This window comes from Streptomyces sp. NPDC031265 (genome assembly GCF_055570295.1).
This window is the reverse complement of sequence record NZ_JBVIHM010000016.1, coordinates 116,925-166,523: the sequence shown is the minus strand read 5'-3', so window position 1 is coordinate 166,523 and position 49,599 is coordinate 116,925. Positions and strand designations below refer to the sequence as shown.

Genomic DNA, 49,599 nt, shown 5'->3' with positions numbered 1-49,599 from the left:
GTGGGGAGGGGACAAAAACAAAACGGAAAAGTCCCCCCTCCCCCGGCCACGGCGCCTCCCCGCCACCCCCGCGCGCGGGGCCGCCCCCCCCCCCCCCCCCCCCGAGGGCGGGCTGCCGTCGACGCTGTGGGCGGGCCCGGAGAAGGCGAGCCGCGCGGTCCGCGAGGGCCTGCGGAGTCTTCTCCCGCCCATCGGTGCAACTTGATCTGCATCTCCCGTACCGCGAAGTGTGCTGAGTCAGGACCCGGCCACCTCACGGCGCCGGTATTCACCGGCGCTTCTTCGGGCATTGCACTCCTCTCCTTGCTTGGCACGCTGCCGTCCTTCCCCCTGCTCCGGGCTCTCCCCGGCTCCGAGTACTACGACGGCTCCGCCCCGCTCGCGCCCATCGGCAGGCATCGCGCCTATCCCCGCTGACCGGCCTGGCGGGCCGGGTTGCGGGGAGCGGATGCGAGCGGTTCCCACGTTCACTGCTGTTCGGTTGACGGGCTAGGCACCCGGCTCTGCCCCTGCGGCCTCGTCACGACTACGCCGTAGACCTTCGTCGTGACCTCCCGGCCCAAGCTGCCAATACCGGACCGGGAGTTCCCCGCCCTTCCGGGCGGTTGCGCACCGCTGACCAGCCCGTATCCACCGGATTGGAGCTGGCAAGAACTCAAGAGGCGTAGTGACGCCGGTTCCTCGCGTATACCTTCCCGTCTCGCTCACCGGGCCCGACCCATCCGGCAGTGCTGGGCCGACCCGACTTTGTCGAGGCTGCTCTCGCCCTCCCCGGCGATCCCCGGTTCAGGCTGCCTCCAGCTTCACCTCGCCGCTACGACGGCGAAGCGACGGTGGTCTTCCACCTCCGTCCGAAACAACAGCGCCTCGTGGCGCACTGACAGCGTTCTTACCGGCACGTCGGCCGTGAGTTCAGCGTGACTGAGGTGCTTTCACTGGGAACCCACGGCGTCTTGGGCAGCCAGGCATGAAAGTGCGGTGGGTCCGTTGCCGCTGAATCGGCAGGTCCTTCACCACTGGACTCACTCGGCGCGCTGTCCGACACGGAGGACGCTCAGGTAGCGGCGTGATGCTCGGTCGCCCATCCGCGTGCGGATGCGCTCGGCGATTGCGTCGAGCAGGGGCTCACGGACGTCGCGGTCGAGCCTCCGATACAGCGACAACGAGCGAAGGTGATCGGCAAAGCCGTCCCCGTTGAACCACTGAACGGTCGGGTACCAGCGCACGATCGTTGGGCCGAACAATCCGCCGGGATCGTCGACCAGTCCCCAGCCCTCGTCGGTGGTGCGCACCTCGTCCTCCAGAGGCGGATGACCCCAACCGGAGTTCCCGGGGCAGAACCGCTCGTGGAGATCGGCGGTCTCGGCGTACACCTCCGGCTCTCCCGGCCGGCGGACAACGACGTTGCCGAGCAGTGCCATCCAGCCTGCGGGATAGAGCACGTCGTGCGCTCGCTGCCAGCCGATCGACGGATCGACCCAGTGCCACGACGACGCAGCCACTAGAACATCGAAGCGTCGACCGCGGTCGTCCCACTCCTCGAACATCGACGTCTCGACTTCGACGTTGTGGAAGGAGGCGATCCGCTGGCGAGCGAGTGCGGCCATGTCTGCGCCCGGCTCGATGGCGGTCACTGAACATCCGAGCGCTGCCAGCGAGCGCGTCGCCTGACCGGTACCGCAGCCCACCTCCAGCACCGACGACCGTTCGTCCATGCCGGTGATGGAGCCAAGGTCCGCGAACAACTCGTCGGGGTATCCCGGCCGGACCCGGTCGTAGAGCTCCGGCACCTCGTTGAATACTCGGCCGAGGTCGTGTCGGTTCGGGCGCATCTTCGGATCATCAGTCACGAACGCACAAGCTATGAGGCTCGTCGACGGGGACGCCACTGGTTTAACGGCAGCTCCTCAACAGCAGCCGTGCCGGTCCTTTCTGTCTGCTTCGCCAGCATCGTTCGGTCGGGGATCCCCTTCCGGACAGCCGTCAAGAGCGCCCGCTCTCCCTTTCGACCGCATCTCGGCGGACTCCCGTCTGGTCGTCAAGCAGGCTCTGGGCGATGGTCGCGCAGGCAAGTACGACGGCGGACAGGGCGATGATCACGGCTGGGCCAGCCGTGCCATTGATCCATGCCGCGATGAGTAGAGCACCGGCTAGGACTCCCCACCACTGTCCCAAGCCACCGAGTCGACTGCCCCTCGCCCCCAAAGACGCCATGCTTGTCATGGTGGCGAGGGACACGACGAGATCGTGGTCTCATCAGGCGCTATGGCCGAAAGCGGCTCTAAGACGGCTGACGCAAGCGGCGATCGCGTATTCGTCCTCGGGCTCCGGGGAGAGCTTCGAGGCAGGGAGGCCGGGGAAGCGCTCCTAGCGGTCTGCGTATGCGGGCGACGGGTGGACCTGCTAGCCACCGTTCCCGTCACAGCCTCGCCAGCAGTTCGGGGATCAGGTCAGAGCTCACTTGCCGTCGGCCGGAGCGACACCGATCGGGCACGAGACCCCCGTCCCCCCGATCCCGCAGTACCCGCCAGGGTTCTTGTCCAGGTACTGCTGGTGGTACGGCTCCGCCGCATAGAACGTACGCCCCTCCGCCGGCAGGATCGTGGTCGTGATCTCGCCGTGGCCCGAGGCCGTCAGGACCTTCTGGTAGGACTCGCGGGATGCCGTGGCCGCTGACGCCTGGGGCGCGGTGTGGGTGTAGATCGCGGAGCGGTACTGGGTGCCCACGTCGTTGCCCTGGCGGAAGCCCTGCGTGGGGTTGTGGGACTCCCAGAAGAGCTTCAGGAGGGCGGCGTATGAGACGACCGACGGGTCGTAGACCACGCGGACCGCTTCCGTGTGGCCGGTCAGGCCCGAGCACACCTCGTCGTACGTGGGGTTCCGCGTGTAGCCGCCCTGGTAGCCGACCAGGGTCGTCCACACGCCCTCCGTCTGCCAGAACTTGCGCTCGGCGCCCCAGAAGCAGCCCAGGCCGAAGTCCGCGACCTCCAGGCCCTCGGGGTAGGGGCCGAGCAGCGGGTTGCCCAGGACCGTGTGGTGGTCGGGGATGGTGAATTCCGGCTCGGGGCGGCCCTTGAGGGCCTCCTCGGGCTTGGGGAGGACGGGCGTGCGGCTGTTCAGGAACATGCTGGGGCTCCTCGGCCGGGGTGGTGGCGGCGACGGTTCGGGTCCACCCCTTGCAACGTTCCGGGGTGGGGCCGGATTCCCCCGGCCCCGAGAAGCCCCAGGCCCCCGCCTCAGCGCGGCAGCGTCGCCGGGTTGCCCCCGTTCGCCTCGTACCCCGCCACCGCCAGCGCGCGGTATATCGCGTACTCCGCCGCCGGGTCCTCGGACAGCGTCCACGGCAGTGCGCCCACGAAGCCGTCCAGGTGGACGAACTGGTCCATCGACTCCGACCAGCGCTCCGCGCGGACCAGGAAGAACGCCAGCAGATGGCGGACGTGGGCCAGGACCGGGTCGTCGGGGCGGGCCGAGTGGACCGCGTGCAGGGCACCCTCCAGGGCGCGGCTCACCACCATCGTGCGGTGGAAGTCCGTGACCAAGACGATGTCGGGCATGTGCTCGTACACCGCGAACAGCGGCAGCGCGGCCAGCAGCGAGCCGTGCGGGGCCCGCGCCGCCGCCGACGTGGCGAACTCGTCCGCCAGCACGCGAGAGCCGTGCCACTTCTCGCACCAGTAGTGGAGGGCGGACAGATGCGCCCCCATGTGGTTCGGGGCGCGGTCGATCACCTTGGCCCAGAGTTGCTCGAACTCCGGGTGGGGGTACGTCAGGCCGCGTGCCACCGCCAGTTCGACGATGTACGGGATCGGGTCGCCCGGGGCCAGCAGCGCCGCCTCCGCGCAGACCGCGCGGGCCTCCTCCAGGATGATCCGGAAGTCGTCCTGGCCGGCCGACGACGAGCGCCACGCCTGCTGGACCAGGAACTCCGCGTGCACCTGCGCCGCACCCGCGTCCTTGGGGGCCTCGGAGCGCCACTTGCGCAGCCAGGCGCCGCCCACGCCGGGGCGCTGCGCCAGCTCCAGCGAGGCCGCGCCCGCGAAGGCCTGGACGCGCTGCCAGCGCACCTCGCCCTCCTTGGGCGTGCCCGCGAGCAGCTGCGCCGCCGCCCGCCAGTCCTGGGTGGCCTGCACCACGTTCAGTACGTCCAGGAGGTCCTGGTCCGGGCCCGGCAGCCGTACGTCCAGCTCCTCCTGGCGCGCGAACCCGTACTCCGCCGGGTCCGCGGCGTCGGGCGAGCCCGGCTCGGCCAGCTGGATACCGGCCCGACGGCGCCGCACCCACGGGCTCAGGGCCATCGTCAGCATGCACACGGCGATCAGGATCCAGAGAATCTCCATGCCTCAAGCGAACCAGACCCCACTGACATCTGGCCAACCCGGGCACCGGCCGGGCCCCCGTCGACCGCTGCCCGGCCCCGGCCCCGGTCTCACCAGACGGCGACCCGGATCTCAGGAACCGGCGAGCGCACCCACCCCCGCCACCGGCGAACTAGGCTCTGGACCATGAGCCACGAGCACCTCGACAAGAGCTTCGAGACCATCGCGATCCACGCCGGTAACACCGCGGATCCGCTGACCGGTGCGGTCGTACCCCCGATCTACCAGGTCTCCACGTACAAGCAGGACGGCGTCGGCGGGCTGCGCGGCGGCTACGAGTACAGCCGCAGCGCCAACCCGACGCGCACCGCACTGGAAGAGAACCTGGCGGCGCTGGAGGGCGGTGTCCGTGGGCTCGCCTTCGCGTCCGGGCTGGCCGCCGAGGACTGCCTGCTGCGTACGCTGCTGGCCCCGGGCGACCACGTGGTCATCCCCAACGACGCGTACGGCGGTACGTTCCGCCTCTTCGCCAAGGTCGTCTCCCGGTGGGGCGTGGAGTGGTCGGTCGCCGACACCTCCGACCCGGCGTCCGTGCGCGCCGCGGTCACCGACCGTACGAAGGCCATCTGGGTCGAGACGCCCTCGAACCCGCTGCTCGGCATCACCGACATCGCGGCCGTCGCCGCGGTCGCCAAGGACGTCGGGGCCAAGCTGGTCGTCGACAACACCTTCGCGAGCCCCTACCTCCAGCAGCCGCTCGCGCTCGGCGCCGACGTCGTCGTGCACTCCCTGACGAAGTACATGGGCGGTCACTCGGACGTCGTGGGCGGCGCTCTCGTCACCAACTCGACCGAGCTGGGCGAGGAGTTGGCGTACCACCAGAACGCGATGGGCGCGGTCGCCGGGCCGTTCGACTCCTGGCTGGTGCTGCGCGGCATCAAGACGCTGCCCGTCCGCATGGACCGGCACAGCGAGAACGCCGGGAAGATCGCGGAGATGCTGACCCGCCACCCCAAGGTGTCGCAGGTGCTCTACCCGGGGCTGCCCGAGCACCCCGGCCACGAGGTCGCGGCCAAGCAGATGCGCGCCTTCGGCGGCATGATCTCCTTCCGGGTCACCGGCGGCGAGCAGGAGGCGGTCGACCTGTGCGCCCGCACCAAGGTCTTCACGCTCGGGGAGTCGCTGGGCGGCGTCGAGTCGCTGATCGAGCACCCGGGCCGGATGACGCACGCCAGCGTCGCCGGGTCCGCCCTGGAGGTGCCGGGCGACCTGGTGCGTCTGTCGGTCGGCATCGAGAACGCGGACGACCTGCTGGCCGACCTTCAGCAGGCGCTGGGCTGACGGTTCAAGTGGGGGTCCGGGTGTCCCGGACCCCTCAGAACCCCTCCACCGGTGGCGCCACCGTCGACGGCGGCGCCACCCACGGATGCACCCGCGAGGCCCACACCGCGAAGACGACCGCCGCCGCCACGATCACCAGCCACATCAGCCGCCGCGCGGCCCGTCGGCGGTGCAGCAGCCGCAGGCCCGACTCGGCGGCGCGGAGGGCGAGTTCGGCCGGTACCGGTGGGTGCGGGCCCTCCAGGAGGCGGCGGACCTCCGCCTCCTTGCGGTCGGGCAGGCTCATGACACCCCCTCCGCGGTCGTCCGTGGGCGCGGGTGCCGGGGGCCCGCGGGGGCGCTGCGCATCGTCGCGATCGCGCGCGTGCAGATCACCCGGACCCGCTCGGACGGCAGGCCGATCAGCGCGGCGACCTGCTCCTCGGCGACGCCCTCGTACAGCCGCAGGACCAGGACGAGCCGCTCCTGCGGAGTGAGCCGGGCCAGCACGCCCGTCGCCCGGTCGCGATGGCGGTGGTGGCGCCAGGCGGTGCTCGCGAACCTGGCCGCCAGCTCCTGGCGGGTGCGGTCGTACGGGTCCTCGCCGCGCTCGGGGTCCCAGTGCGCGTACGTCCGCGCGAGGGCGGCGGTCAGCAGGCGCCGGGCCCGCTCGTTGCGCTCGGGCGGCTCGGCGGTGAGCAGGGTGGCCGCATGCAGCAGCCGGCCCCCCGCGCCCGCCACGAACGCCTCGAACTCGCGGGCGCTGCGGCGCTGTCGTTCCGTCTGCCGCTCGCGCATGGCCTCATATGAAGCCCGTGCGCGCGGCAGGTCAAGAGGTCGGCGCCGCCGGGTCCTGGGCGGCCGACTGCCGTGCCGAAAGAGCGGAGTTGAAGCGGGTCAGGAGGGTGCAGAAGGACTCGCGTTCCTCCTCGCTCCAGCCGTCGGTCACCTGCGCCATGAGCTCGCGGCGCGAGGAGCGCACCTCTTCGAGGCGGGCCTGGCCGCGCGGGGACAGCTGGAGCACGACCGCGCGGCCGTCCTCCGGGTGCGAGGTCCGTTTCACCAGGCCCGTGTCGACGAGCGGGGCGACCTGGCGGGTGACGGTCGACGAGTCGATGCCCATGCCGGCGGCGAGCGCCTTGACGCCCATCGGGCCTTCCTGGTCGAGCCTGTTGAGCAGCAGATACGCCGCGCGGTCCATCGAGTTGCGGACCTGGCCGACGCCGCCGAGACGGGTCTGCTCCGCGCGGCGCGCGAAGATGGCCACCTGGTGCTGGAGGGCATCGAGGAGACCTGGGTCGAGATGGGAAGTCATGTCCTGAGTAGTGGGCATGGCCGGGGCTCTCTCGTGCGGCGGTCGGGGTGGTGGGGGACAGAGTACGCGGCCCGACCGGTACGCGTACCGGCCCTGCGCAAAGCTGTGGACAACTGCCGGGAGGATCCGGCGCGGAGCGGCCGCCAAGCCCATGAGCTGCGAGACTTGCGGTCATGAGCTTCAGTACGCCTGACCCCTTTCGTCCCCTGATCCTCGATGACGTCCGCGGCGCGCAGAAGATGCTCTCGGGGGTCGCCAGGATGACCGCGATGGAAGGGTCCCGGCATCTGTCGCAGCTGGTCGGCGCCCCGGTCCACCTCAAGTGCGAGAACCTCCAGCGCACCGGGTCCTTCAAGCTCAGGGGCGCCTACGTACGGATCGCCGGGCTGCGCCCCGAGGAGAAGGCGGCCGGGGTGGTGGCCGCCAGCGCGGGCAACCACGCGCAGGGCGTGGCGCTGGCGTCCTCGCTCCTGGGCGTGCGCTCCACGGTGTTCATGCCGGTCGGCGCGCCGCTGCCGAAGGTCGCCGCGACCCGGGAGTACGGGGCCGAGGTCATCCTGCACGGCACGGTCGTCGACGAGACGCTGGCGGCCGCCGAGGCGTACGCGCGCGAGACGGGCGCGGTCTTCATCCACCCCTTCGACCACCCGGACATCATCGCGGGCCAGGGCACGGTCGGCCTGGAGATCCTGGAGCAGTGCCCGGAGGTGCGCACGATCCTCGTCGGGGTCGGCGGCGGGGGCCTGGCGGCGGGCATCGCGGTCGCGGTGAAGGCGGTCCGCCCCGATGTGAAGGTCATCGGCGTGCAGGCGGCGGCCGCGGCCTCGTATCCGCCCTCGCTGGCCGCCGGGCACCCCGTCGCGATCGACCCGGCGCCGACGATGGCCGACGGGATCAAGGTGGGGCGGCCCGGGGACGTGCCGTTCGCGCTGATCAAGGAGTTGGTGGACGGGATCCGCACGGTCTCCGAGGACGATCTGTCGAGCGCGCTGCTGCTCTGCATGGAGCGGGCCAAGCTGGTCGTGGAGCCCGCCGGGGCGAGCCCGGTGGCGGCGCTCCTGAGCGATCCCGGGGCGTTCCGGGGGCCGGTGGTGGCGGTGCTGTCGGGCGGCAACGTGGACCCGGTGCTGCTCCAGCGGATCCTGCGGCACGGGATGGCGGCGGCCGGGCGCTATCTGAGCCTGCGGCTGCGCCTGCCGGACCGGCCGGGGGCGCTCGCGGCGCTTCTCAGGTCGTTGTCGGTGGTCGACGCCAACGTCCTCGACGTGAGCCATGTACGGACCGATCCGCGGCTCGGACTCACCGAAGTGGAGGTGGAGTTGCATCTGGAGACGAAGGGGCCGGAGCACTGCCTGGAGGTCGGGGCGGCGCTGCGGGAAGAGGGGTACCAGGTCATCTCCTGACCGGGTGGCCGGGTGGTCCCCGGCCGGTCGGCCGGGCCGTTTCCGCCGCTCGCACCGAAGTCGTCGCACCCCTTGAGGAAACGCGATACATCGCGTTAGCCTGTGCTCCGCGCGACAGCTCCACCGGGCATCACATGCCCGGCCGAATCCAGGATTCGTGTACGAAACGACACCCGCGACACCCAACTCTGGGGGTACCCGACATGCCAGGCGCCATCTATGCCGAAGGCCTGGTGAAGACGTTCGGCGACGTAAAGGCTCTGGACGGCGTGGACCTCGATGTCCCCGAGGGCACGGTCCTGGGCCTGCTCGGCCCCAACGGCGCCGGCAAGACCACCACCGTGCGCGTCCTGACCACCCTGCTCCAGCCCGACAGCGGCCGGGCCACGGTCGCGGGCATCGACGTGCTCAAGCATCCCAACGAGGTGCGCCGCGCGATCGGTCTGTCCGGTCAGTTCGCGGCGGTCGACGAGTATCTGACCGGCCGCGAGAACCTACAAATGGTCGGCCGGCTCTACCAGATGAAGGCCAAGCAGGCGAAGGCCAGGGCGGGCGAGCTGCTCGACAGGTTCAACCTCGCCGACGCGGCCGACCGCCCCGCCAAGACGTACTCCGGCGGTATGCGCCGACGGCTCGACCTGGCCGCGGCCCTGGTCGTGTCGCCGCCGGTGATGTTCATGGACGAGCCGACGACCGGCCTCGACCCGCGCAACCGCCAGCAGCTGTGGGAGGTCATCCAGGAGCTCGTCGCGGGCGGCACCACCCTGCTGCTCACCACGCAGTATCTGGAGGAGGCCGACCACCTCGCGCACGACATCTGCGTGGTCGACCAAGGCCGGGTGATCGAGCGCGGCACCGCCGACCAGCTCAAGGCCCGCACCGGCGGCGAACGCGTCGAGGTCGTGGTGCACCAGCACGAGGAGATCGAGCCCGCCCGCGCGGTGCTCGCCGGGTTCGGCAAGGGCGACGTCGCCGTCGTCGAGCACACCCGCAAGCTCACCGTGCCCGTCACCGGCGGCGCCAAGCTGCTCGCCGAGGTCATCCGCGAGCTCGACAACCGCGGAGTGGAGATCGACGACATCGGGCTGCGCCGCCCGACCCTCGACGACGTCTTCATCTCCCTCACCGGCCATGTGGCCGAGCAGAAGGACGAGGACGAGAAGGAGGGCTCCAAGTGACCGCCGTCGTCGAAACCCCGCACCTCACAGCCCCGCAGCCGCGCGGCGGCATAGTCCAGTCGGTCAACGACTCGCTGGTCGTGGCCAAGCGCAATCTGATCCGGATGATGCGCATCCCGAATCCTGTTCGCTCGTCTCGGCTAGGTTCCATCTCGGCCGCTCGGCGGTCCGATGACCGGAAGGAGCAGACACCGTGAGCGCTGTGAGTGATTCCCTGGTCCTCGCGCGACGGAACATGATTCGGATGCGCCGGATTCCCGAGATGCTTATCTTCGGGCTCATCCAGCCGATCATGTTCGTGGTGCTGTTCACCTACGTTTTCGGCGGGTCCATCCGAGTCGGTGGTTCGCTCTCACAGGCGGACTACCGCGAGTTCCTGATGGCAGGCATCTTCGCGCAGACTGTCACCTTCGCGACTGCGGGCGCCGGTGCCGGTATCGCGGACGACATGCACAAGGGGCTCATCGACCGCTTCCGCTCGCTCCCGATGGCCCGTGGCGCGGTGCTAACCGGCCGGACCCTCGCCGACCTGGCGCAGACCGCACTGACCCTGGTGGTGCTGGCTGCGGTTGCGCTGCTGATCGGCTGGCGCACCCACGAGAACTTCGGCAAGGTCCTCGCAGGCTTCGGCCTGTTGCTCCTGCTGGGCTACGCATTCTCCTGGATCGGAGCCTTGATCGGCCTCACGGTACGTACGCCCGAGGCGGCCACGTCCGGTGGGCTGATTTGGCTCTTCCCGTTGACGTTCATCTCGAACGCCTTCGTGGACTCCAACAATCTGCCGACGTTCTTCCGGTACATCGCGGAGTGGAACCCGTTCAGCACCACGGTCCAGGCGGCCAGGGAGCTGTTCGGTAACCTGCCGTCCGGTTTCAAGACCCCGGACGCCTGGCCCATGCAGCACCCAGTCGTTGCCTCGGTGATGTGGTCGGTGCTGATTCTGGTGGTCTTCCGCACGCTCGCGGTCCGCAAGTACCGCCGGGCAGACTGATGATGATGCTTCGTCTCGTCGTCGCTCGCTGAGACCATAGGTCAACAAGCCCCCGCTGAGCGGGGGCTTGTTTCATGCCGCAGGCCTCGCAGAGGAACGACACCGTGAGTCTTAGCGGCACGCCCTCGCGATCCTCATCAGCCCGGCTGTCCTTCGCCCGGGTAGCCGAGTACCAAAAGCGCGCGGCGGCCCACGTCCATGCCGTCGTCCGCCTCGACGGCCCGGCCGGACCCGCCGACGAATCGCTGCCATGCAACACGTCCTGGTCCACACGCCCTACAGCCCCGCAGTCGGCCAACTCGCCCTCCGCTGGGGAACCCAGCTCGACGTTCGCCTCATCCGGAGCGACGGCACCGGCCCGGACGACGACGCGGTAGCCGCGTTACATCGGCAAGTACGTCACCAAAGGAGCGAGCGAAACCGGCGCCGGCGTCGACCATCGCCTCCTGACCAGCGCCGACATCGAAGCAGCACCGGTGACCGCACATGTCCGCACCCTGATGCGCATCTGCTGGCGCCTCGGCGACCTGTCTGAGTACGAGCCGCTGCACCTGCGCGCCTGGACCCACACCCTCGGATACCGGGGCCACATCCTCACCAAATCCCGCGCCTACTCCACCACCTACCCAGCCCTACGCGCCGACCGCGCTGCACAGCTAGGAAATGAAGTGCAGTTGGGAGAAGGCGCGATGGAAAATGCCAGCTGGCGCTATGTCGGATTCGGCTACACCCCCGGTGCTGCTCAAATTGCTGAGGGAATCGCAAACGATCAATCGCAGAACCGCGAGTCGCCCGCGAAGCAGTGGACGAACCGAGGTGGGGTGGATGACGTGTCCGAAGAAACGGAGGGAGTCGCAGCCTGGGGAAGTCGTCGCCCGTTGGCGTGCTGTCGAGTGGGGCGACGATGAAGAGCAGCGCCTAGCAAACCTATTGTTCGGTCGCGCATTCAACAAACCGAAGAATGGCAGGAGTTGCCGGAAGTCATCTGTCGAGTAACAGGTAGGGTGGCTATCCTGATGGGACATCACATGGCGGTCCCAGAGGGTTGCCGCCCTCTGGGACCAGGCCAGTCATAGACCGGCCTGCCAGTCACGGAGGGACTGACATGGGGAAGGGTACCGTCATGCGCGGGCGCCGGACCGCCCGGGGCGTGATCCGAGTAGCCGTCTACCTTCGCGTATCGACCGCGAAGCAGATCGAGGGGTACGGGCTCGACGCTCAGGAGAAACAGTGCAAGGCGTGGCTGAACTACAAGCTAGGCCCTGGCAAGTACAACATCCATAAGGTCTATGTCGACGGGGGAGAGTCCGGCAAGAAGGACTCGCGACCCGACCTCGACGAGATGACCGAAGCAATGGAAAAAGGTCTGATCGACCTCGTTGTCTTCGGCAAGCTGGACCGCATCGGGCGGACCATGGAGGACATCCACCTGTGGGTGTTCAACGCGACCAAGCATCACAAGATCAGGGTTGCGACGGCGGATGGCCGTCTGGACAGTGACGACGAACTGTTCGGCATCATGCTCAGCCTGCTGTCGTACATGGCGGAGCTGGAACACACACTGATCCTTGAGCGAACCATGGGCGGCCGGGATCAGAAGTTGGCCGCTGGTGGGTGGCCCCTCGGGCAGCCCCCGTACGGTGTGACACTCAGCGGTAAGGGAGGCAGAGCGGTCCCGGTCCTCTGTGAGGACGAGGTGCACGTGATCAGCATCGCCGCGAGTCTGATCGTGGACCTCGGCTACTCGCGGGATGACGCTGCCAATCACCTGAACAACCTTGGCTCTCGCACTCGAAAGGGCCTTCCGTGGACCGGCGCGAACCTTGCCAAGCGCCTCAACTCCACTGCACTTGACGGCTACGTGGAGTTCCGTATCCAGCGCACCACCGAAGACGACGAAGAGGAGACCTTCGAGGTCTTTCGGATCGAGGTTCCTCGGCCGATCAGCGATCCGAAGCGGGTGGAAGCTCTTCGGAAGGCCCTCAATAGGCGGTCCTACAAGAAGGAGAACCTCCATAACTACCTGTTCACCGGTCGTCTGCATGCGCTGTGCGGTGGCCACTACACAGGTGGAAAGTCCGCCGAGTCTCCCGTCGCCTACTACCGGTGTATGGGAAAGAGGCTGGGGCTGAAGTGCGAGTGCACGGAACTGCCCGCACCCGATGTTGAAAAGGCCGTCTGGGCTGAGATCGAGGCTCTGCTCTCGAATGCGGAGAAGTTCAGGGCGCTCGCTGCCAGGTGGTTGGGGGCGATCCCGGCACGAGCTGAGACGTATCGACAGCGTCTCGCGGAGTTGGACGCGCAGATCGAGAAGAAGAAGGCCACCCGTAGAGGCCAGCTCCTCCAAAAGCTCACCCAGCTCTTCGGGGACGAATTGGGTGAGGGTGCCGGAGGCGAGATCGACGAGGAGACGATTCGAGAGGTGAAACAAGCGCTTCAGGCGAAGCAAGACGAACTGACCGCCGAGCGTGACCGTGTGGCTCGTTGGCTCCAAGAAGCCGAAGATCAGCAGCAGCGAGCGGACGAGATCATCCTCCTTGTGGAGGAGCAGGCGACCGAGGTGGACTCCTTCACTCCTGCGCAACGCCGGGACCTGCTTGATCTGCTGGACATCCGCGTGCAGGTGGTAGGAGAAGGTCGGTCGCGCCGGAAGGGGATTGCTGATCCGCTCACGGAGTGGCACAGGGAGACGGGCACGCTGGTGCCTCTCAAAGTCAGCGATGAGGAGTGGGAGATCGCTGACGCTGTGCTTCCCGGCTCTCGCCAGAACTGGACGCCCAAGCGGGAGATCTTCGAAGCGATCTTGTGGAAGCTGCGGACCGCTGCCCGGTGGAATGAGGTGGAGGTCTCCGGGAACTCCTGGAGCGCAGTGAGGCGGCGCGCGGAATCCTGGCGCACGTCGGGTGCCTGGCAGGTTGCCATGGAGGTTCTGGAGGGCTGTGGCGGGGTTCCTGTGCCGCCGCTCATGGTCCTGCCGCCCATGGAGGTCTCGGGCAGCGTTGATCCGAAGTTTGCGGTGCTGGCGCCGGAGACCGAGGGTGACAGGGACTACTGCAACCAGAGCGACACCCACGCACAGCCTTCCCCGAGATGATCATCTTCGGGCTGATCCAGCCGATCATGTTCGTGGTGCTGTTCAGTTACGTCTTCGGCGGCTCGGTCACATCGCCGGCAGCACCGACCCGGCGCAGTACCGCGAGTTCCTGATGGCGGGCATCTTCGCCCAGACCGTCACCTTCGCCACGGCCGGCGCCGGCGCGGGCATCGCGGACGACATGCACAAGGGGCTCATCGACCGGTTCCGGTCGCTGCCGATGGCCCGCGGCGCGGTCCTCACCGGCCGCACGCTGGCCGACCTGGTGCAGACGGCCCTGACCCTTGTGGTGCTCGCCGCCGTCGGCCTGCTGGTCGGCTGGCGCGTCCACCACGGCATCCCGAAGGCGCTCGGCGCGTTCGCGCTGCTGCTCCTGCTCGGGTACGCGTTCTCCTGGATCGGCGCCCTGATCGGCCTCACGGTCCGTACACCGGAGGCGGCCACCTCCGGCGGGCTGATCTGGCTCTTCCCGGTGACGTTCGTGTCCAACGCGTTCGTCGCCACGTCCGGGATGACGCCGTGGCTGCGGCACGTCGCCGAGTGGAACCCGTTCAGCGCCACCGTCCAGGCCTGCCGGGACCTCTTCGGGAACCCGGGCGTGGTGCCGTCCGAGGCCTGGCCGATGCAGCACCCGGTGATCGCCTCGCTGCTCTGGTCGCTGCTGATCATCGTGGGGTTCCGGACCCTGGCGGTGCGCAAGTACCGCTCGGCGACGGCCTGACGCACACGGCGAAGCCCCCGGCGGCCCTGGAAAGGGCGGCCGGGGGCTTCGGGTACGTACGGAGCGGGCTCAGCCCGTGTACGGCGTGGCCGCGAGGATCCTCACCGAGGACTTCCTGCCGTTCGGCAGTTCGTACTCGGCGTCCTCGCCGATCTTCTTGCCGTTCACACCGGAGCCGAGCGGGGACTGCGGCGAGTACGTCTCGATCTCGGTGGACGCGTACTCACGCGAGGCGAGCAGGAACTCCAGGGTGTCGTCCTCGTCGCCGTCGAAGGCGATCGTGACGAGCATGCCGGGGGCGACCACGCCGTCCGCGGCGGGCGCCTCGCCGACCTTGGCGTGCTCAAGGAGCTGGGTCAGCTGGCGGACCCGGAGCTCCATCTTGCCCTGCTCCTCCTTGGCCGCGTGGTACCCGCCGTTCTCCCGGAGGTCACCCTCCTCACGGGCCGCCGCGATCTTTACGGCGATCTCCGTGCGCGCGGGACCAGACAGATACTCCAGCTCGGCCCTGAGCTGGTTGTACGCCTCCTGGGTCAGCCAGGTGACGTTGTCGCTGGTCTGGGTCACAGGTGCTCCTCGTCGGTACTGGGAATACAAGCGCATCGCCCTACCCAGAAGGATGTGCCTTCTCGGGCGGGCGAAACCACGAGCCTAACAATTCAGGGCGCGAAGGGGGAGGACGAAAACCGCAGGGAAATCGTCGGCGCAGGTCAGCGCGGACAAGGCGGCGGAATCGACCGGCGGGGCAGCCGGGCGCGCGGCACAGGACCGGTCCGGGCCGCGCGGCACAGGACCGGTCAGACCGACTTGCAGCCGACGAGGTCGACGGCGGTCGCCCGCGAGGTGGTCTGGACGGTGATCAGCTCGTCGATGCGGCCCTGCTTCTGTTCGAAGCGGACGTCCTTGCGGCCCACCTCGTCGCCGCCGGTCTCCAGGGCGCGCAGGGTGCAGACACCGGTCTCGCCCTTGTCCTTGCGCACTTCCAGGTGGACCTGGACGGCCTTGGCGGAGACCACCTTGAACTTGATGACCTCGGCCGACACGGACTGGCCGCCCACGTAGTCGTAGCCGATCCAGCCGACCACACCGAGCAGGGCGACGCCGAGGACCGAGCCGATGATCTTGAGCTTGCGGTCGGCGCGCTGGTCCGCGGTGCGCCCGTAGCGCCCCTCGGGAAGCGGTTGGCTTGCCGCGGCCATGGTCGTCCTCCTGCTGCTGGGGGTGCCAGGAATTTTCCGCCCCCCGATTCGGTCACTATAGAAGCCGCCCATCGCGCCGGATCACAGAGGGCAACACCCAGGGCGCCGAATCACTGAGGATCTTGTCTTGACTGAGCAGCTGCGACTGATGGCCGTGCACGCCCACCCCGACGACGAGTCGAGCAAGGGCGCGGCCACCATGGCGAAGTATGTGTCCGAGGGGGTGGACGTGCTGGTCGTGACCTGCACCGGAGGCGAGCGCGGCTCCATCCTCAATCCGAAGCTCCAGGGCGACAAGTACATCGAGGAGCACATCCACGAGGTACGCAAGAAGGAGATGGACGAGGCCCGCGAGATCCTCGGCGTCAAGCAGGAGTGGCTGGGCTTCGTCGACTCGGGTCTGCCGGAGGGCGACCCGCTGCCGCCGCTGCCCGACGGCTGCTTCGCCCTGGAGGACGTGGACAAGGCGGCGGGCGAACTGGTCCGCAAGATCCGCGCCTTCCGTCCGCAGGTGATCACCACGTACGACGAGAACGGTGGCTACCCGCACCCCGACCACATCATGACCCACAAGATCTCCATGGTGGCGTTCGACGGGGCGGGCGACACCGAGAAGTTCCCGGAGTCCGAGTACGGCCCGGCGTACCAGCCGCGGAAGCTGTACTACAACCAGGGCTTCAACAAGCCGCGCACCCTGGCGCTGCACCACGCGCTGCTCGACCGGGGCATGGAGTCCCCGTACGGGGAGTGGCTGGAGCGCTGGAAGGAGTTCGAGCGCGTCGAGCGCACGCTGACCACGCACGTTCCGTGCGCGGACTTCTTCGAGATCCGCGACAAGGCGCTGATCGCGCACGCCACCCAGATCGACCCCGACGGCGGCTGGTTCCGGGTCCCGATGGACATCCAGCGGGAGGTCTGGCCGACGGAGGAGTACGAGCTGGCGAAGTCGCTCGTGGACACTTCCCTCCCCGAGGACGACCTCTTCGCGGGCGTACGCGAGAATGCCTGATATGAGCGCAAGCCTGGCACTGACGCACTTGGTCCCGCTGGCCAAGGACATCGACAACGACAAGGTGACGCCCGGCGTCCTCGGCTTCATCGTCTTCGCGGCGCTGGCCGTGGGCGTGTGGCTGCTGATGAAGTCGATGAACCGCCACATGGGCAAGGTCGACTTCGAGGAGGGCCCCGAGCCGGGACAGGCGGCCCCGGCTGCGGCCGCCTCCGGCGAGGGCGATCCGAAAAGGGCGTAGGCGCCCCGCCGGGGGTGCGGTGATTGACCGCGGGCCGGTGGGGGCTGGTCGCGCCCACGTGGCGGAGCCGCATATGTCACAGCCCCGCGCCCCCAGGGGGTGGGGCCCGGCTCCGGGGAGCCCGGCCCCAGAAGGGCTACCGTCCCGCCCCCACCGGCACCCCCATGACCTCCCGGGAGTGCCGGGTCGGGACCATGCCCAGCTGCCAGGCCTGCCAGCCGTCCTCCAGCTCCACCCCGCGCTCCAGCATCAGCGCGTACGCCTCCGCGCAGTCCTCCAGCTTGCTGTCGCGGGTGGCGTGGTGGGCCCGGATCAGCTGGGACAGCTCCTCCTGGGCCACCGCGACCCCGATCTCCGAGCCGCCCGCCGAGGCGTACGGCAGCAGGGTGCAGCGCAGGAAGCGGGCCCAGTCGCCGCCCCTGCGGTCCCCGTACGAGTCGAACAGCTCGACCGCCTCGTCGCACAGCCGCAGCGCCTGGGGCGCACGGTTGTTGCCCGCGTCGATCAGGGCCAGCTCCAGACAGGTCCAGCCCTCGCCGTGGGCGACCCCGATGCGGTGGAAGTCGGCGCGGGCGTCGACCAGGAGCTGGCGGGCGAAGCCGGAGTTGCGCAGGTTGCCGGTCTGGGCGGCGCGCTGGTCGCGGGTGACCCGCCCGGAGTGGTGGCGGGCGCAGGCCAGGCCGTACACATCACGCATCCGCGAGAACATCGAGCGGGCCCGCTCCAGCTCGCGGACCGCCTGGTCGCGGTCGCCGCGCTCCTCCAGGGCCTGGCCCAGGTAGTACAGCGTCCACGCCTCGCCGCGCGCGTCCTCCTGCTCCCGGTGGCGGGACAGGGCCTGGCGCAGCCCGTCGACGGCCGGGTTCGGGTCGCCGTCCACCAGCCGGGCGCGGGCCAGCTGGGTCAGCGCCCAGGCCTCGCCGCGGCCGTCACGGGTGCGGCCGTACAGATCGAGCGCGGTGCGCAACTCCTCGTCCGCGCGCGGCACATCACCCATCCGCAGACACACCTGGCCGAGCTGGAAGTGGGTCCAGGCCTCGCCGTGCAGCGACTCGCCCTCGCGGTGCAGGGCGAGCGCCGTGTCCAGCAGGGTCAGCGCGCCCGCCAGGTTGGCCCGGTCGCGCTCGACCGCCGCCAGCGCGTGCAGCGACCACGCCCGGTCCTCGTCCTGTTCGGGCGAGGACTGGAGCTCGATCGCCTCGCGCAGCCGGGCCGCCGCCTCGGTGAGGTTGCCCTGGTGGTGCAGGGTGATGCCGAGCGAGGCGAGCGCGAGCGCCGCGCCCGCGTCGTTCTGCGCCTCCCGGTAGAGGCCGACCACCGAGGTCAGCGTGGTGCGGGCGGTGTCGAGCTCGCCCAGCTGGCGGGCCGCGATACCGGTGCGCCACCGTACGGAACGCTCAAGAAGTCCCTGGTCGACGGCCTGCGACAGCTCGCTGATCTCGCCCAGGCGGTAGAGGTCGCCGCGCAGCAGGCAGTAGTCGCACAGCGCGCCCAGCAGATTGAGCACCGCCTGCTGGTTCACGTCCTCCGCGTCGCGCAGCGCGGCCGTGATGAAGCTCGACTCGTCGTCGAGCCAGCGCAGGGCCGCGTCGAGCGAGGCGAAGCCGTGGCCGCCGAACTGCCCGGCGCGGGTGGAGAGTTTGCCGTCGACCATACGGATCACCGCGTCGGCGAGGTCCGCGTAGTTCTGGATCAGCCGCTCCTGCGCGGCCGTGCGCTCGGCGGCCTCCTCCTCGTCCAGGAGCCGGGCCCGCGCGAAGGTCCGTACGGTGTCGTGCAGGCGGTAGCGGTCGGCGCGGACCTGGTCGATCAGGCCCGCCCGTGCCAGATCCGCGAGGAGCCGGCCCGCCTCCGCCTCGCCGGTGGCGAGCAGCGCCGCCGCGGCCGCCGCGCCCAGCGAGGCCCGCCCGGCGAGCGCCAGGCGCCGCAGCAGTCTGCGCGACTGCTCGGACTGGTCGGTGTAGCGCAGCCACAGGGCCCGCTCGACGGGCGCCACCGGCCCGTACGCCCCGAGGTCCGCGGCGAGCGCCCGCGCGTCCCGGGGCCCCAGTGAGGAGCCCGCGATCCGCAGGGCCAGCGGCAACCCGCCGCACAACTCCCGTACGAGCGCGGCGGCTTCTGTGTCTTTGAAGGCATACGGTTCCTTGACGTCCTCCTCCGCCGACTCGCGCAGCAGCTCCTCCGCGCCCGCCTCGTCCAGCGGCTCCACCGCCAGCTGGTGCACCCACGCCGGGAAGTCGTCGGGCAGCTCCAGCGGGCGCGCGGCCGTCACCAGGACCAGGCTGTCGGACCGCTCGGGCGCCAGCGTGCGCACCTGCTCGGCGTCATAGGCGTCGTCCAGGACCACCGTGACCGGAATGCCCGTCAGATGCTGGTGGTAGAGCTCGGCGAGCCGGCGCACCTGCTGGTCGGCCGACGACCTTCCCCGAGCTCTCGACTCCTCTCGAGCAGGGGAGACCCCATCTCGGAACAGCAGTTGCTCGCGGGGTGCGCCCAGCCGGTTCAGCAGGTGCAGCAGAGCGTCCCGGGTGGGCAGCGGCGTCTGGGCGCCGCCCCGCAGATCCACCAGGCACGCGCCCCGGAACTGGTCCCGCAGCTGGTGCGCGGCCCGTACGGCAAGGGTCGTGCGGCCCACGCCCGCCGGACCGTGCAGCACCACGACCGTGGGGCGGGTCTCGGTCGCGGCGCGCGCCGAGTGCACCCACTGGGCGATCCGGGTGATCTCCGCGCGCCGCCCCGCGAACGGCCCCTGCGGCTCGGGCAGATGGCCGAAGGACTGCTCAAGGACCGAGCGGCGCCGGGCCGCCGCGCTCTTGTCCGTGCCGCGCAGCTGGGTCGGCACCGACGTGCTGGTCTTCTTGCCGGTGCGGGCCGCCGGGGCCGTCATGCGCTGCTGGTCCAGGAACGGGCGGATGCCCCGTACGTCCAGGGCCGTAAGCCACTGCAGGCGCAGCTGCTCGGCGCCGCCCGGACGGCCGAGCTCGCCCGCGCGCCGGTGGGCGGCCGGCCAGTGCGCCGCGGTCACCCGCACGACGGTGGTCGCGGCCCCGGCGACGGCCACGGCCGCCCCGGCGCCCATCGCGGGCCCCGCGCCGGTCCCGAGCGCCGCGTCCGCGACGACGGCGGCGACCGCCGCGACCCCGGTCACCAGGAACGCCGTGCCCGCCTTCTCGCCGGCGAACCGGGCGCCGAGCGACGGCTGCCCGGCCGCCGCCTCGTCCAACGCCCGCGTGTACGCCTCGTACTCCTCCTCGGCGCTCGCCGCCAGCGCGTCGAGTGCCGCCCGGCCGCGTGTCAGCAGCGCGTTGGCGTCGGCCCGGCCGCCGGAGCGCCGCACCTCCTCCTCGACCGCGCGTACCAACAGCCGCTCGGCCTCCGCCCGATGGCCGTCCCGCATGTGCGTCCCCCTCCGAGAGCGTCCGGTGCGACATGAGTCCTGGTCGAGTGTGCCGTTGGTGTCAAGTGTCCTGCGTGCCGCGCGTCGGCGCGAGGGAGTCGGCGGATCATCTCGCCCGTGGGGGACGATGGGCCCATGCCGAACCGCCCGGCCCATGAGGCGTCCCCGTATCTGCTCCGTCCACGAGGCAGCCGAACGGCCGCCAGGCTTCTGCGGTATCTGTGACAACCAGCATTCCCGCTGCACCGAACTGGATCTCGGTCGCCGCATCAGAGCCTGCTCGGGGCTCTCGGCTCGCAGACGTGAGGTATCCCCGGCAGTGAGGACAACACGTAGACAACGCCAGTAGGGTCTCGGCGGGCAGCTTCGGCCCGGCTGCGAGGTATTCCGCGATGCCGTGAACGCCGTGGTGGCGTGCTGCGTCGGAAGGACGCATATCGTGGTTCGGGTCTGCCAGGTGCGCGTGGAGCCTGCTCATTTCCGCCTAGGACCACGGAATTCCCGCTTTTCCCGTGCGCAATCATGAGGAAACGATCTTCCAGCGCTGTCAGATGGCTCCCAGGTCGACAGTGACGGAGAGGGGCGCGGCAGCCTTGATCACACCGGTGAACGTCTCGCCGTCCCGGTAGGCCTTGGTGGCGGGGTCGAGGACGTAGGTGTAGATGATCGGGACACCGGTGGCGGCCTGTTCGACCCGCCAGTAGAAGGGGATGCCGGCCTTGGCGTACTGGTCCACCTTCACGATCCGGTCGGTGGTTTCCGAGCCGGGCGACACGACCTCGACGACCAGGAGTACGTGTTCAGGGCGGGTGGGCGTGAGGTCGATGGTCTCCGCCCGGTAGACGACGACGTCCGGACGGCGGTTGGTGAGTGGAACGTCCTGCAGGCGGACGTCGAAGTCCGTGTCGGCGTTCCAGTCCGGGCTTGCGACGGCGTCCAGGGCGTTGGCCAGGATCCGGGCCAGCCGGTTGTGCCGCTTGGACGCGCTCGGGCGCACGACCACCATCCCGTCCACGATCTCAATGCCGGCACACTGCTCCTCGGACCAGGAGTCGTACTGCTCCGCGCTGATCTGCTGGGAACGGAACCTCGTCCGGGATGCCCGCCGCCGCTACAGCCGCCTCATCGCACAGGTGCAGCTCGGCCAAGCGAGGCAGAGCCCGTGCGGGCCTCGCCGACGGGGCCGGGCATTGTGAGAGGCTGGGTCGTATGAACCGGTTGGCTGGTGTGACCTCGCCTTATCTGCTTCAGCACGCTGACAATCCGGTCGACTGGTGGCCCTGGACGCCGGAGGCTTTCGAGGAAGCGCGGCGGCGTGATGTACCCGTTCTGCTATCAGTCGGCTACTCGGCGTGCCACTGGTGCCATGTGATGGCCCATGAGTCGTTCGAGGACGAGACGACGGCCGCGTACCTCAACGAGCACTTCGTCAACGTCAAGGTCGACCGCGAGGAGCGCCCGGACGTCGACGCCGTCTATATGGAGGCGGTGCAGGCGGCGACCGGCCAGGGCGGCTGGCCCATGACCGTCTTCCTGACGGCGGACGCCGAACCGTTCTACTTCGGCACCTACTTCCCGCCCGAGCCCCGGCCCGGCATGCCGTCGTTCCCGCAGGTCCTGGAGGGGGTGCGGGCTGCCTGGACGGACCGGCGCGAGGAGGTGGGCGAGGTCGCGGCGAAGGTCGTACGGGACCTGTCCGAGCGCGAGCTGGTGTACGGCGGGGGCGCCGGTGTGCCCGGCGAGGAGGAGCTGGCGGGCGCGCTGCTCGGGCTGACCCGTGACTACGACGAGCGGCACGGCGGCTTCGGCGGCGCGCCCAAGTTCCCGCCGTCGATGACCCTGGAGTTCCTGCTGCGCCACCACGCCCGTACGGGCGCCGAGGGCGCGCTCCAGATGGCCGCAGACACCTGCGAGCGGATGGCGCGCGGCGGCATCTACGACCAGCTGGGCGGCGGCTTCGCCCGCTACTCGGTGGACCGCGAGTGGGTGGTGCCCCACTTCGAGAAGATGCTCTACGACAACGCGCTGCTGTGCCGGGTGTACGCGCACCTGTGGCGGGCCACCGGCTTGGAGTCGGCGCGCCGGGTTGCCCTGGAGACCGCCGACTTCATGGTCCGCGAGCTGCGCACCGCCGAGGGCGGCTACGCCTCGGCCCTGGACGCCGACAGCGACGACGGCAGCGGGCACCACGTGGAGGGCGCGTTCTATGTGTGGACGCCCGCACAGCTGGCCCAGGCGCTGGGCGAGAAGGACGGCGAGGCCGCCGCGCGGCACTTCGGGGTGACCGAGGAGGGCACCTTCGAGGAGGGCGCCTCCGTCCTCCAACTGCCCCCGGATGGCGGCCCGGTGGCGGCGGACGTACGCGACCGGCTCTTCGCGGCGCGTGAGACCCGGCCGCGTCCCGGCCGGGACGACAAGGTCGTCGCCGCCTGGAACGGCCTGGCGATCGCCGCGCTGGCGGAGACGGGTGCGTACTTCGACCGCCCCGACCTGGTCGAGCGGGCGACCGAGGCGGCGGACCTGCTGGTCCGCGTCCACATGGACGACCGCGCCCGCCTGTCGCGCACGTCGAAGGACGGCCAAGTAGGCCCGAACGGCGGTGTGTTGGAGGACTACGCCGACGTCGCCGAGGGCTTCCTGGCGCTCGCCGGGGTGACGGGGGAGGGGGCCTGGCTGGAGTTCGCCGGGTTCCTGCTCGACATCGTCCTGGACCAGTTCACCGGCGGGGGCGGGGTGCTCTACGACACCGCGCACGATGCCGAACAGCTGATCAGGCGCCCGCAGGACCCCACGGACAGCGCCACCCCGTCGGGCTGGACGGCGGCCGCCGGAGCGCTGCTCTCGTACGCGGCGCACACCGGCTCATCCGCCCACCGGGCCGCCGCCGAGGGCGCGTTGGGCGTGGTCAAGGCGCTCGGCCCGCGCGCCCCGCGCTACATCGGCTGGGGCCTGGCGACGGCCGAGGCCCTCCTCGACGGCCCCCGCGAAGTGGCCGTGGTGGGCCCGCCCGGAGGCGAACTCCACCGCGCCGCACTGCTGGGCCGCGCCCCGGGCGCGGTGGTGGCGGTGGGCGACCCGGCCGGCGCGGAGTTCCCCCTGCTGGCGAACCGCCCGCTGGTCGACGGGGGCCCGGCGGCGTACGTGTGCCGCCACTTCACGTGCGAGGCGCCGGTGACGAGCACGGAGGCATTGGCGCAGGCGCTGTCCTGAGCGCGCACGCGGGTTCCCCGCGCCCGTGCGGGGCGCGGGGAACCCGTGCGACTCAGTTGTCGTTCGCGAAGATACCGATGCCCACCCAGTCGCCGTCGCTCGGCGGCATCCACGCCCGGACCCACTCGTCCTGCGAGCCCAGCCAGGCGCCGCCGTTCTGGCCGCAGGTCTTGTCGGTCCACTTGCTGAAGTGCATCGAGTCGCGCCACCACCAGCCGTACATCCGGGTCTCGTAACCCGGCGTCGCCAGGCAGGCCGTGGTCGGCTGGCCCTTCTGGTTGAAGCCCTGGATCTTGATCGACTCGACCCTGTGCGTCTCGTCGTGGATCATGATCTGCTGCCCGTCCGTGCCCGCGAACGCGGTCCCGCCGGTGGCGGCGACGCCCGCGACGGCCAGCGCGCCGGTGGCGGCGGCCATGGCGAACTTCTTGCCCATACCCATGAGTTGTCCCCCCTCGATCAAACACAAATGATCATGTGCGGGGAGATCGTACGACACGTCAGGCGATAGTCGCACACAGCCGTAACCGGATGATCAGTCAGTTATGATCACCGCATCATCGGCAGTCGACGGGGGAAACCGACGCCGAGGTGATGCGGGGAACCAGCTTCCGGAGACCGGTCGGTCCGTGATGCCCAATCGGGCGGCGGCCGACCGTGCGCCCACACCGGAACGTCTCATTCCGCCATCAGGATTCATGCACCCCCGAGTCCCGAGCCCCGCTCACCAGAGAGAGAAACATGGCGGACGAGAAGGTCCTTGCTGCCCAGAAGTGGGTCAACGCCACTTATTCGATGGTTCCCGGCTATGCGAAGTGCCCCGAGGACGGGCGCACCGGCTGGTCGACGATGTTCTCGCTGACGATGGCGCTGCAGGGCGAACTCACCATGGCCCCGCTGGTCGCGAGCTTCGGTCCGGGCACGCTGTCCGAGCTCGCGAAGCGCGGCGACATCGGCCCGAACGAGCAGAACGTCAACATCAAGAAGATCGTCGAGCACGCCCTGTTCTGCAAGGGCTACTGGGGCGGCGACGGTACGGGGTCGTACGGCGCGGCCACCGACAAGTCGGTCAGGGCGCTCAAGAACGACGCCGGCCTCGACGCCTCCAACGGCCTCGTGTCACCGAAGGTCTTCAAGGCGCTGCTCAGCATGGACGCCTACGTATCGTCGCCGAACGGCGGCACCGACACGGTCCGCGCGGTCCAGCGGTGGCTCAACGGCCGCTACTTCAGCCACTCGTCGTTCTTCGTCGGTCCCGCCGACGGCGTGTACTCCCGCGATGTGCAGAAGTCGCTGATGAAGGCGATCCAGTACGAGCTGGGCATACCCGACGACCAGGCGACCGGCGCGTTCGGCCCCGGCACGCAGGCGGGTCTGAAGGCCCACACGGTGAAGGAGGGCGACTCGGGGATCTGGGCCCAGCTCTTCTCGGCGGCGTGTGTGTTCAACTCGCCGATTCCCAACGCCAAGGGCGACAGCAGCATACCCACCACGTTCCGGGACAAGTTCGACTCCAAGCTCACCGAGTGGGTCAAGGCGTTCCAGAGCTTCTCCGAGCTCGACACCCGGGACGGCCGGGGCGACTACCGCACCTGGGCCCAGCTGCTGGTCTCGACCGGCGACCCGGACCGGACCGCCACGGCCTGCGACACCCGCTTCCAGATCACCCGCCCGCGCGCCGACGCCCTGTACAAGGCGGGGTACCGCCATGTCGGCCGCTACCTCTTCGACCCGCCGGGCAGCACGCTCGACAAGGAGATCAAGGACGGTGAGCTGGCCGACATCTTCGCGGCCGGGCTGAGCGTCTTCCCGATCTACCAGGACAACGCGCGCCGCCTCCAGGACTTCACCTTCGAGCAGGGCTTCGAGCACGCGCTGAACGCCCATTCCCGTGCGGACGGCTACGGCTTCAACCGGGGCACGGTCATCTACTTCGCGTGCGACTACGACGCGACCACCGACGAGATCGCCTCCAACATCGTGCCGTACTTCCAGGGCGTCCAGGCGGGTCTGGCGAACCGGGGGAAGAAGTACGTCCACGGCGTCTACGGCTCGCGGAACGTCTGCACGCAGGTCAGCAAGAACACCGACGCCCGCTACTCCTTCGTCTCCGGCATGTCCTGGGGCTTCTCCGGCAACCTGGGCTTCCCGCTGCCGCCGAACTGGGCCTTCAACCAGGTCAAGGAGTTCAAGTTCATCTACAGCGGCGACTCGTTCGACCTCGACAACGACGTCCACCGCAGCGGCAGCGACACCGGCCAGAACACGGTGCACCAGCAGGTGCAGCCGGCGGACGATTTCGTCAAGTACATCACCACGCTCTTTCCGCTGGCGCTCCAGTACGGCAAGGGCGACCCGAACCAGCTGGTCATGGAGTACGGGCGGCAGAAGGCGTACGCCGGTTTGAAGTGGTGGGCCCTCATCGGTTCGCCGGACGAGGACTACATCAAGTTCGCCAACAGCAGGGGCGCGTCCCTCCTCCAGGACTTCAAGGACCCGGTCACGGGCTACACGGTCGGTGCCGAGCACCTGCTGGCGGCCGCCAACGGCCACTACGTGAAGCCGCAGCAGGAGGACGACATCAGGAAGATCGGTGAGGGCGACATCGCCGGCTGGGCCGGCGACCTCATCACGCTCTACGGGGAGTGGCGGCGCGACGTGAAGGCGTATCCGTCCGGATACACCTACTGCCAGGCCAAGTTCGGCAAGATCGGCGTGGTCTCCACATTCAGCTTCAACGACCTCATCGAGGACGCGGACGGCTATCTGATCGCCCGGCGTGCGCAGCGCGGCGGTCAACTGGTCGACATCGTCCGTGAGCACTACGGGCAGGGCGAGCGCGACGCGGGCGCACTGACGCGCTTCCGCGACTACTTCGAGCAGCGGTTCGGCGGCAGCACCGACTTCGTGGTGACCATGGCCCGCTCGGTCCTGCTGCAGCAGGCCAACCCGAAGATCGCGATCGGGCGCACCTCGCTCATCCGGGACATCGCGGGCTCCAACGCGACCCTGCCCGAGCAGCTCTCCGACGACGTCCTCAACGGCTTCTGCCGGGGCTTCGCCGACGGGCTGCGCGACCGCGCCCTGCAGGAAGCCAACGCCAAGGGCCTGTAGGTCCGGGTCCGGTACGTACGAAAGTGATGAGGAACCGATTCATGAGTGATGTCATGACGCAGGCGATGCGCATCGACCGCCGCCGCTTCCTGGTGACCGGCGTCGGCGTCGCCGGTGGCGCGGCGCTGGTGGCCGGCGGGATGTCCGGTACGGCCGTGGGCGCCCCGGCCGTCCCCGCCGCCCCGGCCGCCAAGGAGTGGCACGGACGCACCTCCGCCAACGGCTGGCCCGTCGTCGCCGCAGCACCCTCGCACCGCGTCGAGGGCGCCGGCGGCGTCCGCTTCGGCGCGCTGGACGGCGATGTGGCGACCGTGCTCACCCACGTGGTGCGCCGCTACCACTACGAGATCCACACCCTCGGTACGACCGAGGTCACCGGCCACACCGCCGCGCGGGCGGTGGCGGCGCCGTACGAGAGCAACTACCTCTCGGGCACGGCGATCGCGATCCGGCCGCTGCTGTACCCGGTGCGGGCGCGGGACGGGTTCTTCCCGCACGAGCTGGTGGTCGTCCGCGACATCCTGGCGGACCTGGAGGGCGTGGTGAAGTGGGGCGGCGACGAGTCGACCGCCAAGGAGTCCCACTTCCAGATCGACGTCCGCCCCGGCGACTCGGGGCTGCGCCGCGTGGCGGCGAAGCTGCGTGGGTGGGATGAGCAGCCGGGGGAGGGCGCGGGCACGATCGACGCGCTGGCTCCGGGGCGGGTGAAGGCCGCGAAGGCCTTGGCGGCCCGCCAGCGGTGAGAGGTGGGGGCCGGCTCCCCGTACCCCGGCGGGTACAGGGAGCCGGCCCCGGCTCGGCGCGGTGATTCGGCTGCGGGCCGGTGGGGGCTGGTCGCGCAGTTCCCCGCGCCCCTTGGGGGATGCGGGCGCGGCACGTTCAGGCCCTCCCGGCCCCGGGGGCGCGGGGCTGTGACATGGTGCGGCTCCGCCGCGTGGGCGCGACCGGCCCGCCACGACCCGCAGCCGAATCACCGCGTCCCTCAGCGCCGCAACCCGTCCCGCACCACATCCAGCGCTCGCCCCACCAGCTCCACCAAGTCGTCCTCGTGGTCCCGTTCCGCCCAGTACACCGTCGTCTCGTAGAGCGCTCCGAGCACCGCCATCGAGTACACCCGTACCTCCAGCTCGCCCTCCCCGCGGCCCGTCCGCTGCGCCAGGACCTCGCAGAGCTGGCGGCTGGTGACCGCCATCGACTGCATCATCCGGGCCCGCAGCGCCGGTACCCGGACCAGCAGCGTCGTCCGCTGAATCGTCTCTTCGCGGTCGTGTTCCAGCGCCAGCCGGGTCGCCTTGTCGATGACGTGGCGCAGGGACTCCAGGGGCGGCTCGTCCGCGGGGCGGGCGCGCAGCTCGCTGACCATGATCGGGTCGTACTCGTCCGTGAGGACGATGTCCTCCTTGGTGGGGAAGTACCGGAACACCGTCGACGGGGACACCTCCGCCGCCTCGGCGATCTGCTCGACCGTCGTCGCGTCGTACCCCTGCTCGGTGATCAGCCGGTACGTCGCGCGCCGGATCGCGACGCGCGTCTTGAGCTTCTTGCGTTCGCGCAGCCCGAGCTGCGGCTGCATGTCCTCGGCGAGGGAGTCGAGGGACCGGGTGCGTGGCGTGGCGGACATGTCGACATTCTCAGGCATCCATGACGTCCACGGCATCAACGGGCGTCCCCGCCACCTCCCGCGCGGCCGGTTCCGGCCCCTCCCGCCCCGGCAGCAGCGCCGCCGCGAGCAGTGCGGTGACCAGCGCCGCCACCCCGCACACCAGCAGCACCGTGTTCATGCCGTGGACGTACGCGGAGTCGGCCGAGGCGGCGAGCCGGGAGTCGCCGAGGCGCGCCGCGACCAGGTGTGCGGCCACCACCGAGTCCCCCGCCCGGTCCGCCGCGGGCCCGGGCAGCCCGGCCGTGTCGAGCTTGTCCGCGAACACCCCGGCGAGCAGCGAGCCGAGGAGCGCGATCCCGACCGCGCTGCCCACCTGTCGTACGGTCATCAGCAGTCCGGATCCGCTGCCCGCGCGGTCGGGCGGCAGCGTGGCGAGCGCGGCCGTCATCGCGGGCACCATCGCGAAGCCGAAGCCGAGCCCGGTCAGGGTCAGCCACAGCGCGGTGAACCCGTATCCGCTCTCCACGGTCGTACGGCTGCCGAGGAAGGCCGAGAAGGCGAGCACCACGAGGCCCGCGCAGATCGTGGCCCGCGCCCCGAACCGCCGCACCACCGGCTCCCCGGCCTTGGCCGCGATCGTCAGCCCGCCCATCAGGGGAAGCATCCGCAGCCCGGTGCCGAAGGCGTCGTTGCCGAGCACCGCCTGGAGGTACTGGGGCAGGACGAACATCAGCCCGGCGAGGATGAACATCACCAGCGTGGCCGCCAGCGTGTTCAGCAGGAACGGCCGGTGGGCGAGCAGCTTCATGTCGAGCATCGGACGCGGCGCGCGCCGCTCCCGTACGACCAGGGCGGCGATCAGTGCCGCGCCGCCGCCGAGGGTGGCGAGGACCAGCGCGTCGCTCCAGCCGCGCGTCGGCGCCTCGATGATCCCGTAGATGAGGGAGCCGAGGCCTGCGGCGGTGAGCACGGTGGAGAGGGCGTCGACGCGCGGCGAGGCCGGGTCGCTGGTCTCCGGGAGCAGGAAGGCGCAGGCGGTGATGCCGATCGCGACCATCGGGACGTTGATCAGGAAGACCGAGCCCCACCAGAAGTGGTTGAGCAGGAAGCCGCCGATGATCGGGCCGAGCGGCAGGCCGAGCGCGGAGGAGGCGGTGACGATCGAGACGGCCTTGGTGCGCTCCTCGGCGGGGAAGAGCGAGGGCAGTACGGCCAGGGCGAGCGGCATGACGAACGCGGCTCCTATTCCCATGACCGCGCGGGCCGCGATGACCGCCCCGACGCTGGTGGTCAGCGCGCCGACGAGGGAGCCTGCCAGGAAGATCCCGAGGCCCGTGATGAGCATCCGGCGGCGGCCGAAGCGGTCGCCGAGGAGTCCGGCGGGGAGCATCAGGGCGGCGAAGACCACGACGTAGGCGTCGGCCATCCACTGCTGCTGGCCGGTGGTGGCGCCGAGCTGCTGGGCCATCGTCGGCAGCGCGACATTGAGGATGGTCATGTCGAAGCCGAGCACCAGCATGCTCGCGACCATCGCCGCCAGGGCCCACCAGCGCCGTGGATCGGGGCCGGAAACCTGTGTCATGGCACACCTCCGTAAGAGTTACCGTCAAGTGACAGTAACTCTCAAAAGAGGGTCGGCGTCAAGAATGCTGGTAGGCGACCAGGGAGATTCCGACGTAGTGGACGACGAACGCCGCCAGCGTCAGGGAGTGGAACACCTCGTGGAAGCCGAACCAGCGCGGCGAGGGGTTGGGGCGCTTGATGCCGTAGATCACGCCGCCCGCGCTGTAGAGCAGTCCGCCGACGACGACCAGGACGAGCACCGCGATGCCGCCGGTGTGCATGAAGTCGGGGAGGAAGAAGACCGCCGCCCAGCCCATCGCTATGTAGCAGGGGGTGTAGAGCCAGCGCGGGGCGCCGACCCAGAAGACGCGGAAGGCTATCCCGGCGAGCGCCGCCGCCCATACCGCCCAGAGCAGCACCCGGCCGGTCGAGTCCGGGAGCAGCAGCAGGGTGAGCGGGGTGTAGGTGCCCGCGATGATCAGGAAGATGTTGGCGTGGTCGAGCCGGCGCAGGATCGCCTCGCCGCGCGGGCCCCAGTCGCCCCGGTGGTAGACGGCGCTGACGCCGAACAGCAGACAGGCGGTCAGGACGTAGATCCCGCAGGCGATCCGCCCCCGGGTCGAGTGGGCGAGCGCGGTGAGCACGATGCCCGAGACGACCACCGCCGGGAACATCCCGGCATGCAGCCAGCCGCGCAGTTTGGGCTTCAGGGGCACGGTCGGCGCAGGGGCCGTCACCTGATCAGTCATGTCCCGCATGCTACCTACGCCTCCGTAGGTTACGGATGGGGGCGGCCCGTAACCGTATGCCCCGGCCGTGTGCACCGCAGATGAAACAAGGGAGGGCGAGTGGCGATGCTCACGTGAGAGTGCCTCTGGACATATGGGCGAACGGCACGGATGATCAGATGAGTGCGGTCGGCACCGGATGAGCGCCAGGTACCAGAAGAAGCGTCCGGGTCGCAGCCCCCACGGGGCAACGAACGAAATTCCCCCACAAGGGGATACCGAACCTTCAACAAGGAGCGATCGTGGCGCGCGACATCGCGGCTTCCACCACTGTCCCGACGAATCACCAGGAGCTCATCTCCTGGGTAGACGAGATCGCAGCCATCACGCAGCCGGACAGGGTGGTCTGGTGCGACGGTTCCGAGGCCGAGTACGAGCGTCTCTGCGAGGAGCTCGTCGCCAAGGGCACGTTCAAGAAGCTCGACCCGATCAAGCGCCCGAACTCGTACTACGCCGCGTCCGACCCGACCGATGTCGCGCGGGTCGAGGACCGCACCTTCATCTGCTCCGAGAAGGAGGAGGACGCGGGGCCGACCAACCACTGGAAGGCTCCGGCGGAGATGAAAGAGATCTTCGCGGGTGAGAAGGGGATCTTCCGGGGCTCGATGCGCGGCCGCACCATGTACGTCGTGCCCTTCTGCATGGGCCCGCTCGGCTCGGACCTCTCCGCGATCGGCGTCGAGATCACCGACTCCGCCTACGTCGCCGTCTCCATGCGCACCATGACCCGTATGGGCCGGCCGGTCCTGGACGAGCTCGGCACCGACGGCTTCTTCGTGAAGGCCGTCCACACCCTGGGCGCCCCGCTGGAGGCGGGCGAGGCCGACGTGCCGTGGCCCTGCAACTCCACCAAGTACATCTCGCACTTCCCGGAGACCCGCGAGATCTGGTCGTACGGCTCGGGCTACGGCGGCAACGCCCTGCTCGGCAAGAAGTGCTACGCGCTGCGCATCGCCTCCGTCATGGCGCGCGACGAGGGCTGGCTCGCCGAGCACATGCTCATCCTCAAGCTGACCCCGCCGCAGGGCGAGTCCAAGTACGTCGCCGCGGCCTTCCCGTCCGCCTGCGGCAAGACGAACCTCGCCATGCTGGAGCCGACGATCTCCGGCTGGACCGTCGAGACCATCGGCGACGACATCGCGTGGATGCGGTTCGGCGAGGACGGCCGGCTGTACGCGATCAACCCCGAGGCCGGTTTCTTCGGCGTCGCGCCCGGCACCGGTGAGCACACCAACGCCAACGCGATGAAGACGCTGTGGGGCAACTCGGTCTTCACCAACGTCGCGCTCACCGACGACGGCGACGTGTGGTGGGAGGGCATGACCGAACAGGCGCCCGCGCACCTCACCGACTGGAAGGGCAACGCCTGGACGCCCGAGTCGCAGACCCCGGCGGCCCACCCGAACGCCCGCTTCACCGTCCCGGCCGGCCAGTGCCCGACGATCGCCCCCGAGTGGGAGGACCCCAAGGGCGTCCCGATCTCCGCGATCCTCTTCGGTGGCCGCCGCGCCTCCGCCGTACCGCTGGTGACCGAGTCCTTCGACTGGAACCACGGCGTCTTCCTCGGTGCGAACGTCGCCTCCGAGAAGACCGCCGCCGCCGAGGGCAAGGTCGGCGAGCTGCGCCGCGACCCGTTCGCGATGCTCCCGTTCTGCGGCTACAACATGGGCGACTACATGGCCCACTGGGTCAAGGTCGGCGCCACCGCGGACGCCGCCAAGCTGCCCAAGATCTACTACGTGAACTGGTTCCGCAAGAACGACGCGGGCAAGTTCGTGTGGCCCGGCTTCGGCGAGAACAGCCGTGTCCTGAAGTGGATCGTGGAGCGCCTGGAGGGCAGGGCCGAGGGCGTCGAGACCCCGATCGGCATCCTGCCGACCAGGGAGTCCCTGGACACCGCGGGCCTCGAACTGCCCGAGGCGGACCTGGAGTTCCTGCTCAAGGTCGACACCGAGGTCTGGCGCGAGGAGGCGGCGCTGATCCCCGAGCACCTCAACACCTTCGGGGACCACACGCCCAAGGAGCTGTGGGACGAGTACCGCGCGCTGGTCGCCCGCCTGGGCTGACCCGCCCGCCCGAGACTCGTGGCGGGCTGCCCCGAAACACCGCCCTGACCAGTGGGGTCACGACGGTCCGCCACGACACGATCGGCCCCCGGAGCCCCCTCACGGCTCCGGGGGCCGGATCGCTTTCCCGGGATGGTTTTTCGCCATGGCGGCTGCCGGGGGCGGGCGTTCGCGGGACACTCGGACCCGGAGCGCGTTGGGCCGAGTGAGGGGGCGCGGAGGTTGCGCACACCGGTGAGTGATCCGCTGCGGGTGGGGCCGTACCGCATCGTCGGGCGGCTGGGGTCCGGCGGGATGGGGTGGGTGTATCTGGGGCGGTCGCCCGCGGGCCGGGCCGTCGCGGTCAAGGTCGTACGTCCCGAACTCGCGGCCGACGACGAGTTCCGGCGGCGCTTCGCCCGCGAGGTGGCCGCCGCGCGGCTGGTCGGCGGGGCGTACACGGCGGCGGTCGTCGACGCCGACCCGGAGGCCGAACTGCCCTGGCTGGCCACGGCGTACGTGCCCGGGCCCGCCCTGTCGGAGGCCGTCGGCGCGGACGGGCCGCTGACCGAGGGGCAGGCGCGGCGGCTCGGGGCCGGTCTGGTGGAGGCGCTGCAGGCGATCCACGGCGCCGGAGTGGTCCACCGCGACCTCAAGCCGTCGAACGTGCTGCTCGCCGCCGACGGGCCGCGCGTCATCGACTTCGGTATCTCGGCGGTCGCCGGGGCGACCGGGCTGACCCGGGCCGGGCAGCTGATGGGGACGCCGCCGTACATGTCGCCCGAGCAGATGACCGGCGACCGGGCCGGGCCCGCCAGCGACGTCTTCTCGCTCGGCGGGGTCCTCGTCTACGCCGTCGCGGGGTACGCGCCGTTCCGGCACGGCGCCGGGGTGGCCTACCGGGTGGTGCACGCCGAGCCCGAACTCGACGACGTACCCGGTGAGTTGAGGGATCTGGTCGCCGGGTGCCTGGCCAAGCGGCCCGAGGACCGGCCGGGTCTGGACGTGCTGCTCCAGGGGCTGCTCGGCCCGGAGGCGGGCGCCGCGCGGGCGCTCACCTGGCCGCCGCCCACGGTGGCCCGGCGGATCCGGGTCCGCACCGGTGAGCTGAAGGTCCACCGGGCGCCCGGCAGCGGGGCGTCGCTGCCGTCCTGTCTGCTGCTGCACGCGCAGACGCTGCTCGACGCGGGGCTCAGCGACGCGATGGTGATCGAGGCGGTGGGCCGTGCGGCACTCTGAGGGGACACCGGCGGCCGACGGGAGAGACCTGGGCGTCCAGTGGCGGTCGCTGGTCCACGGGTGGGCGGCCGGGCGCCATCTGCACTGCGAGGAGGACACGGTCTCCGTCTCGCTGCGCTTCGACCTCGCGGACGCCGGAAGATCCGTCACCGTCCGGTTCATGACCACCACGAAGCTGCTGGTCGCGTTCATGACCGACGGCCGGTTCCTGCGCGGCGACCAGCTGGCGACGGCCGCCGCGGCGGCGAACGCGTGGAACACCGAACAGCTGGTCCCGATGCTGTCGGTGTGGGACGTACGGGGGCCGCGGCCCTGTATCGCCGGGGTCTGCACCCTGCCGCTCAACTGTCGGATGAACCAGCCCGCATTCGATTCTCTGGCCGGGGATTGGGTGGAACAGGCGAGGCAGATGTTCGTCCGGTGCCACCAGGTTTTCCAGTTGTAGGTGTGGCTTTCGGGAATGCCCCGGGAATGGCCAAAACCCTTACGGGCAGGCGCCGGTGCCGTCATATTTGCGATGTGCTTTTCCGGGGGCGGGGAGGTTTTCGCACATGGGGCAGCTTCGTTGGCCGCGCGCTGCGCGACGGCTGTGGGCGTTGGCCGGGCTGCTGGCCGTGGCCCTGCTCGCATCGGCCCTTCCGGCCGCCGCCGGTGAACGCTCGTGCTCGGGGGGACTTGCCGCCCGGCTGGACTGCTGGGCCGGGCGCGTCGGCACCCAGGACGCGTCCGTGCTCGTCACCCTGCACCGGCCGCTGGAGCTCGACGGGAAGACCGCCGACTGGAAGCTCTCCCAGCGCAAGGCCACGTTCGACCGCGGCCCGCTGGTCCTCATGGTCCCGGCCGGGCACCCGACGGGAGGGGGCGGCACCCTGCTGCTCGTCCTCGCCGGGGACCGGCTCGTCGACCCGGACGCCGAGATCACCCGGCTCGACGACAGGACCGTGACCGCCCTGCGCGAGGCGGGCGCCTGCGAGGGCAAGCTGTGCGAGACCGTCGAGACGGCGGGCCACAAGGGCAAGAGCCTGCGCGGCAAGGAGCTGGTGGACGCGGGGCTGGCCGCCGAGCTCGCCCGCAACTCCGACAGCGTCGGCGGCTCCGGCGGCGGCTCCCCGCTGCTCGTCCCGGCGCTCGGCGTCGCCGCCCTGCTGCTGCTCCTGGTGACCGCGCTGGTCTTCGCCGTACGCCGCTCACGGGGCCCGCGCCTCGCGTTCGCCGCACCCGCCGCAGGGCGCCCGGCCGCCGCGCACACGGGCCGTACGGGAAGCGCTACCGGCACGCCGAGCGCTACCGGGGCGCCGGGCAGGCACCGTGCGGCGCCCGGCCGCGACGTCGGCAGGCCGACCGCGCCGGGCCGCGTCGCCGTGGTGCGCACCGCGCTCCACCCGCAGGGGTACGTCGAGCTCGACCAGTGTCTGCGCCGGGCGGTCTGGTCCGAGCCGGGGAGGCCCGCGCCCGCCCCCGGCGCCACCGTCGAGGTCAGCGAGGGCCGGGGCAAGGACGCCGGGATCCTGTACGCCCACGCGTACGCGGAGAACGGACGGGCCGTCATTGACCGGGCACCGCACGGCAGTTGACCGGCAAGGCGAAGTACGGGAACGGGGAGAGGTCAGATGCGCAGGCAGCAGCCAACCAGGACACTTCCGGCGGAGTACGCCGACATCGAGTTCGAGAACAACGCCCAACGGCTGCCGCTGGTGCTGTGCCTCGACACCTCCAGCTCGATGGCGGGCCCGCCCATCGACGCGCTCAACACGGCGCTGAGCGAATGGACCCGCGAGCTCCACGACGACGTCAGCCTCAGCTACACCGTCGAGGTCGCCGTGATCACCTTCGGCGGCCGGGGCGTCACCGCCTGGCGTGGCGGGCAGCCGCTCGAACCGGGCTCGCCGGTAGGCCCGTTCGTCGCTGCCCACATGTTCGAGCCGCCGCGGCTCGACGCCTCGGGGGTGACCTTGATGACCGAGGCCCTGGAGCTGGCCATGCACGTGGTCACCGCCCGCAAGACCGAGCTGCGCTCCCAGGGCTTCCAGTACTACCGGCCGCAGATCTGCCTGGTCACCGACGGGCTCCCGACCGACGGCACCGGCCACATCAGCCGCACCTGGCAGCGGCTCGTCCCGGTGCTCGCCGAGGAGCAGGCCGCCCGGCGCTTCAGGCTGTACGCGATCGGGGTCGGCGGGCTCACCGACCTGGCCGAGCAGGTCCTCCAGGCGTACGCGCCGAAGTTCAACGCCCGGCTCCAGGGCTTTCCGTTCCGCCAGCTGCTCCAGATGATGTCGGCGAGCGCCAGCGCCGAGACCAGGGGCGCGGGCGACGAGGTCTTCGAGAAGATCTTCAGCCAGTTCAAGACGCAGCGCCCGGCCTGGGAAGCCTGAGCGGGCCATGGGGGCGCGGGCGCACGGGAGTTGGCGGGTGCACGGCCTGAGCGTGGAGGGCTACCGGCACCGCCGGGACGGCGTCGCCTGTCAGGACGCCTGGCGGTGCTCGACGGACGGGCCCGTCACGGTCCTCGCGGTCGCCGACGGCGCGGGCAGCAGGCCGCGCTCCGGCGAGGGCTCACTGCTCGCGGTCCGCCTCGCGGTGGAGCACTTCGGCCGGCTGCCCGCCTCGGGGGCCGACGGCCCGGCCGCGCACCGGCTGCTGCGCGAGGGCTTCCAGCGGGTCGTGGACGACTTCCTCGACCGTACGGGCGAGGCGGCCGGGGACCACGCGACGACGCTCACCGTGGTGGTGCTCGCGCCCGGGTGGCTGGGCCACGTCAGCGTCGGGGACGGCTTCGTGGTGCTGCGGGCCGGGACCGAGGACGGCGAGCGGCAGTTCCATCTGCTGCCGCAGCCCGCGGCCGTGAGCGAGTACAGCAACGAGACGGTGTTCCTCAGCACGCCGGACGCCGCCCGCTGGGTGCGGACCGACTGCGTACGGGACGACGGCGTCGACGGCGTCCTGCTCTCCACCGACGGCCTGGCCCAGGCCGCGCTCTCCTGGTCGGCGGGCGCCCCGCAGGCGCCCAACGAGTCCTTCGCCGCGGCGGTGCTGCGCTCCCTGGACACGGAGGCGGTGGCGCCCGGCGACGAGGACGACCGGCTGGCCGCGCTGCTCAGGTCCGACCGGCTGACCGCACTCAACGGCGACGACAAGACGCTGCTGCGGGCGGTGCGTGCGGTGCGTACGGGAGGGGGCGCATGAGCGTGGCGAACGGCACCGGTGGCGGGCCCGGCGGGCGGACCGTGCTGCTCGGCGGGGTGCCGGTGGTCCTGGCCGCCGCCCCGCTCAAGGGCGGCGGCCAGGCGGCCGTCTACCCCGTCGAGGGCGACGACCGGGTCGTGGTCAAGCTCTACCGGGACCCGCCCGGCCCCGAGCAGGAGCGCCGGCTGACCCGGATGCTCACGATGTCCCCGCTCGGCGGGCGCCCCACCGACCGCTCCCAGCGGCCCGAGCTCGCCTGGCCGACCGCGCCCGCGCGGGCGCCGGGCGGCGCGTTCCTGGGGTACGCGATGCAGCGGTTCGGGGAGCCCGAACACGTCCAGCTGGTGGGCCTGTTCACGCGCGCCCAGCGCATCCGGCTCTTCCACGAACGGGCCGACTGGCGGTTCCTGCTCGGCGTCGCCTGGAACCTCGCGTTCATGACCGCCCGCATGCACCACGAGGACTTGGTCATAGGGGACTTCTCCAGCAGCAACGTGGTGGTCGACGCGAACGGCTTCATCACGTTCCTGGACTGCGACTCCATCGCCTTCACCGACGCGGTCACGGGGGAGCTGTTCCCCTGTCTGATGCACACGACGGACTACTCGGCGCCGGAGCGGCACGCGGGCGGCCCGGCGACGCGCGCGAGCGACGACTTCGCGCTGGCGGTTTTGGTGTACCAGCTGCTGACGGCCGGGAACCACCCCTTCGGGGGCGTCCCGCACGACAGCGCGCCGGAGTCGACGGTCCAGGACAACATCGCGGCGAGCATCTCGTACGTGGTGCGGCCCGAGCAGGTCGTGGTGCCGCGCGGGACCGTGGACCCGTCCGTGCTGCCGCCCGAGCTCCTCGGCCTGTCCCGGGCGGCGTTCGGCCCGGGCGTGCTCGACCCCGCGGCGCGCCCTTCGGCGGAGGACTGGTTGCGGGCGCTGGACCGCGAGCGGTCGCTGGTACGGGTCTGTCCGGACCGCCCGATGCATACGTACGGGTCGCACCTCGCGGGGTGCCCGTGGTGCGGCCGGGCGTCCGTGACCGGCCACGACGTCTTCAACCTCGGCCCGGTCCCGGTCACGCCACCGCGGTCGGGAGTGCCGACTGCGCTGCTGGTCGGGCTGGTGGTGCTGGTTCTGCTGGTGCTGATCTTGTCTGTGGGATGAGCGGTTGTCTGCGGGCCGGTTGGGGCTGAGCGCGCAGTTCCCCGCGCCCCTGAGAATGCGCCCCTTCGGGGCGCCCCTGTAAGGGGCGCGGGGCCGTGACAAAGTGCGGCTCCGCCGCGTGGGCGCGACCAGCCAGCACCAACCCGCAGAAGACAACGCACCCTTTCAGGGGCGCCGGGAACTGCGCGCTCAGCCCACCACGACCCGCAGACAAACACCGGGCCAAGAAGGGGGCGCGGGGGAAGGCGGAGGGACCCCGGTCCGCGGACCTCCGCGGCGCGCGGACCGGGGCCGATCAGGGGGCGGCGGTGAGGGCCAGCGCCGCCGAGTGGGCGTCCATGCGCTCCGCCGCCAGGATCGCGGCTGCCGTGTCCGCGCGCGAGGCGGCGACGACGAGGGCGCGGCCCGCGAGGGCATGCGCGCGCTCGTGCAGCGAGGCCGGGGACGCGCCGCTCAGACCGGCGTGGCGCACCGGCGGCATACCTCCCCGCAGCCGCGCGACCTGTCGCGCTATCGCGTCCCCGGCCGAGGCCAGACCGAGCTCGTCGGTGACGGCGAGCAGCGCCGCGAGGTGCCCGGCGAGCTGGATGTCCAGCTCCTCCCCGCGGGAGCGGTGCGGAATGGGGGCGTCGGCGGCCATCGTGCTGTGCACCGACTTGGTCCGGATCGGCTCGTACATGAGATGGCCTCCTGTTTGTTACAGGAGACCATCCTATCTTGGATTCTGTCTAAAGTTGAGCGGAACCAGGGGCCCGGCTACATCTGGCTGTAGCCGTCCAGGAAGCTGCCGATCCGCGTCACGGCCCCGGCCAGGTCCTGCGCCGGGGGGAGCGTCACGATGCGGAAGTGGTCGGGCTCGGGCCAGTTGAAGCCGGTGCCGTGCACGACCATGATCTTCTCGGCCCGCAGCAGGTCGAGGACCATCTGGCGGTCGTCCTTGACCTTGTAGACCGCCGGGTCCAGGCGCGGGAAGAGGTACAGCGCGCCCTTGGGCTTCACGCAGGACACGCCCGGGATCTGGGTGAGCAGGTCGTACGCCGTGTCGCGCTGCTCCAGGAGCCGCCCGCCCGGCAGCACCAGGTCCTCGATGGACTGGCGGCCGCCGAGCGCGGTGGCCACCGCGTACTGCGAGGGCATGTTGGCGCACAGCCGCATGTTGGCGAGGATGGTGAGGCCCTCGATGTACGAGGAGGCGTGCGCCTTCGGGCCGCAGACGGCCATCCAGCCGGAGCGGTATCCGGCCACCCGGTAGTTCTTGGACAGACCGTTGAAGGTCAGCACCATCAGGTCCGGGGCGACCACGGCCGTCGGCGTGTGGGTGGCGCCGTCGTAGAGGATCCGGTCGTAGATCTCGTCCGAGCAGACGATCAGGTTGTGGCGGCGGGCGATCTCGGTCAGCGACCGCAGCATCTCCTCGCCGTACACCGCGCCCGTCGGGTTGTTCGGGTTGATGATCACGATCGCCTTGGTGCGGTCGGTGATCTTGCGCTCGATGTCGGCGAGGTCCGGCATCCAGTCGGACTGCTCGTCGCAGCGGTAGTGCACGGCGGTGCCGCCGGCCAGCGAGACCGAGGCGGTCCACAGGGGGTAGTCCGGAGCCGGGACGAGCACCTCGTCGCCGTCGTCGAGCAGCGCCTGCATCGACATCTGGATCAGCTCGGAGACACCGTTGCCGAGGTAGATGTCCTCGACGTCGAGGTCGAGGCCCTTGGTCTGGTAGTGCTGCATCACCGCGCGCCGCGCCGAGAGCAGGCCCTTCGCGTCGCCGTACCCGTGCGCCCCGGAGAGGTTGCGGAGCATGTCCTCCAGGATCTCCGGCGGGCACTCGAAGCCGAACGCGGCGGGGTTGCCGGTGTTGAGCTTGAGGATGCGGTGACCTGCCGCCTCCAGCCGCATGGCTTCTTCGAGAACCGGGCCCCGGATCTCGTAACAGACATTGGCGAGCTTGGTCGACTGGATCACCTGCATGACGGTCACCTTACGGGCGCGTTTCGGGGGACGCGCGGTGTTTGCGGCGCGGGTCGCCCGGGCGGGGCGTTCTGGGCGGAGCCCCGGCTTCCATCGGAATGCGGCACGGGGTGCCAGGCCGTGGATTGGCGGGCCGGGGTGGGGCGGGGGCTTGGAATGCACCCCCGGGCCCCGGTACGGGTGAGATGCACCACGGCGCGTTGTCGCCCGCGGGCCGGTGGGGGCCGGTCGCGCAGTTCCCCGCGCCCTTTCCTGGCCCGGTGTTTGTCTGCGGGCCGGTTGGGGCTGAGCGCGCAGTTCCCCGCGCCCCTGAAAATGCGCCCCTTCGGGGCGCCCCTGTAAGGGGCGCGGGGCTGTGACAAAGTGCGGCTCCGCCGCGTGGGCGCGCTCAGCCAGCGACAACCCGCAGACGAACACCGGGCCGAAAAGGGGCGCGGGGAACTGCGCGACCAGCCCCCACCGGACCGCACCAGCCCCACCGGACCGCAGATGAACGCCGGTCCGAGAGGGCGCACGCCCCGCAGAGGATATGGCCGGTTCAGAACGGGACATTCTCGGCCAAGACCGTCGCCCACGCCCTTCCCGCTCGGGCCGTGCGGAGTTACGTTCCCGCCCCGCACCGCACCCGTGCGGCTCCGCATGCCCGCGCAGCCCTGAGGAGGCAGAACCATGACCAACGGCCGCAACGCCGCCCCCCACCCCGAGCCCGTCGAACCGACCGAACCGACCCCGTTCGTCGTCCGCAGCAACCGCCCCGCCGCGCAGGGCGTCCCCTCCGACGCCTCGGACTTCCGTAACTCCTCGCAGGGGCTGCTCTCGCGGCCGGACGTGTCCGTGATCCCGGCGCGCGACGGCGGGACGGCGGCCTGGGACTTCGGCCGGTTCGGCTTCCTGCGCGACGAGGACGAGATCCCGCCGTCCGTCAACGCGCGGGTATGGCGGCAGGGCCGGATGAACGCGATGGCGGGGCTCTACCTGGTCACCCGCGCCGAGGACGGCGGCGTCTACCAGGTCCGCGGCTACGACCTGGCCAACATGACGATCGTCGAAGGCCGCACCGGACTGATCGTGATCGACCCCCTCGGCTCGTACGAGACCGCGCAGTACGCCCTGCGGCTCTACCGCGCGACCACCGACGACCGCCGGCCGGTCAAGGCGATCGTCTACACCGCGAGCTGCGTCGACCACTTCGGCGGCTCGCGCGGCCTGTTCGCGGAGCGCGGCGACGCCGTCCCCGAGGACCTCGCGGTGTACGCGCCCGACGGCTTCCTCGACGACGCGGTCCGCCGCCATGTGGTGGAGGGCCTGGCCACGGCGTGCCTGGTGGACCACACGTACGGCACGCGCCTGGAAGCGGGGCCGTACGGGCTGATCGACAGCGGCCCGGGGCTCACCGTCTCGGCTGGCGAGGCCACCCTCGTCCCGCCGACCCACCAGCTCTCCGGCGAGGTCGAGGCCGACGGCGTCCGCCTGGTCCTCCAGCCCGCCGCGGGCCTCCAGTCACCCGCGGAGATGAACGTCTACCTCCCCGACCGCAAGGTGCTCTATCTGACCGCCCCCGGCCTGCTCGGCGGCCTCGGGGACGTACGCGCCCGCCACCTCGACGAGACGCTGAAGGCCTTCGGCGGGGTCGCGGAGATCGTGGCCGGGGCGTACGAGTGGCCCGGCTGGGGCGACAAGGCCGTCTCCGCCCGCCTCGCCGCGCGGCGGGACGCCTGGGTCAGGCGCCAGACCCAGCCCTCGAACCGGCCCTTCTACGCCGCCGGGTACGTCGGCACCGCCACCCAGGCCGCCCGCCAGACCTGGCTGCGCCTGCTCGGCCACGAGTTCGTCGCCGCCACCGACGCGGTCGCCGCGACCCCCGCCTCCGCCACGACCGCCAAGCGGTACGTGGTGGCCCTGGGCGGCGCCGAGGCGGTGCTCGCCGTCGCGCGCGAGGAGTACGACGCCCAGACGCCCCGGTACGAGCGGGTCGTCGAGCTCCTCGACCACGTGGTGGCCGCCGCCTGCGACCCGGCGACGGTGCCGCCCGCGGTCCTGGAGGCCGCCACCTCGCTCCAGGCGCTGGCCCTGACCCAGCTCGGCTACCTCGCCGAGTACGGCCCGCTGCGCAACGCCTATCTCACGGCGGCCCGCGATCTGCGCCCCGGCCCGCAGCCGCCCGGCTCCCGCCCCGTCGTCGCCGACCTGGTCCGCTACGCCAACCCCGCCCAGTACTTCGCGGCCATGGCCGCCCGCCTCGACGGCCCTCGCGCCGCCGAACTGCGCGACCCGATCGTCCTGTTGTGGACCTTCACCAACACCGGCCAGTCGGGCGTCACGGTGCTGCGCGACGGCGTCCTCGTCTACACCGACACCCGGGGCGACACGATGCCCCCCGGAGTGGACAAGCCACAGGCCACGATCACGCTGACGCGTGACGCGCTGGACCAACTCCTCGGCCCGGGGCCGGACTTCGCCGCGAACTTCGACGCGGCGGTACGCGCGGGCCGCGTCCAGATCGACGACCGGGCCGCGGCGGACACGGTGTTCGGCTACCTGCTTCCGGCGATCCCGGCCGTGAACTGAGCCCAGGCGGCGGCGGGGACGGCAAAGGTAGGGCTGTCCCCGCCGCGCTTGGAGTCCCGGACGTGGACGGTGACGGTGTGGGGGCAGCTGGCGCCGCATGCATTCCGGCCCGCCGGCCATGGTGCGTAGCGCGGCCTCGTACATGGTGAACCCAAGACCAACGCCGTACGGCACACGCACGCACACGTACCGGTCGGCCGCGAGGTCGTCGCGCGGGCTCGCGCTGGTCGAGGCGCTCTCCGACGCCTGGGGCGCCACCCCGCGCCCGTACGGAATCGGCAAGACGGTCTGGTTCGAACTGATCGTCGGCAGACGGCTATGATCCGCTGACTTTCCACGTATTCACAGCATCCGCACATACCCGGGGGGGACCACGTGCGTTCCATTTCTTCGCGCCTCATACGCGGCGGGCTCGCGGCCGGTGCCACGGCGGGGCTGATCGCCACCGTCACCACCGCGCCCGCCCAGGCAGCCAGCGGCTACGACCGCTGCGCCTGGGGCAAGCTGTGCGTCTTCAGCGAGCCGCTGGGCAAGGGCGACATGCTGGTCGTCTCCGGGTCCATGCTGCGGCTGGGCTCCTGGGACAACCGGATCAGCTCGTTCGCGAACTTCACCGACGTGCCGGTCTGCTTCAACAGCGAGCCGGACCTCGAAGGGCACCCGGACCGGGCCAGGTCCTCGCACTACTACTCGGGCATGGTGTCCTTCGACGAGAGCTCCCGGCCGGACCTCGACAACAGCGTCAGCTCGCTCGACCTGGACCGCGAGGCGGACTACTTCTGCGGCTCCGAGGGCCGGTACCCCACCTACTGGTGGGAGTTCGAGGCCAAGCAGCGCCCGGCGGGGCAGCCCGCCGAGGCCGCGTTCGGTGACGCCGACGGCGATGGCTACGGCGACCTGTTCTCCCGTGACCAGTTCGGGCAGCTGTGGACGGACCACACGTACGCGGGCAAGGGCCGCACCCGTGTCGTGGGCGGCGGCTGGAACGCGATGAACCAGCTCACCCGGCACGGCGACTACAACGGGGATGCCAAGGAGGACCTGTACGCCCGCGACCGCTCCGGCGTCCTCTGGTTCTACCCGGGCCGCGGTGACGGCACCTTCGGCGACCGCGTCAAGGTCGGCGGGGGCTGGAACGTCATGCGCGACCTGGCCGCCGCCGGTGATCTGACGGGCGACGGCCGCGCCGATCTGCTCGCCGCCGACAGCACGGGCACCCTGTGGACGTACCCCGGCGACGGGCACGGCACCTTCGGCGACCGCCGGAAGGTCGGCGGCGGCTGGAAGGCCATGAACGAGCTGGTCGGGGCCGGTGACATGAACTCCGACAAGCGCGCCGACCTGGTGGCCCGGGACACCGCAGGGAAGCTGTGGTTCTACCCCGGCACCGGGCGCGGCACCTTCGGTGACCGCAAGCTCATCGGCACCGGCGGCTGGAACGGGCTCACCGAGCTGGCGGGTGTCGGTGACGTCACCGGCGACGGCCGCCCGGACCTGCTCGCCCACGCGCCGGGGCAGAAGGCGCTCCGCGTGTACCCGGGCACGGGCGCGGCGGACGGGGGCCTGCGGGCGCCGAGGCAGTACGCCCAGGCCCGCTCCACACAGCTCGTCTTCTGACCCGTCCCCGTACGACTCGTACGGCTCGTACCCCTGAATCTTCATCCGCCTCGATCGGAGTTCGGTCCATGCTCGGCATCACCTCGGCCCGGCGCTTGCTCGGAACGGCCACCGCCGTCGCCGCGTCGCTGGCCACCCTCGTCACCGCCGCCCCGCAGGCGGCAGCGGCCAACTACGACCGCTGCCCGGCGGGCAAGCTCTGCGTGTTCCAGTACAAGGACTTCCAGGGCAAGATGGAGATCGTCTCCGCCAGCCGCCCGACCCTCGGCATCTGGAACAACTCCATCTCTTCGATGGTCAACAACAGCGGGCAGTACGTGCTGATGGCCACCGGGGACAACTACACCGGCGAGCACCTGTTCAGCGACCCGCACAGCGGCCCCAACGACTTCTACGGCGGCTCGTTCGGCAAGGTCTGGGACAACAGCGTCAGCTCGATCCGCGTGGCGACCACCGCCTACGAGGTCACCCAGGGCGTGCCGTGGATGGACTGGTTCGTACAGGACGAGGAGAAGCGGCCCGCCGGGCTGCCCGCGGTGGCGCAGTTCGGCGACCTGAACAACGACGGCCGCCCCGACCTCCTGGAGCGCGCCGACGACGGGCGGCTGTGGTTCCTGTCGGGCGTCGCCGACGCCAACTGGGTCACCAAGGGCAAGCTCGTCGGCGGCGGCTGGAACGCCATGACCCAGTTGGTCCGGCACGGCGACCACAACGGGGACGGCAAGGAGGACATCTACGCCCGCGACCGCTCCGGCGTCCTCTGGTTCTACCCGGGCCGCGGCGACGGCGCCTTCGGCGACCGCGTCAAGGTCGGCGGCGGCTGGAACTCGATGCGCGAGATCAGCGCGGCGGGCGACCTCAACGGCGACGGCCGCCGCGATCTGCTGGCCCGCGACACCTCCGGGGTGCTGTGGACGTACCCGGGCAACGGCCGGGGCACCTTCGGCGACCGCGTGAAGGTCGGCGGCGGCTGGAACGCCATGAACCAGCTCGCCTCGCCCGGCGACCTCAACGGCGACGGCAAGGCGGACCTGGTGGCCCGCGACGGGTCCCGCAATCTGTGGTTGTACCCGGGCAACGGCAGGGGCACCTTCGGCGGCCGCTCCAAGCTCCCGTACGCCTGGCCGGCGGACGCCCCGCTGCTGGCCACCGGTGACGTCAACGGGGACGGGATCTCCGACCTCATGCGGCCCATCGACTTCCAGGTGTTCGCCTACCACGGCGACGGGCGCGGCGGGATCAGCGGACCGTGGGCGGACATGGGCTGGGACAACGCCCGTAACGTACGCGTCTTCTGACGGTTGATCAGATACCTGTCGGGGTGGGCGTTCTGCGGACCGCCCGCCCCGCGAGCACGTCCGTACGCCGCCCGTCCTCGATGACGAACTGCCCGTCGATCAGGACGTACGGGATGCCGGTGGGCAGGGTCCGGGGCCGCTCGAAGGTGGAACCCGCCGCGACCGTCTCCGGGTCGAACAGGACGACGTCCGCGCGGTAGCCCTCCTTGATCAGGCCCCGGTCCGGGAGCCGCAGGCGGGCCGCCGGGCGCGAGGTCAGATGGGCGACCATCTCCTCCAGGGGGAGGACGCCCAGGTCGCGGGCGTAGTGGCCCAGATAGTGCGGGAACGTGCCGTAGGCGCGGGGGTGGGGCTTGTCGCCCTGGAGGATGCCGTCGCTGCCGCCGGTGTGGACGCGGTGGCGCATGATCTCCCGCACGTTCTCCTCGTGGCCCACGTGCTGGAGGATCGTCGAGCCGAGGCCGTCGTCGATCAGGAGGCGGCGGGCGGCCGTCCAGGGCGTCTCGCCGCGCGCGCGGGCCGACTCGGCGACCGTCCGGCCCACCCAGGACGCCAGGGCCGCATCGCTCACCCCGGAGATCTCGATCGTCTCCCAGTCGATGGGGACGCCGTGGCAGCCGTCCGCCCCCACCACCTCCATGTCGTGGCGGATCCGCTCGGCCGTCGCGTCGTCCCGCAGCCGCGCCAGGACCGTCCCGGGCCCGCCCTCGCCCGCCCAGCTCGGCAGCATCGCGGCGAGCGTCGTACAGCCCGGGGTGTACGGATAGGTGTCGAGCGTGATGTCGGAGCCGCCGGCCAGCGCCCGGTCCAGGAGAGCGAGGAGTTCCGGCGCCTTTCCCTCGTTCACGCCGAAGTTCATGGTGGCGTGGGCCAGGTGCAGCGCGCAGCCGGCCGCGCGGGTGAGCTCCACCATCTCCTCGTACGCGCGCAGGGCGCCCGCGCCGTACGAGCGGTGGTGGGGGCAGTAGTAGCCGCCGTACCGGGCCACGACCTTGCAGAGCTCGGTCAGTTCCGAGTCCGGGGCGTACATGCCGGGCGTGTACGTGAGCCCGGAGGACATCCCGACCGCGCCCTGCTCAAGGCCCTCGGCCACCAACCGCCGCATCCGGTCCAGCTCCTGGGGCGTCGCCTCGCGGTCCTCCCAGCCCATCGCGTACATCCGCACCGTGCCCTGCGGGACGAGACAGGCGGCGTTGACCGCGATGCCCCGGCCGTCGAAGCCGTGGTCGAGGCGGTCGAGGTAGCCGCCGACCGTACGCCAGTCGAAGTCGATGCCCGTGTCCCCGGGCGCACCGCCGTTCCAGCCGGTGATCGCTCTGCGGACCTCCGTGAGGGTGCGGTCGTCGACGGGCGCGTACGAGAGGCCGTCCTGGCCCAGGACCTCCAGGGTGACGCCCTGGGCCGCCTTGGCGCTGTGGTCCGGGTCGCGAAGCAGGGCCAGGTCGGAGTGGGCGTGCATGTCGATGAAGCCGGGGGCGAGGGCGAGGCCGTGGGCGTCGAGGGTGCGGGCGCCGGTGAGGCGCGGCGAGCCCTCGGGGCGCAGCGCCGCGATGCGGCCGTCCCGGATGCCCACGTCGGCGCGGTGGCGCGGGGCGCCGGTGCCGTCGATGACGAGGGTGTCGCGGATGACGAGGTCCATGGTCCGGTTTCCGTGTGCGGTCGCTGATGTCACAGGCGAATCCCCCACCCCGCCCCTTCCCTGAACCCTCCGGGGGTGGGGGAAGGGGGTTTCCCGGGGACTCCGTCCCCGGGCCCCTGGGCGGGGGCTCCGCCCCCTGCACCCCCGCTGTGCCCCGCGCCCCTAGAAGTACGTACGGATGTAGTCCGTCACCGTGCCGTCCGCCTCCACCAGGGGGATCAGCTGCCACTTGTCGAAGCTGGTGCACGGGTGGGAGAGGCCGAGGCCCACCCAGTCGCCGACCTCCAACTCCACGTCCGGGGCGGTGCGCAGCCAGGCGTGCTGGTCGGAGAGGGCGGTGACCTCGATGCCGGTCGCGGGGCGCTGGACCCCGTCCCGCGCCCCGCGCACCACCTGCGCCTCGGGCAGGTCGAGGTCGTGCGCCGCGTCCCGCTTGCCCGCGTTCACGAACGCCTGGTCGGGGCTGGGCCGGGAGACGACCTGCGCCCACAGGCGGAAGGCGGGGTGCAGGGCGCCCTCTTCCGGGATGCGGTTGAAAGGCGTGACCCGTCGGTACTGGCCGTCGTCGTGCGAGACGTACGCGCCCGAGCGCAGCAACTTCAGTACGGGAAGGGAGAGTTCGGGGATCTCGGCGAACACGTCGGCCACCGCGTCGAACCAGGCGCTGCCGCCCGCGCTGACCACGATCTCGTCGAGTCCCGTCCCCGAGAAGCGACCCGCCTTGTCGAACTCCGAGGCCAGCGCGGTCAGCCTGCGCAGCCAGGCCGCGACCCGCTCCGGGGCGGCTCCGGGGACCTCGGCCTCGTAACCCGCCACGCCCACCAGGCGCAGGGTGCGGGTCGCGGCCACCGCGTCGGCGACCGCCGTGCAGTCGGCCTCGGTACGGGCGCCGGTGCGGGCGCCGTCGCCCGCGCCCAGCTCGACGACGACGTCCACCGGGCGGACCGCACCGGTGAGCGCCGCGTCCATCAGCTCTACCCCGCGCACCGAGTCCACGTAACAGATGAACCGGAAGTCGGCGTCCCGCGCCAGCTCCCCGGCGATCCACTTCAGGGACGCCGCGTCCACCAGCTCGTTGGCGAGGAAGATCCGCCGGGTGCCGAACGCGCGGGCCACGCGGACCTGGTGGGGCACGGCCAGGGTGATGCCCCAGGCGCCGTGGTCGAGCTGGCGGGCGAAGAGCTCGGGGGCCATCGTGGTCTTGCCGTGCGGGGCGAAGGCGAGGCCGTGCCGGGTCGCGTACGTCTCCATCAGCGCGAGGTTGTGCTCCAGGCGCTCGGCGGAGAGGGCGAGCACGGGGGTGGTGAAGCCGTCCGTGAACAGGTTCCGGCGCTGGGCCGCCAGCTCGCCGACGGTCAGGCCGTCGGCGTCCGGGGGCAGCCCCTTGAAGCGGTGGTCGACGCGCTCTTCGGCCAGTCCTGCCAGGAACCCCATGGAAGCCTCCGTGATGCGTTGCAGCATGTGCAACGCCCGTTGCGTGTATCGCGTACTGCTGTCTAACATCCGGCCCAACGCCGGGTCAATGGTGCACCGGTTCGCCGGTTCGACGGTGCGAGGAGCGAGGGCGCGTGGTGGATGTGGATGTCGTCTGTCTCGGAGAGTCCATGGTCACCTTCCTGCCGTCCCGGCCCGGGCGCCTCGCCGACGTGCCGTCCTTCGCCCGGGGGACCGGCGGCGCCGAGTCCAACGTGGCGTGCGCGCTGGCGGCCGCCGGGCACGCGGTGAAGTGGGTCAGCCGGGTGGGGGCGGACGGCTTCGGGGACCACCTGGTCGAGGCGGTGGGCGCGTACGGCGTGGACACCTCGGGGGTGCGCCGCGACCCCGGCCGCCCCACCGGCGTGTACTTCCGCACGGCCGACGACCGGGCGGCCGGGACGCACGAGGTCGTGTACTACCGGGCCGGGTCGGCCGCTTCCGCCATGTCGGTGGCGAATGTGCCGTGGGGTGAGGTGTGGGCGGGGCGGGTGCTGCACCTGTCCGGCATCACGGCCGCGCTCTCCGCGGACTGTCTGGCGCTGATGCGGTCTCTGCTGGAGCGTCGTCCCGGGCGCCCGCTGGTGTCGTTCGACGTCAACCATCGGTCAGGGCTGTGGCGTTCGGGGTCCGATCCCCGCGTGTCGCTGGAGCTGGCTCGGGGGGCGGACGTGGTGTTCGTGGGGGAGGACGAGGCGGAGGGGGCGTGGGGGTTGCGGGGCGCGGACGCGGTGCGGGCGGCTCTGCCGGAGGTGGGGGTGGTGGTGGTCAAGCGGGGAGCGCGGGGGGTGACCGTGTTCGAATCCCCCACCCCGCCCCTTCCCGAAACTCTCCGAGGGGTCTCTTCGGCTGCGGACCGTGCTGGGGCGGGGGGGGGGGGGGGGGGGGGGGGGGGGGGGGGGGGGGGGGGGGGGGGGGGGGGGGGGGGGGGGGGGGGGAGGAGG

General features: G+C 71.0%; 44 protein-coding genes and 1 pseudogene (1 of these 45 cut by a window edge). 26 read left to right on the top strand and 19 right to left on the bottom strand.

The window, feature by feature from the left end; translation table 11 throughout:
- Positions 1-1,022 precede the first annotated feature (1,022 nt).
- From ACZ499_RS24230 to ACZ499_RS24220, 3 genes are all read right to left on the bottom strand, one after another.
- Complete coding sequence (locus tag ACZ499_RS24230; RefSeq protein ID WP_468677822.1) at positions 1,023-1,850, bottom strand: class I SAM-dependent methyltransferase; 828 nt, start codon at positions 1,848-1,850, stop codon at positions 1,023-1,025.
- 607 nt (positions 1,851-2,457) lie between these two features.
- A complete protein-coding gene (gene msrA / locus ACZ499_RS24225; protein WP_468677821.1) occupies positions 2,458-3,126 on the bottom strand; it encodes a peptide-methionine (S)-S-oxide reductase MsrA in 669 nt (222 codons plus the stop codon).
- Between the two features lie 110 nt (positions 3,127-3,236).
- Positions 3,237-4,340 carry a tetratricopeptide repeat protein gene (locus ACZ499_RS24220; protein ID WP_468677818.1) on the bottom strand — a complete coding sequence of 368 codons (1,104 nt, stop codon included), beginning with the start codon at positions 4,338-4,340 and terminating at the stop codon, positions 3,237-3,239.
- Between the two features lie 165 nt (positions 4,341-4,505).
- Between ACZ499_RS24220 and ACZ499_RS24215 the strand changes: the two genes are divergently transcribed.
- Entirely contained in the window at positions 4,506-5,660 is a 1,155-nt protein-coding gene (locus tag ACZ499_RS24215) for a cystathionine gamma-synthase (RefSeq protein ID WP_468410527.1), read from the top strand.
- Between the two features lie 34 nt (positions 5,661-5,694).
- Here the strand turns inward: ACZ499_RS24215 and ACZ499_RS24210 are convergent, their stop codons facing one another.
- The 3 genes from ACZ499_RS24210 to ACZ499_RS24200 are packed head-to-tail and all read right to left on the bottom strand — an operon-like array spanning position 5,695 to position 6,972.
- Complete coding sequence (locus ACZ499_RS24210) at positions 5,695-5,946, bottom strand: hypothetical protein (RefSeq protein ID WP_468677816.1); 252 nt, start codon at positions 5,944-5,946, stop codon at positions 5,695-5,697.
- A complete protein-coding gene (locus ACZ499_RS24205; protein WP_468677815.1) occupies positions 5,943-6,437 on the bottom strand; it encodes a sigma factor-like helix-turn-helix DNA-binding protein in 495 nt (164 codons plus the stop codon). The genes ACZ499_RS24210 and ACZ499_RS24205 overlap by 4 nt, the downstream gene beginning before the upstream one ends.
- Before the next feature lie 31 nt (positions 6,438-6,468).
- Positions 6,469-6,972: a MarR family winged helix-turn-helix transcriptional regulator gene (locus ACZ499_RS24200; RefSeq protein ID WP_067163473.1), complete on the bottom strand. Its 504-nt coding sequence runs from the start codon at positions 6,970-6,972 to the stop codon at positions 6,469-6,471.
- A gap of 155 nt (positions 6,973-7,127) precedes the next feature.
- Here ACZ499_RS24200 and ilvA point away from each other — a divergent pair, with 155 nt between their 5' ends.
- From ilvA to ACZ499_RS24160, 8 genes and pseudogenes are all read left to right on the top strand, one after another.
- Positions 7,128-8,357: a threonine ammonia-lyase gene (gene ilvA, locus ACZ499_RS24195; protein ID WP_468677813.1), complete on the top strand. Its 1,230-nt coding sequence runs from the start codon at positions 7,128-7,130 to the stop codon at positions 8,355-8,357.
- Between the two features lie 203 nt (positions 8,358-8,560).
- Positions 8,561-9,535, top strand: a complete 975-nt coding sequence (locus ACZ499_RS24190; RefSeq protein WP_468677811.1) for an ATP-binding cassette domain-containing protein — start codon at positions 8,561-8,563, stop codon at positions 9,533-9,535.
- Positions 9,532-9,732 (top strand): hypothetical protein, encoded by a 201-nt coding sequence (locus tag ACZ499_RS24185; protein WP_468677809.1) that lies wholly within the window; start codon positions 9,532-9,534, stop codon positions 9,730-9,732. The genes ACZ499_RS24190 and ACZ499_RS24185 overlap by 4 nt, the downstream gene beginning before the upstream one ends.
- The gene (locus ACZ499_RS24180; RefSeq protein ID WP_468410537.1) at positions 9,729-10,526 is read left to right on the top strand and encodes an ABC transporter permease; all 798 of its coding nucleotides are present in this window, start codon (positions 9,729-9,731) and stop codon (positions 10,524-10,526) included. Before ACZ499_RS24185 ends, ACZ499_RS24180 begins: the two co-directional genes overlap by 4 nt.
- 74 nt (positions 10,527-10,600) lie before the next feature.
- Complete coding sequence (locus ACZ499_RS24175) at positions 10,601-10,903, top strand: replication initiator (protein WP_468677807.1); 303 nt, start codon at positions 10,601-10,603, stop codon at positions 10,901-10,903.
- Between the two features lie 9 nt (positions 10,904-10,912).
- Entirely contained in the window at positions 10,913-11,434 is a 522-nt protein-coding gene (locus ACZ499_RS24170; RefSeq protein WP_468677850.1) for a replication initiator, read from the top strand.
- 197 nt (positions 11,435-11,631) lie between these two features.
- The gene (locus ACZ499_RS24165) at positions 11,632-13,620 is read left to right on the top strand and encodes a recombinase family protein (RefSeq protein WP_468677805.1); all 1,989 of its coding nucleotides are present in this window, start codon (positions 11,632-11,634) and stop codon (positions 13,618-13,620) included.
- Positions 13,617-14,341 (top strand): annotated as a pseudogene (locus ACZ499_RS24160) (ABC transporter permease). Before ACZ499_RS24165 ends, ACZ499_RS24160 begins: the two are co-directional and overlap by 4 nt.
- 69 nt (positions 14,342-14,410) lie before the next feature.
- Here ACZ499_RS24160 and greA read toward each other — a convergent pair.
- Both greA and ACZ499_RS24150 read right to left on the bottom strand, forming a co-directional pair.
- Positions 14,411-14,908, bottom strand: a complete 498-nt coding sequence (gene greA, locus ACZ499_RS24155) for a transcription elongation factor GreA (protein WP_385547431.1) — start codon at positions 14,906-14,908, stop codon at positions 14,411-14,413.
- A gap of 230 nt (positions 14,909-15,138) precedes the next feature.
- Complete coding sequence (locus ACZ499_RS24150; RefSeq protein WP_385547434.1) at positions 15,139-15,540, bottom strand: DUF4307 domain-containing protein; 402 nt, start codon at positions 15,538-15,540, stop codon at positions 15,139-15,141.
- A gap of 127 nt (positions 15,541-15,667) precedes the next feature.
- Between ACZ499_RS24150 and mca the strand changes: the two genes are divergently transcribed.
- Together mca and ACZ499_RS24140 are read left to right on the top strand one after the other, a co-directional pair.
- The gene (mca, locus tag ACZ499_RS24145) at positions 15,668-16,549 is read left to right on the top strand and encodes a mycothiol conjugate amidase Mca (protein WP_385825830.1); all 882 of its coding nucleotides are present in this window, start codon (positions 15,668-15,670) and stop codon (positions 16,547-16,549) included.
- Complete coding sequence (locus tag ACZ499_RS24140) at positions 16,542-16,790, top strand: hypothetical protein (RefSeq protein WP_468677803.1); 249 nt, start codon at positions 16,542-16,544, stop codon at positions 16,788-16,790. The genes mca and ACZ499_RS24140 overlap by 8 nt, the downstream gene beginning before the upstream one ends.
- Before the next feature lie 136 nt (positions 16,791-16,926).
- Here ACZ499_RS24140 and ACZ499_RS24135 read toward each other — a convergent pair whose 3' ends face one another.
- Both ACZ499_RS24135 and ACZ499_RS24130 read right to left on the bottom strand, forming a co-directional pair.
- Positions 16,927-20,187: a tetratricopeptide repeat protein gene (locus ACZ499_RS24135; RefSeq protein WP_468677801.1), complete on the bottom strand. Its 3,261-nt coding sequence runs from the start codon at positions 20,185-20,187 to the stop codon at positions 16,927-16,929.
- Positions 20,188-20,734: 547 nt separating this feature from the next.
- Complete coding sequence (locus ACZ499_RS24130; RefSeq protein ID WP_468677849.1) at positions 20,735-21,259, bottom strand: Uma2 family endonuclease; 525 nt, start codon at positions 21,257-21,259, stop codon at positions 20,735-20,737.
- A 137-nt stretch (positions 21,260-21,396) separates the two neighbouring features.
- On the opposite strand from ACZ499_RS24130, the gene ACZ499_RS24125 reads away from it, so the two are divergent.
- A complete protein-coding gene (locus tag ACZ499_RS24125; protein ID WP_468677799.1) occupies positions 21,397-23,397 on the top strand; it encodes a thioredoxin domain-containing protein in 2,001 nt (666 codons plus the stop codon).
- A 52-nt stretch (positions 23,398-23,449) separates the two neighbouring features.
- Here ACZ499_RS24125 and ACZ499_RS24120 read toward each other — a convergent pair whose 3' ends face one another.
- Entirely contained in the window at positions 23,450-23,839 is a 390-nt protein-coding gene (locus ACZ499_RS24120) for a hypothetical protein (RefSeq protein ID WP_468677797.1), read from the bottom strand.
- Positions 23,840-24,138: 299 nt separating this feature from the next.
- Here ACZ499_RS24120 and ACZ499_RS24115 point away from each other — a divergent pair, with 299 nt between their 5' ends.
- Together ACZ499_RS24115 and ACZ499_RS24110 are read left to right on the top strand one after the other, a co-directional pair.
- Positions 24,139-26,511 (top strand): glycoside hydrolase domain-containing protein, encoded by a 2,373-nt coding sequence (locus tag ACZ499_RS24115; RefSeq protein ID WP_468677795.1) that lies wholly within the window; start codon positions 24,139-24,141, stop codon positions 26,509-26,511.
- Between the two features lie 41 nt (positions 26,512-26,552).
- A complete protein-coding gene (locus ACZ499_RS24110; RefSeq protein WP_468677793.1) occupies positions 26,553-27,254 on the top strand; it encodes a hypothetical protein in 702 nt (233 codons plus the stop codon).
- A gap of 239 nt (positions 27,255-27,493) precedes the next feature.
- Here the strand turns inward: ACZ499_RS24110 and ACZ499_RS24105 are convergent, their stop codons facing one another.
- Genes ACZ499_RS24105 through trhA form a run of 3 tightly spaced genes read right to left on the bottom strand, consistent with a single transcriptional unit; the run spans position 27,494 to position 30,435 of the window.
- Positions 27,494-28,132, bottom strand: a complete 639-nt coding sequence (locus ACZ499_RS24105; protein ID WP_468677791.1) for a TetR/AcrR family transcriptional regulator — start codon at positions 28,130-28,132, stop codon at positions 27,494-27,496.
- 10 nt (positions 28,133-28,142) lie between these two features.
- On the bottom strand, positions 28,143-29,696 hold the full coding sequence (locus tag ACZ499_RS24100; protein WP_468677789.1) for an MFS transporter: 1,554 nt from the start codon (positions 29,694-29,696) through the stop codon (positions 28,143-28,145).
- Positions 29,697-29,754: 58 nt separating this feature from the next.
- Positions 29,755-30,435 (bottom strand): PAQR family membrane homeostasis protein TrhA, encoded by a 681-nt coding sequence (trhA, locus tag ACZ499_RS24095; protein ID WP_468410565.1) that lies wholly within the window; start codon positions 30,433-30,435, stop codon positions 29,755-29,757.
- Positions 30,436-30,707: 272 nt separating this feature from the next.
- Between trhA and ACZ499_RS24090 the strand changes: the two genes are divergently transcribed.
- The 7 genes from ACZ499_RS24090 (at position 30,708) to ACZ499_RS24060 (ending at position 38,092) form a co-directional block, all read left to right on the top strand.
- The gene (locus ACZ499_RS24090) at positions 30,708-32,531 is read left to right on the top strand and encodes a phosphoenolpyruvate carboxykinase (GTP) (protein WP_468677788.1); all 1,824 of its coding nucleotides are present in this window, start codon (positions 30,708-30,710) and stop codon (positions 32,529-32,531) included.
- A gap of 234 nt (positions 32,532-32,765) precedes the next feature.
- Positions 32,766-33,749, top strand: coding sequence for a serine/threonine-protein kinase (locus tag ACZ499_RS24085; protein WP_468677786.1), 984 nt, complete (start codon positions 32,766-32,768; stop codon positions 33,747-33,749).
- Complete coding sequence (locus ACZ499_RS24080; RefSeq protein ID WP_468677784.1) at positions 33,736-34,194, top strand: hypothetical protein; 459 nt, start codon at positions 33,736-33,738, stop codon at positions 34,192-34,194. The genes ACZ499_RS24085 and ACZ499_RS24080 overlap by 14 nt, the downstream gene beginning before the upstream one ends.
- A 106-nt stretch (positions 34,195-34,300) precedes the next feature.
- Complete coding sequence (locus tag ACZ499_RS24075; RefSeq protein ID WP_468677783.1) at positions 34,301-35,323, top strand: hypothetical protein; 1,023 nt, start codon at positions 34,301-34,303, stop codon at positions 35,321-35,323.
- Between the two features lie 36 nt (positions 35,324-35,359).
- A complete protein-coding gene (locus ACZ499_RS24070) occupies positions 35,360-36,124 on the top strand; it encodes a vWA domain-containing protein (RefSeq protein ID WP_468677782.1) in 765 nt (254 codons plus the stop codon).
- A 37-nt stretch (positions 36,125-36,161) separates the two neighbouring features.
- Positions 36,162-36,935, top strand: a complete 774-nt coding sequence (locus ACZ499_RS24065) for a PP2C family serine/threonine-protein phosphatase (protein ID WP_468677780.1) — start codon at positions 36,162-36,164, stop codon at positions 36,933-36,935.
- Positions 36,932-38,092 (top strand): hypothetical protein, encoded by a 1,161-nt coding sequence (locus ACZ499_RS24060; protein ID WP_468677779.1) that lies wholly within the window; start codon positions 36,932-36,934, stop codon positions 38,090-38,092. The genes ACZ499_RS24065 and ACZ499_RS24060 overlap by 4 nt, the downstream gene beginning before the upstream one ends.
- Before the next feature lie 295 nt (positions 38,093-38,387).
- Here ACZ499_RS24060 and ACZ499_RS24055 read toward each other — a convergent pair whose 3' ends face one another.
- Together ACZ499_RS24055 and ACZ499_RS24050 are read right to left on the bottom strand one after the other, a co-directional pair.
- Positions 38,388-38,771, bottom strand: a complete 384-nt coding sequence (locus ACZ499_RS24055; protein ID WP_385550314.1) for an SCO4983 family protein — start codon at positions 38,769-38,771, stop codon at positions 38,388-38,390.
- Positions 38,772-38,848: 77 nt separating this feature from the next.
- Positions 38,849-40,060: a pyridoxal phosphate-dependent aminotransferase gene (locus tag ACZ499_RS24050; RefSeq protein ID WP_468677778.1), complete on the bottom strand. Its 1,212-nt coding sequence runs from the start codon at positions 40,058-40,060 to the stop codon at positions 38,849-38,851.
- Between the two features lie 669 nt (positions 40,061-40,729).
- On the opposite strand from ACZ499_RS24050, the gene ACZ499_RS24045 reads away from it, so the two are divergent.
- Complete coding sequence (locus ACZ499_RS24045) at positions 40,730-42,628, top strand: alkyl sulfatase dimerization domain-containing protein (protein WP_468677776.1); 1,899 nt, start codon at positions 40,730-40,732, stop codon at positions 42,626-42,628.
- Here the strand turns inward: ACZ499_RS24045 and ACZ499_RS24040 are convergent.
- Positions 42,595-42,804 carry a DUF397 domain-containing protein gene (locus tag ACZ499_RS24040; protein WP_468677775.1) on the bottom strand — a complete coding sequence of 70 codons (210 nt, stop codon included), beginning with the start codon at positions 42,802-42,804 and terminating at the stop codon, positions 42,595-42,597. The two genes, ACZ499_RS24045 and ACZ499_RS24040, sit on opposite strands and share 34 nt — an antisense overlap.
- On the opposite strand from ACZ499_RS24040, the gene ACZ499_RS24035 reads away from it, so the two are divergent.
- The 3 genes from ACZ499_RS24035 (at position 42,726) to ACZ499_RS24025 (ending at position 45,543) form a co-directional block, all read left to right on the top strand.
- A complete protein-coding gene (locus ACZ499_RS24035; RefSeq protein ID WP_468677855.1) occupies positions 42,726-42,950 on the top strand; it encodes an ATP-binding protein in 225 nt (74 codons plus the stop codon). The genes ACZ499_RS24040 and ACZ499_RS24035 overlap by 79 nt on opposite strands.
- 53 nt (positions 42,951-43,003) lie before the next feature.
- The gene (locus ACZ499_RS24030; protein WP_468677773.1) at positions 43,004-44,245 is read left to right on the top strand and encodes an FG-GAP-like repeat-containing protein; all 1,242 of its coding nucleotides are present in this window, start codon (positions 43,004-43,006) and stop codon (positions 44,243-44,245) included.
- Positions 44,246-44,313: 68 nt separating this feature from the next.
- On the top strand, positions 44,314-45,543 hold the full coding sequence (locus ACZ499_RS24025; protein ID WP_468677771.1) for an FG-GAP-like repeat-containing protein: 1,230 nt from the start codon (positions 44,314-44,316) through the stop codon (positions 45,541-45,543).
- A 7-nt stretch (positions 45,544-45,550) separates the two neighbouring features.
- Here the strand turns inward: ACZ499_RS24025 and ACZ499_RS24020 are convergent, their stop codons facing one another.
- Together ACZ499_RS24020 and ACZ499_RS24015 are read right to left on the bottom strand one after the other, a co-directional pair.
- On the bottom strand, positions 45,551-47,215 hold the full coding sequence (locus ACZ499_RS24020; protein ID WP_468677769.1) for an N-acyl-D-amino-acid deacylase family protein: 1,665 nt from the start codon (positions 47,213-47,215) through the stop codon (positions 45,551-45,553).
- A gap of 129 nt (positions 47,216-47,344) precedes the next feature.
- Positions 47,345-48,616 (bottom strand): amino acid deaminase, encoded by a 1,272-nt coding sequence (locus ACZ499_RS24015; RefSeq protein WP_468677767.1) that lies wholly within the window; start codon positions 48,614-48,616, stop codon positions 47,345-47,347.
- Positions 48,617-48,750: 134 nt separating this feature from the next.
- Here ACZ499_RS24015 and ACZ499_RS24010 point away from each other — a divergent pair, with 134 nt between their 5' ends.
- Positions 48,751-49,599, top strand: the 5' portion of a protein-coding gene (locus ACZ499_RS24010) for a sugar kinase (protein WP_468677766.1). Its footprint extends 414 nt past the window's final position; the window shows 849 of its 1,263 coding nt (coding positions 1-849); it begins with the start codon at positions 48,751-48,753; its stop codon lies beyond the right edge, outside the window.

What these genes read in the sequence shown, in the direction of transcription:
- msrA (WP_468677821.1), bottom strand. Translation starts at nt 3,126, where the DNA reads ATGTTCCTGAACAGCCGCACGCCCGTCCTCCCCAAGCCCGAGGAGGCC.
- ACZ499_RS24220 (WP_468677818.1), bottom strand. Translation starts at nt 4,340, where the DNA reads ATGGAGATTCTCTGGATCCTGATCGCCGTGTGCATGCTGACGATGGCC.
- ACZ499_RS24215 (WP_468410527.1), top strand. Translation starts at nt 4,506, where the DNA reads ATGAGCCACGAGCACCTCGACAAGAGCTTCGAGACCATCGCGATCCAC.
- ACZ499_RS24210 (WP_468677816.1), bottom strand. Translation starts at nt 5,946, where the DNA reads ATGAGCCTGCCCGACCGCAAGGAGGCGGAGGTCCGCCGCCTCCTGGAG.
- ACZ499_RS24205 (WP_468677815.1), bottom strand. Translation starts at nt 6,437, where the DNA reads ATGCGCGAGCGGCAGACGGAACGACAGCGCCGCAGCGCCCGCGAGTTC.
- ACZ499_RS24200 (WP_067163473.1), bottom strand. Translation starts at nt 6,972, where the DNA reads ATGCCCACTACTCAGGACATGACTTCCCATCTCGACCCAGGTCTCCTC.
- ilvA (WP_468677813.1), top strand. Translation starts at nt 7,128, where the DNA reads ATGAGCTTCAGTACGCCTGACCCCTTTCGTCCCCTGATCCTCGATGAC.
- ACZ499_RS24190 (WP_468677811.1), top strand. Translation starts at nt 8,561, where the DNA reads ATGCCAGGCGCCATCTATGCCGAAGGCCTGGTGAAGACGTTCGGCGAC.
- ACZ499_RS24175 (WP_468677807.1), top strand. Translation starts at nt 10,601, where the DNA reads ATGCCGCAGGCCTCGCAGAGGAACGACACCGTGAGTCTTAGCGGCACG.
- ACZ499_RS24165 (WP_468677805.1), top strand. Translation starts at nt 11,632, where the DNA reads ATGGGGAAGGGTACCGTCATGCGCGGGCGCCGGACCGCCCGGGGCGTG.
- ACZ499_RS24150 (WP_385547434.1), bottom strand. Translation starts at nt 15,540, where the DNA reads ATGGCCGCGGCAAGCCAACCGCTTCCCGAGGGGCGCTACGGGCGCACC.
- ACZ499_RS24140 (WP_468677803.1), top strand. Translation starts at nt 16,542, where the DNA reads ATGCCTGATATGAGCGCAAGCCTGGCACTGACGCACTTGGTCCCGCTG.
- ACZ499_RS24135 (WP_468677801.1), bottom strand. Translation starts at nt 20,187, where the DNA reads ATGCGGGACGGCCATCGGGCGGAGGCCGAGCGGCTGTTGGTACGCGCG.
- ACZ499_RS24125 (WP_468677799.1), top strand. Translation starts at nt 21,397, where the DNA reads ATGAACCGGTTGGCTGGTGTGACCTCGCCTTATCTGCTTCAGCACGCT.
- ACZ499_RS24120 (WP_468677797.1), bottom strand. Translation starts at nt 23,839, where the DNA reads ATGGGTATGGGCAAGAAGTTCGCCATGGCCGCCGCCACCGGCGCGCTG.
- ACZ499_RS24115 (WP_468677795.1), top strand. Translation starts at nt 24,139, where the DNA reads ATGGCGGACGAGAAGGTCCTTGCTGCCCAGAAGTGGGTCAACGCCACT.
- ACZ499_RS24110 (WP_468677793.1), top strand. Translation starts at nt 26,553, where the DNA reads ATGAGTGATGTCATGACGCAGGCGATGCGCATCGACCGCCGCCGCTTC.
- ACZ499_RS24105 (WP_468677791.1), bottom strand. Translation starts at nt 28,132, where the DNA reads ATGTCCGCCACGCCACGCACCCGGTCCCTCGACTCCCTCGCCGAGGAC.
- ACZ499_RS24100 (WP_468677789.1), bottom strand. Translation starts at nt 29,696, where the DNA reads ATGACACAGGTTTCCGGCCCCGATCCACGGCGCTGGTGGGCCCTGGCG.
- trhA (WP_468410565.1), bottom strand. Translation starts at nt 30,435, where the DNA reads ATGCGGGACATGACTGATCAGGTGACGGCCCCTGCGCCGACCGTGCCC.
- ACZ499_RS24075 (WP_468677783.1), top strand. Translation starts at nt 34,301, where the DNA reads ATGGGGCAGCTTCGTTGGCCGCGCGCTGCGCGACGGCTGTGGGCGTTG.
- ACZ499_RS24070 (WP_468677782.1), top strand. Translation starts at nt 35,360, where the DNA reads ATGCGCAGGCAGCAGCCAACCAGGACACTTCCGGCGGAGTACGCCGAC.
- ACZ499_RS24060 (WP_468677779.1), top strand. Translation starts at nt 36,932, where the DNA reads ATGAGCGTGGCGAACGGCACCGGTGGCGGGCCCGGCGGGCGGACCGTG.
- ACZ499_RS24055 (WP_385550314.1), bottom strand. Translation starts at nt 38,771, where the DNA reads ATGTACGAGCCGATCCGGACCAAGTCGGTGCACAGCACGATGGCCGCC.
- ACZ499_RS24050 (WP_468677778.1), bottom strand. Translation starts at nt 40,060, where the DNA reads ATGCAGGTGATCCAGTCGACCAAGCTCGCCAATGTCTGTTACGAGATC.
- ACZ499_RS24045 (WP_468677776.1), top strand. Translation starts at nt 40,730, where the DNA reads ATGACCAACGGCCGCAACGCCGCCCCCCACCCCGAGCCCGTCGAACCG.
- ACZ499_RS24035 (WP_468677855.1), top strand. Translation starts at nt 42,726, where the DNA reads ATGCATTCCGGCCCGCCGGCCATGGTGCGTAGCGCGGCCTCGTACATG.
- ACZ499_RS24025 (WP_468677771.1), top strand. Translation starts at nt 44,314, where the DNA reads ATGCTCGGCATCACCTCGGCCCGGCGCTTGCTCGGAACGGCCACCGCC.
- ACZ499_RS24015 (WP_468677767.1), bottom strand. Translation starts at nt 48,616, where the DNA reads ATGGGGTTCCTGGCAGGACTGGCCGAAGAGCGCGTCGACCACCGCTTC.